A 57,671-nucleotide genomic window follows, 5' to 3' on the forward strand; every position below is an offset into this window, starting at 1 on the left:
GATATCGCTGGCGCGAACCACCACGAAAGCGCAAGTTTCAGTCCATGCCAAAGCTATCTTAGCGCCTATGCCCTTGTGGGGAGGGTCGCTGCGCAGCAGCGGGGTGGGGGTCGGCGCCGCACCCCCTCACTGCGGCACGTGCCTCACCGCGCCCTTGTCTGCGCTGGTGGCGAAGGCTGCGTAAGCGCGCAGCGCGGTCGTCACCTTGCGCTTGCGCTTTTCCTCGGGCTTCCAGGCCATGGCGCCCTTTGCCTCCATGGCCGCGCGGCGCGCATCTAGCTCGGCGTCACTGACCGCCAGACGTATGGTGCGGTTGGGGATGTCGATCTCGATCGTGTCGCCCTCTTGCACCAGCCCGATCAATCCGCCTTCGGCCGCCTCCGGTGAGGCATGGCCGATCGACAGGCCTGATGTGCCGCCCGAGAAGCGGCCGTCGGTGACCAGCGCGCAGGCCTTGCCGAGGCCTTTCGACTTTAGATAGCTCGTGGGGTAGAGCATTTCCTGCATGCCGGGACCGCCGCGCGGTCCTTCATAGCGGATGACGACGACATCGCCGGCCTTGATTTCGTTGGACAGGATCGCCTTCACGGAAGCGTCCTGGCTTTCGAACACGCGGGCCGGGCCGGTGAACTTCAGGATCGACTCGTCAACGCCGGCCGTCTTCACGATGCAGCCGTCGAGCGCCAGATTGCCTTTCAGCACGGCAAGGCCGCCGTCTTTCGAGAACGGCGTCTCGGCTGAGCGGATGACGCCCTTCTCGCGGTCGAGGTCGAGCTCGTCCCAGCGGCGGTCCTGGCTGAAGGCGACCTGTGTCGGCACGCCACCCGGAGCGGCGAGAAAGAAGTCGCGGACGCTCTGGCTCGAGGTGCGGGAGATGTCCCAATGGTCAAGCGCTTCGCCCAGGCTTGCCGTATGCACCGTGGGCAGGTTGCGGTTGAGCAGCCCGGCATTGTCGAGCTGGCCGAGGATCGCCATGATGCCGCCGGCGCGGTGGACGTCTTCCATATGCACGTCGGACTTGGCCGGTGCGACCTTGCACAGCACCGGAACGCGGCGTGACAGCCGGTCGATGTCTTCCATGGTGAAATCGACCTCGCCCTCATGGGCGGCGGCCAGGATATGCAGCACGGTGTTGGTCGAGCCGCCCATGGCGATATCGAGCGTCATGGCGTTCTCGAAGGCGCCTTTGGAGGCGATGCTGCGCGGCAGTGCCGACTCATCATCCTGCTCGTAGTAGCGCTGGGCGAGATCGACGATGAGATGGCCGGCCTCGACGAACAGCCGCTTGCGGTCGGCGTGGGTTGCGAGGGTCGAGCCATTGCCGGGTAGCGACAGGCCGAGCGCCTCGGTCAGGCAATTCATCGAATTGGCGGTGAACATGCCGGAGCACGAGCCGCAGGTCGGGCAGGCCGAGCGTTCGATGACCTTGACGTCCTCGTCGGAGATCTTGTCGTCGGCGGCGGCAACCATGGCGTCGACCAGGTCGAGCGCTTGTGTCTTGCCGGCGAGCACCACCTTGCCGGCTTCCATCGGCCCCCCGGAGACGAAGACGCTTGGGATATTGAGGCGCAAGGAGGCCATCAGCATGCCGGGCGTGATCTTGTCGCAATTGGAGATGCAGACCATGGCATCGGCGCAATGCGCGTTGACCATATATTCGACCGAGTCCGCGATCAGCTCGCGCGACGGCAGCGAATAGAGCATGCCGTCATGGCCCATGGCGATGCCGTCATCGACGGCGATGGTGTTGAATTCCTTGGCGACACCGCCGGCCTTCTCGATCTCGCGCGCCACCAGCTGGCCAAGGTCCTTGAGATGGACATGACCCGGCACGAACTGGGTGAAGGAATTGACCACCGCGATGATCGGCTTGCCGAAATCCGAGTCCTTCATGCCGGTGGCGCGCCACAGGCCGCGGGCGCCGGCCATGTTGCGGCCGTGGGTGGTAGTGCGGGAGCGATAGGCAGGCATGAATGTTCCTTGGCTGGTTGGCTGCGCTCAACGCGGAGCGTGGCGGCGCTTAATTTGGACCGCGGGGTTTATAGACCGGCAAGTATGGTCTGGCCACATTTTTGCAATGCGCCAGAGTCTCGCTGAAATCAGGGTTTCGAAAAAGATTGCCGGCCAGTGTCGGATCGCTAGCCCGGCATCCGTCCTTGGGACGACGGCAAGGGAATGGCACCATTTCTATAAGTCAGCCGCTTCACCTGTAACCGCAACCAAACACCCGAGGAGCATGACATGCAAAAGATCACCACCTGCCTGTGGTTCGATGGCCAGGCCGAAGAGGCGATGAATTTCTACGTTTCCATCTTCAAGAACTCGAAGGTACTGAGCGTGCTGCGTTGGCCCGAAGGCCATACCGATGCCGGCAAGGCGCTGGTAACCACGTTCGAACTCGACGGCGTGCAGTTCCAGGCGCTGAACGGCGGACCGCAATTCAAGTTCAACGAGGCGATGTCACAGTCGATCGACTGCAAGACGCAGGAAGAGGTCGACTATTTCTGGGACAAGCTCATCGAAGGCGGCGGCGAACCGTCGCAATGCAGCTGGCTGAAGGACAAGTTCGGCGTCTCCTGGCAAGTCGTGCCGGAGCAACTGCCGCGCCTGCTTCTGGATCCGGACCGGGCCAAGGCCGGGCGGGTGATGTCGGCGATGATGCAGATGAGCAAGATCGATATTGCCAAGATCGAGGAAGCTGCGAAGGGGTGAGAAGCGGCCGCGTAGCGGACGAAAAGCCAATTGCTTTGCTTTTCGAGCTTCGAACGCCCTGAGCCACGCGAACGGCCGGCGCGCGTTGGAGCCAATTGACCCTTCAAGGTCGGCGCTGCCCCTCATCCGCCCTCGGGCACCTTCTCCGCGTAAGCGGGCAGAAGGAAAAGGGGCGCCTTACGCCGCCTTGTCGCGGACCTGGTAGTCCTTGATGGTGGCGAAGCGGATCGCCCTCCAGCGTTCGGCTTCGTAGTTCAGCGAGAAGGCGTTCTGGGCCAGAAACACCGGGTCGTTGTCGAGATCGCGGGCGATGTCGCCGCGATGCGCCTCAATGAAGCGAAGCGTTTCGGCCTTGTCGTCGGCAGAGATCCAGCGGCAGACCGAGAAGCGCGACATTTCGAATTCGACCGGCAGCGTGTATTCGAAATTCAGCCTTTCCTTCAAGACGTCGAGCTGCAGCGCGCCGACAACGCCGACGATGGCCGGCGAGCCGTCTTCCGGCGAAAACAGCTGCACGACGCCTTCCTCGGCCATCTGGTGCAGCGCTTCCTTGAGTTTTTTCGCCTTCATCGCGTCGCCGAGGCGCACACGGCGCAGGATTTCCGGCGCGAAGTTGGGTACGCCGCGGAACAGTATCTCCTCGCCTTCGGTCAGCGTATCGCCGATACGCAGCGTGCCGTGGTTGGGAATGCCGACGACATCGCCGGCAAACGCTTCGTCGGCGGTGACGCGGGTGCGGGCAAAGAAGAACTGCGGCGCCGACAGGCTCATCGGCTTGCCGGTGCGCACCAGCTTGGCCTTCATGCCGCGCTCGAGCTTGCCCGAACAGACGCGCACGAAGGCGATGCGGTCGCGATGGTTGGGGTCCATATTGGCCTGGATCTTGAACACGAAGGACGTCATCTTCTCCTCCGTCGCCTCGACCTTGCGGGTGTCTGCGTCCTGCGCACGCGGCGGCGGGCCGAAGGCGCCGAGCGCCTCGATCAGGTCGCGCACGCCGTAATTGCGCAGCGCCGAGCCGAAATAGACCGGTGTCAGATGGCCTTCGCGGAAGGCGTCGATGTCGAGCGGGCGGCAAGCTTCGCGCGCGAGCTCCAGCTCCTCGATGAAGGCCTCGCGCTCGTTTTCCGGCAGCAGGCCGGCGACGCGGTTGGAGTCGGGGCCGTTGACCGGCGTGCGGTCTTTCTCGGCATCGCCCCTGCGCACAGCGTTGAGCGCCAGGTGGTAGGTGCCGGCAAAAGTCTTGCCGCGGCCGATCGGCCAGGTGATGGGGGCAGTGTCCAGCGCCAACTTCTGCTCGATCTCGTCGAGAATTTCGAACGGGTCGCGGCTTTCGCGGTCCATCTTGTTGATGAAGGTGATGATCGGGATGTCGCGCAGCCGGCAGACTTCGAACAGTTTCAGCGTGCGCGGCTCGATACCCTTGGCGGCGTCGATGACCATGACGGCGCTATCGACCGCCGACAGGGTGCGGTAGGTGTCGTCGGCAAAATCCTCGTGGCCGGGCGTATCGAGCAGGTTGAAGACATTGTCCTCATATTCGAAGGTCATCACCGAGGTGACGACCGAAATGCCGCGCTCGCGCTCGATCTTCATCCAGTCGGACCGGGTCTGGATGCGATCCTTCTTGGCCTTGACCTCGCCGGCAAGCTGGATGGCGCCGCCGAACAGCAGCAGCTTTTCGGTGAGCGTCGTCTTTCCGGCGTCGGGGTGGGCGATGATCGCGAAAGTGCGGCGGCGCGATACCGCCTGTTCGATGTCTTCAGCCAATTTCTGGAATCCTGTCTGTGGCGCGGGCTTCTAGCAGCGCATTGCTGGCCTGTCGACAGTTTCGGGCCGGCAGGCCGACCACACTTGAGCTTGAATCGTTACGGTGGCATCAGAGGAGCCCATTCTGAGAGGTCCGGTATGAGCAGCGCTAAAGAAGTCATCGTCATTGGCGCCGGCATTATCGGGGCGTCCATCGCCTGGCACCTGACCAAGGCCGGGGCGCGGGTGACTGTGATTTCCGATAGTGGTGCCGGCGGCGTCGCCACGCCAAACTCCTTTGCCTGGATCAACGCCAGCTGGGGCAATCCCGAAATCTATTTCCGGCTGCGCATCCGTGCGATGGCCGAATGGAAGCGGCTGGCAAACGAGCTGCCCGGCCTGCCGCTCGCCTGGTGCGGCGGGCTGTGCTGGGATCTGCCGGCCGACAGGCTCGAAGCCTACGCGGCTGAGCACGCTTGCTGGGGTTACGGCATCGAACGCGTCGACGCCGGGCGGGCAGCGCAAATCGAGCCCAATCTCGTCGAGCCGCCGGAATTCGCTGTCTATGTCGCGGAGGAAGGCGTGGCCGAACCGGTCGCAGCGGCCAAGGCGCTGCTGGCCCACGCAGAACGGCAAGGTGCGCGCGTTCTCTCCAGTTCTGTAACCGCACTTGTCCAGACCGATGGCAGGATTGCCGGTGTCGATACATCGCATGGGCTGATGCCAGCCGAAGAGGTGGTGATCGCAGCCGGTGTCGGGGCCCCCGATATTGCCGCTACCGCCGGCATCAAGCTGCCAATCGAGACGCCGCCCGGTCTGATCGTCCACTCGCAGCCCTACAAGAAGCTCCTCAACGGGCTGGTGCATGCCGAAAAGCTGCATATGCGCTAGACGGCGGAGGGCCGCATCATCGCCGGCTCGGATTTCGCGGGGAGCGATCCCGGTGAGAATCCCGACGCCACGGCGCGCGAGCTGTTTGCAGCAATGAAGGCGGCTTTGCGCGGCGCCGACGAACTGGAATTCGATTTCCACACGGTTGGCTACCGGCCGACGCCGATCGACGGCTTTCCGATCATCGGCCGCGCCGAGGGCACGGAAGGTCTCTATGTCGCCGTCATGCATTCCGGCATAACGCTGGCGCCCGCGGTCGGGCTGTTCGCCACGCGCGAAATTCTCGACGGCGAGCGTGATCCGCTGCTGACGCCTTATGGGTTGGGTCGGTTTGCTCAGTAGCCCGGCGGACGCTTGAAGCCGCCGGTCAGCGCTTCGATCGCCTTGGCGATGCCGAGCAGCCGCGATTCCGACCAGCGCTTGCCGACCAGTTGCAGGCCGATAGGCAGGCCGTCGCGGTCTTGCCCGCAGGGCAGCGAGAGTGCCGGATGGCCGGAATAATTGAAGACCGCGCCATAGGCCGGTAGCATCCAATAGCTTTGCTCCTTGCCGTCGACTTCGATCGGCGTGCCGGGCTCACAATGCGCGAAGGCCGTGGTCATGGCGACCGGGCACAGCAAGGCATCGCAGGTTTCGAAGAACCTGTCCCAGGCCAGGATCGAGCGGTCGCGGCGAGCGAGCGCCTCGAACCAATTGGTGATCGGCGTTGGCTGCTCCGGCGGTTCGGGCTGCGCTGCCTCCAGCATCATGCCGATCAGATCGCCGCCCTGCTCCAGATCGTCATGCAGATCGATCTCAGGCAAGTTCGCTTCTTCCACAATCACCCCTGCTGATTGCAACCGCTTGGCCAGGCTTTCGACCGCGGCAGCGATTTTACCAGCCACCGGAAAGCCGGGGAAGGACGGCGCGACGGCGATGCGCAATGTCTTGAGGTCGAGCCTGGGCATGGCCTCTACGGGCACCGGCGCGAGGTCGGTGTCTGCTCCGTCCGGGCCGGCGATGATTTTGTAGATCAGCGCAAGATCCTCCACGCTGCGCGCCAGCGGGCCGAGGCAGGACATCAGCCGCACGCTACGCGCCGCGCCGTTCGGATCGGGGAAGGCGCCGGCCAGGGACACGCGGTGCTCGGTCGGTTTCAACCCGTAGACGCCGCAAAAAGCCGACGGCAGGCGGATCGAATCCTGCATGTCGGTGCCGACATCGAACGGCGTCACGCCGGTCGCCACCGCTGCCGCTGCGCCACCGCTGGACCCGCCTGACGTGCGCGATCGGTTCCACGGATTGCTGGTGCGACCGAACAGCGGATTGTCCGATTGCCAGTCGCCCAGCATCGTCGCGACATTGGTCTTTCCAATCAGGATGCCGCCTGCGGCTTTCAATCGGGCGACGACCGGGCTGTCTGCCTTTGCCACATAGTCGGCGAATGGTGCGAAACCAACCGTGGTCTTCATATCAGCGGTTTGGTGCATGTCCTTCAACGTGAAAGGCACGCCATGCAGCGGTCCGAGCGCATCGCCGCGCGCCTGCACCGCGTCGGCTTGTTTCGCGCGCTCGCGGGCGCCTTCCCGATCGAGATTGACGACCGCGTTGACCGCTTCGCTGTGTCGGTCGATTTGGGTCAGATGGGCGTCCAGAGCTTCGACGGCGGAGATCTTTCGCGCCGCGATTGCGGCGGCGAGATCAATGGTCGAGGAAAAGGCGAGGTCCATGATTGCTCCGGCTGCTGCCAAACGTATCGCGGTTTAAAACCAAGTTCAGCATTCGGAGATCATCGGCGCTTGATCAAAATTGCGCTTGCCGGTCGGTTGAGGTTGGCGCTCTACGGCGCCCCCCTCTGTCCTGCCGGACATCTCCCCCACTTTGGGGGAAGATTGGCAGCTTTGGCTTCGGCGCCCCTTTTCCTGCGTTGAAAATTGGCGAAGGCCGCCGTGACCTCCAATCTCCCCCCTCGTGGGGGAGATGTCCGGCAGGACAGAGGGGGGCGCGAAGGAATGCGGCTTAGACTAGGGCCTAGACGACCAGTGCCAGCCTTGCCACAGCCGGCACGAACGGCCGAATGCTCATCCCATCGCCAGTGATCGTGACAAAACTCGCCGGCGGGATCGCCTGCCAGTCGCCGCCTTCGCGGTCGAAGGGTTCGGACACGATGCAACGACCGCCGTTGCGGAGCGACGTGTACAGGGTCGGTGCGTGGGCATCGCTTGCGTAGCGCACGGCATAGAGCGCGCGCCCATCCGAAAGGGCCGCAGTGAGTTTCAAGGCCGGTTCGAGACCGGCGTGGCGTGACGCCTCCAGAACCCGAGCGGTGGCGCGCGATACTGCCCCTTGCGGGTCGCCAGCAAGACCCTCGTCGATCATCAGCAGGAAAAACAATTCGGAATCGGTGGTGCCCTCGCGCTGGTCGAAGACGGCGTCAGAGAGCGAGTTCTCCAGCGCGCGGCGGATCTTTTCGAAGCCGCCGATCTGGCCGTTGTGCATGAACGACCAGTTGCCGGAGATGAAGGGATGGCAGTTCATGCGGCTGGTGGCGCCGCCGGTCGACGCCCTGACATGGGCGAGGAACAGGCCGGATTTGATCTGCCGGCATAGGCTTTTCAGATTGGGATCCGACCAGGCCGGCAGGATGTCGCGGTAGAGGCCGGGCTCGGGCCGGTCGCCATACCAGGCAAGGCCGAAACCGTCGCCATTGGTCGGCGACTTGGCTTCCTGGGCGCAATGGCTCTGGGCGATCAGCGAGTGGCAAGGTGCGGTGACGACGTCTTCGAGGAAGACCGCTTCACCCAGATAGGCCGCCCATCGGCACATGGCTTCTAACCAATCCTAGGCGCGATCCAAGAGAGCCTGGGGCTCCTTGACCGCGTGCGAGCCTCTGTTGTGCGTCCGCTCGTAGAGTTCGCGAACGATTCGGCTTGCCGTAGTTTCGAAGAGAAACGGCAAGAAAGCGTGAACGAGTGCCGCACCAGCGGCCATCAGGAGGCGCGAGCAGAACCAGGCGGCAAAGGCCATATGGCTGAAATAGGTCTCGCCCACCTTGGCCGGGTGAGAGGTGAACAGCTTCGAAAACAGCGTCGTCATGGTGATCCCTCCTGCCGGGATAAGCCCCGATGTGGGTATCCTGCCACGGGGTAAAGGTTCATCGGTCTCAATTTGTCCTTGTCTAACGCCGTGGTTCGGGACATTCATCCCACATGGCGCTTGAATTTGATGAAATCGACCGAAGATTGCTGGCCGAGCTGCAACGCGACGGCACACTATCGGTCGATCAGCTCTCCGAAAAAGTGTCGCTGTCGCGCAACGCCTGCTGGCGCCGGGTCAAGCGGCTGGAAGAGGACGGCGTCATCACCGGACGGGTGGCGCTGGTCGATGCCGACAAGCTCGGGCTCGGACTTTCGGTGTTCATCCTGATCCGCACCTCCAATCATGACCCGGACTGGCTGCAGAAGTTCCGTGCGGCGGTGACCGGTTTTCCCGAGATCACCGGGGTCTATCGCATGTCCGGCGATCTCGACTACGTGCTGCGCGCCCGCGTCGCTGACATGAAGGCCTATGACCGGCTCTATCAGCGGCTGATCGCCAAGGTGGCGCTGTCGGACGTTTCGGCCTCCTTCGTCATGGAGGAGATCAAGGAGACGACCGTCGTTCCGATGGAATTGCGCTAGGTCACACTGACGCCTGAAAGAAAGCCGTTGATAGGCCTGCGGACGAGTTGACCGAATCGCCGTTCGCGCCGATAGGATCGATTTTATGCGCGCAGCCTTCCAAAATTCCTCCGTCATTGGTCCCACTGTCGGCTTCGTCAGGTTGCCGCATGGAGATGGACTTCCCCTTCCCGCCTATGAAAGCACCGGCGCCGCCGGCATGGATCTGCGCGCCGCGGTGCCGGAAGACCGGCCGCTGCTGATCCTGCCTGGCAAGCGCGCCTTGGTGCCGACCGGTCTGATCCTGGAAATTCCCGAAGGAATGGAAGGCCAGGTGCGGCCGCGCTCCGGCCTTGCCTTCAAGCATGGGCTGACCGTCCTCAATTCACCGGGCACGGTCGACAGCGACTATCGCGGCGAGGTCAAGGTGCTGCTGATCAACCTTGGCGACGAGGATTTCGCGGTGACGCGCGGCATGCGCATTGCCCAGATCGTCTTTGCCGCGGTGACGCAGGTGACGGTTGAGGAGCGCTCGCTGGCCGGCGCCACGACGCGCGGCGCGGGCGGGTTCGGATCGACCGGCACCGCCTGAAATGAGCATACCGAAACTGGTCATCTTCGACTGCGACGGCATCCTGGTCGACACCGAGAACCTTGCCAACCGGCGGCTTGCCGAGTGGTTTGTTGCCGCCGGTTATCCCACCACATTCGAATATTGCCGCAAATATTTTTCCGGCCGCAGCATGGCTTCGGTGCAGAAGGAAATCGAAGAGACGACCACGGTGCGGCTCGGCGCCGATTTCGTCGATCGCTGGAATGCCGGCCTGCCCGAACTGTTTGCGCATGGCGTCGAGGCGATCCCCTATGTGCGCGACTTCATCGAGGCGGTTCGCGCGGCCGGCATTCCCTATTGCGTCGCCACTTCCGCGCGTATCTCGAAGATGCACATCACGCTCGGCCAGACCGGGCTGCTGCCGCTGTTCGAGCATGGCATGTTCTCTTCGACCATGGTCAGCCGCGGCAAGCCGTTCCCGGACCTGTTCCTGCATGCGGCAAAGACCATGGGCTTTGTGCCCGCCGACTGCATCGTCATCGAGGACAGCGTTGCCGGCACGCAGGCCGGCATTGCCGCCGGCATGCGTGTCTATTCCTATCATGGCGATCCCTATTCCGACCGCGATGGCCTGGCCAGCGCCGGCGGCGTCCTGTTCGACGACATGCGCGAACTTGCCGGGCTGGTGCCGATCCACTGAAGCTGTGTTAGGTTCCGCGCGGCCAGCCTGAGGCGCCCATGCCAACGAACCTGCTTCGCTCCATCCTAAAGCGTTTCACCGTTTCATGGAAACGGCGAACCGCTCTATCTTTTTGTTTTGTCGCAATTTCCGGCCGGAAAACCGCACACACTTTTCCTGAAATTGCTCTAGCGCTTGTGCTGCTGCCGTGGCTTTGGACCGCAGCCGGCGCGCAAGCCGTCAGCTTCCCGGAATTCGGCAGCGCCATCCCCGGCCACATGGATGTGACCTATCTGGACCTCGCAAGGATGGTCATTCCCGGCCTCGCAGGTAACAGCAACGGTTTCTACCGGGGTGGATTGCCGATCGGGATGCGCCACATCGAGGGACCGGATGGCGGCGGTTCGCCGCCTGAGACATCGGGCCTCTCCAACGCCGGCGTGCTCGCCATCAAGGCCGGGGGCAAGGACCGGCTGGCGATGCTCTACGACCTCGGCGACTCTCCCGACAGCGCCGAAGGCTATGCCGTGCTGGCGCTCTACGACATCACAGACAAGCCGAAGCTGCTCGACGCCGTCAATGTCGCGCTCGACCGCGGCACCTATTTCCGTGAACCGGGCAAGCTTTCCGTTGGGCCGAACGACGACATCGTGATCACCATGAGCGCGCATTTCAATTCAAGCCAAAACTACGCAATCACGCCGCTGATCATGGTGCGCGACGACAAATTCCAACTGATCGACATGATCTTCACCTTCGATGAGAACCTGTGCGCCTACAGCCGGAAGCAGGACGTTGCTTTCCAGACGATCGCTGACGGACAGCCTTATGCCGCGGTCAAAGTGACGGTGACCGACGCCACGGTGCTCAACGGCGAGAGCTGCGACGACCAGCCGCCCAAGCCTGAAGCCCACGCAATTTCCGTCACCTATCATTGGGACAAAAAAACGTTGCACTATGTCAAGGATTCCGATGCGCTGGACAGATTGGCAGGAGAGAACGCCAAACGCTTCTGAGCCAACCGCAGTCGTTTGCTCGGTGCATTGCTGCACGATAGAATCTGCCGGCATTTCGCATCTGAAGGGAGCACTCATGGACAAGGGCAAGATCTTTCGCGACCTGCACGCCTCGACCTTCGTCATGCCCAACCCCTGGGATGTTGGCACGACCAAGCTCCTGGCGTCCTTCGGTTTCAAGGCGCTGGCGACCACCAGCGCCGGTTTTGCCTTCTCGCGCGGCCTGCCCGATGGCGCAGTGACCTTCGAGGCGATGATCCACCATTGCCGCGAGCTGACGGCGGCAACCAGCCTGCCGGTGTCGGCCGATCTCGAGAAAGGCAAGGGCGACAGCGCGACGAGTGCCGCCGAGACGGTTTTTGCGGCCGAAGCGGCAGGTCTCGCCGGCTGCTCGATCGAGGACCATACCGGCGATCCCGACAAGCCCATCTATGAGTTTTCACACGCCGTCGAGCGCGTTGCAGCTGCTGCTGAAGCCGCACGGGCGCTCAAGCATGATTTCGTCTTCACCGCGCGGGCCGAGAATTTCCTTTGGGGCAAACCGGATCTCGACGACACGATCAAGCGGCTGCAGGCCTTCGAAAAGGCCGGCGCCGACGTGCTCTATGCGCCGGGCCTCAAAGATGTCGAGACCATCCGGAACGTCTGCTCGGCAGTGAGCAGGCCGGTCAATGTCATGGCACTCCCGGCCTTCACCATCGCCGACCTCGCCATGGCCGGGGTCAAGCGCATCTCGCTTGGGCCGTGGCTGACCAATTTCGCCTTCGGCATGCTGGAAACCGCGGCGCGAGAGATCCAGCAGGACGGCACGTTCGGCTTCACCCGCGCCGCCATGCCGTTCGGCAAATTGCAGGCGCTGTTTTCCAAATCCTCAGGCTAGGGGTCCCGGCGCATGACGCTCACCGTCGTCGACATGCACACCGGCGGCGAGCCGCTCAGGATCGTCACCGGCGGCTATCCAGACATTCCCAAAGGCACGATCCTGGAAAAGCGCGCCTATGTGCGCGACCACCTCGACCATTTGCGCAAGCTGCTGATCTTCGAGCCGCGCGGCCACTACGACATGTATGGCGCGCTGCTGGTGGAGCCCGACCTGCCCGGCGCCGACCTGGCCGTGCTGTTCATGCACAATGAGGGTTATTCCACCATGTGCGGCCACGCCATCATCGCGCTTGGCCGCTACGCCGTCGACGAAGGACTGGTGGCGAAACAGGAGCCAATCACCATGGTCAACATCGAGGCGCCGTGCGGCTTGGTCGTCGCTTCGGTGGAGGTCAAGGACGGCAAAGCGGGATCCGTGTCGTTCGAAAGCGTGCCGGCCTTTCTGTTTGCCCATGACCAACAAATCGAATTGGCGGGATACGGCAAGATTGCGTTCGACATCGCCTATGGCGGCGCCTTCTACGCGCTGGCCGACTGCCATCAATTCGGCCTGGAGTTCGGCCGCAGCCGGGTGCGCGATTTCGTCGACGCGGCAACCGCGCTGACCGAGCGGCTGAAGGCGGAGTTCCCTCTATCGCATCCCGACCATGCCGATCTCGCTTTCCTCTACGGCACCATCCTCACCGATGGACGAGATGCGTTCTCCAGCGAGGCAACGAAAAACATCTGCGTCTTTGCCGATGCCGAGGTCGACCGCTCGCCGACCGGCTCCGGCGTCACCGCGCGGCTGGCGGCAATGCATGCCAAGGGTGAAATCAACCCTGGTCAGGAGCGGTCCTTCGAAAGCATCGCCGGCTCGCGCTTTTCCGGAGCGGTGGCGCGCACGACCATGGCCGGCCCGCATGATGCGATCATCGCCCGCGTCGGCGGCCGCGCCTACTATTCGGGCCGGGCGGAATTCACCGTCGAGCCGGATGACGAATTGGGACGCGGTTTTCTTCTGCGTTGATAGGCCTATCGCCCGGCGCTCTCCCGCGCGCCGACCGCCTTGTGCAGATGCACCATCATGGCGGCGGCAAAGAGCGGCGTCAGCAGGTTGAGCAGGGGCACGGCGAGGAAGGCAGCGATGAGCAGCCCGGCCAGAAAGACGGTGCCGGCATATTTCCGGCGCAACGCCCTCGCCTCATCTTCCGGGCGGAAGCGCATGGCGGCGAATTCGAAGAATTCACGTCCGAGCAGATAGCCGTTGACGATGAAGAAGGCGGCGATGTTGACGCCTGGAACCAACAGAAGGAGCAAGGCGACGATGTTGCCCAGGATGACGACGCCGAAGAATTTCACCGACAACACGAGCGAGCGCAGCGCCGGCATGGCGCGTCCGACGGGATCGGCCGGATAGTCGGTGCGCTCGACCACTTCGGCGATGTCGTCGAGAAACAGGCCGGCCACGATTGCCGTCACCGGCGCGATCAGCAGCGCCATCCCGAAGGCAAGCGCGATGGCAGCGATGATGCCGCTCAGCCATCCGGCCCAGGACGGCAGGCCGGGCAGCAAGGAGTGAACCCATGGCAGGGCCAGCCAATCGACAAGCCCGGTCAAGACGAACCACAAGGCGACCAGCGCCAGGACGGTCAAGCCCAGCGTCTTCAGGAAAACCGCGCGGAATTCGGGAGAAAACAGCCGGCTGAAGGCGGCGCGGGCAGCGTTGGAGATCACGGCGTTTCACCCCCAGGAACAAACGGATATCTCCGACATAGGCGGAGACCCTGTCAGCCGCAAGCCTGCCGGAGCGGGCGCAATTCCGGACGGGAACTAGAGGATGATCCCAAAAAGTGGGTACCGGTTTTTGGACAAGATCATGCTCCAACAAAGGGTTAGATCATGATGAGATTTCAACCAAATCTCATCATGATCTAGCGCGCCAGCGCCCGGGAGCGGGCGGGGATGGTCATCGCCGCAACGCCGGCGACGACGCAGCCCATGCCCCAGAAAGCTGTCGGCCCAAGGCTCTCGCCGAGGAACACGACGCCGATTCCGACGCCGATCGGCACGCGCAGATAGGCCTGCGACGTCGTGCCGACCGAACCAAGCGTGTGGATGAGGCGGAAAAAGATGCAGAAGGCCAGCGCCGTGGAGAACACCGACAATGCCAACAAGGCCAGTATCGACGCCATTGAAGGCGACAGGGTCCACGGGCGGTCGAAGGCCAGGCTCAAGGGGACGAGGATGACTGCGCCGCACAGCATCGAGCCGGCGGCCGGCAGCATCGGGTCGAGTCCCCTAAAGCCGCGGCCAAAGATGGCGGCGCCGGCATAGCAGACCGTGGCGGCAATGACGGCAAGTAGCGCCCACAATTGATGGCCGAGCCCGCCAAGCGCCTGGGTGCCGACGATCAGGCAAATGCCGGCAATGCCGGCACCGACACCGAACAGCTTGCGTGCGGTCACGGATTCGTGGCGGGTGATAAGCGCGGTCAGCAGGAAGGTGAAGATCGGCGAGGTCGCGTTCAGAATGGTGGCCAGACCGGCGTCGATGGAGCGCTCGGCGGCGGCGATCAGCGTGAACGGCACGACGCTGTTGAGGCAGGCCTGGACCATGAACCGCCACAAGGTCGCGCCGTCCTTGGGCATGGAAAGGCCGCGCCAGCGGATCAGCGCGAGCAGGATGGCGCCGGCGATCAGGGTGCGAGCAGCGATGAAGGTTATCGGCGGGATCGTCTCGACACCGATCTTGATGAAGGTATAGGACGCGCCCCACAGGGCGGCCAGCACGCCAAGCAGCGCCAGTTCGGTGGCCATGTCGGTCTTTGCTTGCATGCAGGGTGCTTCCAGCGCTTGATCTGAGGCCAAGCTTGTAGGCGACCCGGCGGTCAGATGCTTCGGCCACGGTCGAACTGTGATGGAGCCTCGTCCCAGGCGCGCGCGCCGGCCTGGGCCGGCAAAGGGTGGAAATCGGTTGCCATTTTTCGGGGTGATGCTGTAGACCCGCCCGGGCGCGGCAGAAAGCCGGCAGGTTCCAAGGCGGAGACATTGATGCCGGATTTTGACGTGCTTTGCATCGGCAATGCCATTGTCGACATCATCGCCCAGTGCGACGACGCTTTTCTTGAGACCAACGGCATCATCAAGGGTGCGATGAACCTCATCGACACCAAGCGCGCCGAGCTGCTCTACAGCCGCATGGGGCCGGCGATCGAGGCCTCCGGCGGCAGCGCCGGCAATACCGCCGCCGGCATCGCCAGCTTCGGCGGCCGCGCCGCGTTCTTCGGCAAGGTGTCGAACGATCCGCTCGGCGAAATCTACGCGCATGACATCCATGCCCAGGGCGTTGCCTTCGACACCAGGCCGCTTGAGGGCCAGCCGCCGACAGCGAGATCGATGATCTTCGTCACCCCCGATGGCGAGCGTTCGATGAACACCTATCTCGGCGCCTGCATCGAACTCGGGCCGGAAGACGTCGAGGCCGACAAGGCGTCAGGCGCCAAGGTGACCTATTTCGAGGGCTATCTGTGGGATCCGCCGCGCGCCAAGGAGGCGATCCGGCAGACGGCGAAGCTCGCACACNTGTCGACATCGTCTTTGCCAACAGCCACGAGATCAAGTCGCTCTACCAGACAAAATCCTTCGACGAGGCGCTGGCGGCTATCCGCAAGGACTGCAAGATTGCCGCTGTCACCCGCTCCGAAAAAGGCTCGGTGATCGTGCGTGGCGAGGAGACCGTCACCATCCAGGCGACGACGATCCGCGAACTGGTCGACACCACCGGCGCCGGCGACCTCTACGCCGCCGGCTTCCTCTACGGCTACACCTCGGGGCGCAGCCTGAAGGATTGCGGCGATCTCGGCTCGCTGGCCGCCGGGCTGGTGATCCAGCAGCTCGGGCCACGGCCGCGGCAAAACCTGCGCAGCGCGGCCCAATTGGCAGGGTTGCTGTAGGGCCGTCTTTCGGCGCGCAGCGCCGAGCCAGATGAGGGGTTCCCGCCGGATCAGGCTGTCCGGCGCTCCGCTCAGGCGGTGCGGCGAAGGTCGTCGGACGTAGGCCCGGGTTCCAAAGCCCCGGCGGTGACCAGCCGGTTGCGGCCGCTCTTTTTGCCGATGTACATCAGTCGGTCGGCGAGCGTTATCAGCGCCTCCGAATCGGACGCTTCCGCCGGGTAGATGGCGACGCCAACGGTGCAACCAACATGGATGGCTCCATTCGGCGTCGGCACCTTGATCCGCAGCTTTTCCAGGATACGTTCGGCGACGCCCACGGCCTTCTGTCGGGCCCGGCTAGCCTCTCCTGAAAACAGGAATGCGAACTCGTCTCCACCGAGCCGCGCCACGAAATCAGCGCTGCGCAGGATGGTGCGAAGCTGACCCGCCACCTCCTGCAGCAGCGCGTCGCCGGCCTCGTGGCCGAGCGTGTCGTTGACCTTCTTGAACCTATCGAGGTCGATGAACAGCAGGCCGGCCGCCTGGCCGGTGCTGTCGCAGCGGTCGATCACCGACCTCAGCTCGTTGTGAAAGGCGCGCCGGTTGGGCAGGCCGGTCAATGCATCGTGGTTGGCCGAATGATCGCTCTGCTGCTTGGCCAGCTCGATCTCGCGCTTTTGTACGGAGAGTTCCTCATTGGCGGCCTTGAGTTCGAGCAGCAGCTCGGCGTTGAGATCCTCGACGACCTTGCGGTCGCTGATGTCGACGACGAAACCTTCGAGGAATTCGAGTTCGCCGGCCTCGTCCCAGACGCCGCCGCCGATCTCGCGCACCCAGAGCGGCTCGCCGACCTGTGGCACGATGCGGTAGTCGACGTTCCAGTTGCAGCGCGCCTCGAGCGCGGTATCGACGGCGGCATAGACCGCAGCGAGATCATCCGGGTGGATCGCCGAGACATAGTCGCGCACGGCATTTTGAATGAAGTCGCTCGGCCGATAACCGCTGACGGTTAAAATGCCGTCGCTGATGTAGAGCATGGTGTAGGACGCATCGTTGCGGCAACGGTAGAGATAACCGTCCATGCGGCCGGTGATGCTCAGCAGCGCATCCAGGCGCTCGTCGTGATAGACCCCCTGGCCGACCACAGATGCCGTGTCATGCTTCATGGCCGCACCCCCGTTTTGGCGGTCTGAGCGCGCCGCCAATGCCATAAGGCCATAGGGGGCGAGAACGTTCCCTATAGCAGCCGAATATTATCAATCTCTTATGCGTTGGCGATTTTGCCGCCAATCAGGCTCCCGCGCTATAGGCCGCGATCGCAGCCATGTTGACGATGTCCGAATCCTTGGCGTTGAGCGAGACGATCTGGACCGGTTTGTTCAAGCCGACCAGCAGCGGGCCGATGACGGTGGAGCCGCCGAGTTCCTGCAGCATCTTGGTCGAGATCGAGGCCGAGTGGAACGCCGGCATGATCAGCACGTTGGCCGGGCCGGTCAGCCGGATGAACGGATACTGCGCCATGGCACGGGCGTTCAACGCAACGTCGGCGGCCATCTCGCCGTCATATTCGAAATCGACGCGGCGCTTGTCGAGGATACGCACCGCTTCCTGCACCCGCTCGGAGCGTTCGCCCTGCGGGTGGCCGAAGGTCGAATAGGCAAGCATGGCGAGCCTCGGCTCGTAGCCCATGCGGCGGGCAAATCCCGCCGCCTCTTCGGCGATGTCGGCGATCTGCTCGGCATTGGGCATATCGTGCACGGCGGTGTCGGCGACGAGGACCGTTTTGCCCCGCGCGAGCACGATCGAGACACCGATGACGCGGTGGCCGGGCTTGGCGTCGATGACGCGGCGGATATCGTCAAGCGCCGTGGAATAGTTGCGAGTGACGCCGGTGACGATGCCGTCGGCATCGCCCAGCGCCACCATGCAGGCAGCGAAATGGTTGCGGTCATTGTTGATCAGCCGCTGGCAGTCGCGGAACAGAAAGCCTTTGCGCTGCATGCGCTCGTAGAGATAGTCGGTATAGATGCCGTTGCGGCGCGACAGCCTGGCATTGATGATCTCGATGCCTTGCTTGTTGAGGTCGATGCCGGCGTGCCTGGCGTTTTCCTTGATGACATCGTCGCGGCCGAGCAGGATCGCGGTGCCGAGCTTCTGGTTCACATAGGAGACGGCGGCGCGCATCACCTGTTCTTCCTCGCCCTCGGCAAAGACGATGCGCTTGGGCTGGCGGCGGACGCGATCGTAGATGCGCTGCAAGGTCGAGGCGATCGGGTCGCGGCGGGCCGACAGCTCCTGCGCGTAGCGGTCGAGGTCGAGGATAGGCTTGCGGGCGACGCCCGACTCCATCGCCGCCTTGGCCACCGCGAGCGGGATGGCCGAGATCAGGCGCGGATCGAACGGCACCGGGATGATGTAGTTCGGGCCGAATTTCGGCCGGTTGCCCTGATAGGCGGCGGCGACATCGTCGGGCACGTCCTTGCGCGCCAGGTCGGCCAGCGCTCTCGCTGCGGCGATCTTCATGTCGTCATTGATGGTGGTGGCCCTGACATCCAGCGCACCGCGGAAGATGTAGGGAAAGCCCAGCACATTGTTGACCTGGTTGGGGTAGTCGGAACGCCCGGTGGCCATGATGGCGTCGGTGCGGATTTCGGCCACTTCCTCCGGCGTGATCTCCGGGTCGGGATTGGCCATGGCGAAGATGATCGGGTTCTTGGCCATCGATTGCACCATCTTGGTGGTCAATGCGCCCTTGGCCGACAGGCCGAGGAAGACGTCGGCGCCATCCAGCGCCTCGGCCAGGCTGCGCGTGGCGGTCTTGACCGCATGCGCCGACTTCCACTGGTTCATGCCTTCGGTGCGGCCCTGGTAGACGACACCCTTGGTGTCGCACAAGATGATGTTTTCCGGGGCGAAACCCATCGCCTTCATCAGTTCGATGCAGGCAATGCCGGCGGCGCCGGCGCCGTTGCAGACCATTTTCGTGGTCTTCATGTCGCGGCCGGTGATCTCCAGCGCGTTGATCAGCCCGGCGGCCGAGATGATGGCGGTGCCGTGCTGGTCGTCATGGAAGACCGGGATGTCCATCAGTTCGCGCAGCCGCTGCTCGATGATGAAGCATTCCGGCGCCTTGATGTCTTCCAGGTTGATGCCGCCGAAGGACGGCCCGAGAAAGCGCACGCAGTTGATGAATTCGTCGGCATCCTCGGTGTCGACCTCGAGGTCGATGGAATCGACATCGGCGAAGCGCTTGAACAGCACCGCCTTGCCTTCCATCACCGGCTTGGAGGCCAACGCGCCGAGATTGCCGAGGCCGAGAATGGCGGTGCCGTTGGAGATGACGGCGACCATGTTGCCGCGCGTCGTGTAGTCGAAAGCGCGGCTGGGGTCTTCGGCAATGGCCAGCACAGGAACCGCGACACCCGGCGAATAGGCGAGGCTCAGATCGCGCTGCGTCGCCATCGGCTTGGTGGCGACGATCTCCAGCTTGCCGGGGCGGCCCATGGCGTGGAATTCCAGCGCCTCCTCGGCGCTGACGGAGGGGCCGCTATTTTCGGTTTTCTTGGCCATGATGCTTTTGATTTCCTCGCCGGTGTCGCCCCCTTGAGACGGGTGCGTGCTTTTGGAACTTCTGGATCAAGGCTACACGCCACCGCTGTAAATCGCCAAGCGATCTTCACGCCCGCAGCGAATCTCCCGAAGTCGAACGGCGTCACGTCGGCTCTGGCTCGCTGACGAAGGCAGCGATTTCGCGCACCGTTCCCCGCCGCATCATGCCGTCTGTGCCGGGGAAAGGCCACGTCTCGATGGGTGGCGCACGGCTTACCTTGCGCCGCAGCAATGCAGTCAGGAACGCCATGAGTTCGATGCGCTGGGCCTGAACCTTCTCCAGCGTGCGGCGGCGGATCTGCTGACGCGGTATGGCACGATCTCGCAGCGTCTCGACGGCGCGGCGAATGGCAGCCGGTTCCGGATCGGCGACGATGCAATAATCCGGATCGAAATAGACGTCGCGACCGCCAAGGCTCGGCGTACTGACGATCGGCAGGCCGGCCATCAGATATTCCATCGAGGAGTACATCGCTCCTTCCACGGCCGACAGGCACAGCCCGACGGCGGCCTGGTTGTAGACGCGGTTGACCTGTTGCGCCGTCAGCTTGCCCGGCCAGCCGTCGACGAGCGGATTGGCGATCTGGTGGAGCGGCGAACGCGCCTGCAGTCGCCGAACAAAGGCGCGGGCGGCAACCGGCGGCAATTCGCCGATCGAATAGGTGATGTGGGCCAGCCGCTCTATGTCGAAGGCCAGGTGATGGCGTTTGATCGGCGAGATGCGGCCATTGTAGACCGCGTCGAATTCGACCGGCACGTCCGGCAGCGGCCGGAACATATCCTCCGACACCATCAGATTGTGGTTGGAGAAGATGGCATTGCNTGCCGCCCGCAGCCGCGACGAGACGGCGCTCTTCCTCGGTGTTGCACAGGAAGATGATTTCGTGCAGCGGAAACCGGCCGGCATACCAGGCGAGATCGCGGCCCATCCGGGCGATGACAGCCGGCCGCTCCATGGTCCAGGTCTGCATCGTCAGGAAGGTGACGCGCCGTCCCGCCAGGCGCCGGCCAAGGGCCGCCAGCGGATAGAGCGGACGGGCTCCGCCAATCGGGACATAGAGCACCAGCGGGTCGCGGCTGAGCACATGCAGCGACATCTCGATGCCGCTATCGAGATCGGACAGCGGTCCCCGTGTCGGCAGGAGGAAGGGGACGCGCTTGCGCACTGTCCCCCTAAGCTTGCTTTTGGTGCGGTGGACGCGCCGCGCCGCCAACAGCAGCAGGCGCTCAAGCGCCGATCCAGCCGGACCGACCAGCTCTTCGAACGCCTCCTGTTTGTCCTGATCCATGCCGCTTATCCCCGCCATGGCGATCATAGGGTCTGGTTGGCGCCCGAAGCAACCAACGGCTTCACCCGGCGTAGAGGGAGCACAAGCCGCCGTCGAGGCCGGTCGTCCCCTGCTTTTCGGGCCGCCGGCATTAAACCCCGCACCCACATCTGCTAGCGTGCGGGCATGAACATGCACACTTCAGCAGAAACCGACGCCCCCGAGGTGACACCGCCTGCGCCCGTCGGCAGCGTCACGCCGATGATGGAGCAATATATCGAGATCAAGGCGGCGAACCCGGACTCGCTGCTGTTCTACCGCATGGGCGATTTTTACGAGCTGTTCTTCGACGATGCCGAGAAGGCGAGCCGCGCGCTGGGCATCGTCCTGACCAAGCGCGGCAAGCACCAGGGCCATGACATTCCGATGTGCGGCGTGCCGGTGCATGCGGCCGACGACTATCTGCAGAAGCTGATCGGCCAGGGTTTCCGCGTCGCCGTCTGCGAGCAGATCGAGGACCCGGCGGAAGCCAGGAAGCGCGGCGGCAAATCGGTCGTACGCCGTGACGTGGTGCGGCTGGTGACGCCCGGCACCATCACCGAGGACAAATTGCTGGCGCCGTCGGAATCGAGCTTCCTGATGGCGCTAGGGCGGGTGAAGGGCGGCAACAGCGGTGACGCCTTCGCCCTGGCCTGGATCGAGATCTCGACCGGCGTCTTCCGCGTCGCCGAAACCACGGCCGACCGCCTGCTGGCCGATGTCTTCCGCGTCGACCCGCGCGAGCTGATCGTCGCCGAGCCGGTGTTTTACGATCCCGAGCTGAAGCCGGTGTTCGACGTCATCGGCCGCGTCGCCAGCCCGCAGCCGCCGTCGCTTTTCGATTCGGCTTCGGCAGCGGGGCGGATCGCGCGCTTCTTCGAAGTGGCGACGCCTGACAGTTTCGGTGCCTTCTCGCGCGCCGAATTGTCGGCGGTCTCGGGCGCCATCGCCTACGTCGAAAAGACGCAGAAGGCCGAGCGGCCGCCTTTGTCGCGTCCCGAACGCGAGGAGCAGGGCTCGACGCTGTTCATCGATCCTGCGACACGCGGCAATCTGGAACTGTTGCGCACGCTGTCGGGCAGCCGCGACGGCTCGCTGTTCAAGGCTATAGACCGCACGGTCACCGGCGGCGGCGCCAGGCTGCTCGCCGACCGGCTGATGGCGCCGCTGACCGATCCGGCGGCGATTGCTGCCCGGCTTGATTCGGTATCGTTCTTCCGCGCCGAGACGCGGCTCTGCCAGGCGGTGCGGTCAAGCCTGAAGAGCGTCGCCGACATGCCGCGAGCGCTGTCGCGGTTGGCGCTCAACCGCGGCGGCCCGCGCGACCTCGGCGCGCTGCGTGCCGGCTTTGAAGCGGCGGGCGCCATTGCCGAAATCCTCGCCGCAACAGCGCTGCCCCATGAATTGACGGAAGCACTTGCCGCGATAAAGGCGCTGCCGCGTGCGCTGGCCAAGCATCTGGCCCAGGCTCTTGGCGAGGAACTGCCGCTGCTCAGGCGCGACGGCGGCTTCGTGCGCGGCGGCTACCATGCCGAGCTCGACGAAATGCGGGCGCTGCGCGACGAATCGCGCAAGGTGATCGCCGGACTGGAGCGCTCGCTGATCGAGGAGACCGGCATCCGCTCGCTGAAAATCCGCCACAACAATGTGCTGGGCTATTACATCGAGGTGACGGCCAACCACCATTCAATCATGACCGGAAGCGACGGCGCCAAGGCGCGCTTCATCCACCGCCAGACCATGGCCAATGCCATGCGTTTCACCACGACCGAACTTGCCGAACTCGAGACCAAAATCGCCAATGCCGCCGACCGGGCGCTGAGCATCGAGCTTGCCGCTTTCGACACGCTGACGGCTGAGGCGGTCGCCGAGGCGCAAAAAATTCGCGCCGGCGCCGATGCGCTTGCCGTACTTGACGTGTCGGCGGCGCTCGCGCTGTTGTCGGAGAGTGAAGCCTGGTGCCGGCCGCTGGTCGATTCCAGCCTCGCCTTCGATATCTCGGGCGGACGCCATCCGGTGGTGGAACAGGCGCTGCGGCGCTCGGGCGAAGGGCCGTTCGTCGCCAATGATTGCGATCTGTCGCCGCAAGACGGGGCCAAGGCCGGCGCGATCTGGCTGCTCACCGGTCCGAATATGGGCGGTAAGTCGACCTTCCTGCGGCAAAACGCACTGATCGCCATCCTCGCCCAAACCGGTTCCTTCGTGCCGGCGACATCGGCCCATATCGGCGTCGTCGACCGGTTGTTCTCGCGCGTCGGCGCCTCGGACGATCTGGCGCGTGGCCGTTCGACCTTCATGGTCGAGATGGTCGAGACGGCGGCGATCCTCAACCAGGCCGGCGAACGGGCGCTGGTGATCCTGGACGAGATCGGTCGCGGCACCGCCACGTTCGATGGCCTGTCGATCGCCTGGGCGGCAGTCGAGTACCTGCACGAGAAGAACCGCTGCCGGGCGATCTTCGCCACTCATTTTCACGAAATGACGGCACTCTCCGGCAAGCTGCCGCGACTGCACAATGTCACGATGCGGGTCAAGGAGTGGGAAGGCGACGTGGTCTTCCTTCACGAGGTCGGCAAGGGTGCCGCCGATCGCTCCTATGGCGTTCAGGTCGCTCGCCTTGCCGGTCTGCCGGAAGCGGTGGTCGGCCGGGCCAAAGAGGTGCTGCATCAGCTCGAGGAAGGCGATGTCTCCGGCAAGGCCAACCGGCTGGTCGACGATCTGCCGCTGTTTTCGGTGGCAATGAAGCGGGAAGCGGCAAAGCCTGTGAAGAGCGACGCACTGGGCGCAGCGCTGGGCGAGATCAATCCAGACGAGATGACGCCGCGCGAGGCGCTGGAAGCACTCTACCGGCTGAAGGGGCTCGCGGGGAAAACCTAGTCCGATTTCAGCCTTGATCAATTGTACCGATTGGTACAATGCTCGCCATCGCCTTTCCCGATGGGAGAATGACATGAGCCGTCCGCCGCTGCCGCCCTTCACCGCCGAGACCGCCGCGCAGAAGGCTCGGCTTGCCGAAGACGCCTGGAACAGCCGCGATCCCGAACGGGTTTCGCTCGCCTATACGCAGGACAGCACCTGGCGCAACCGCGCCGAGTTCGTCTCGGGCAGAAATGAGATCGTCTCCTTCCTCACGCGCAAATGGGCTCGCGAGCTCGACTACCGCCTGATCAAGGAGGTCTGGACCTGGAACGACAACCGCATCGCGGTGCGCTTTGCCTATGAATGGCGCGACGACAGTGGCCACTGGTTCCGCTCCTACGGCAATGAGAATTGGGAATTCGACGCGGCCGGGCTGATGCGTAGGCGCGTCGCCAGCATCAACGACCTGCCGATCGCCGAGGGTGAGCGCAAATATCACTGGCCGCTCGGCCGCCGGCCGGACGACCATCCCGGCCTGTCCGAACTCGGACTTTAGAATATGATCCCTAGAGCTGTGTCGCGGTTTTCGGCAATGATCATGCTCAAGCGGAAAAACTAGCGCATGCGCAGGATCGCGCCCGATCGCGCCGATTTGCTCTCCATCATCGGCGAGGTTTTCCGCGAACACGGCTATGAAGGGGCGAGCCTGGCACGGATCGGTGCGGCGACCGGCCTAGGCAAAGGCAGCCTTTACCACTTCTTCCCCGGCGGCAAGGAAGAGATGGCGGCGGCTGTCATTGCCCATATAGATGGCTGGTTCGAGGAGAATGTCTTCGTGCCGCTGCAGGACCATGCTGACCCACACGCCGGCATCGAGCGCATGCTGAAGGCGACCGACAGCTATTTCCGCTCAGGCCGTCGGGTCTGCCTGATCGGCGCCTTCGCGCTGGACGAATCCCGCGACCTCTTCGCCAAGGCCATCAAAAGCTATTTCGGCCGCTGGGTGGCGCATCTTGCCGAAGCGCTGACCCGAAGCGGGCACAGCGCTGCCAGGGCGTACGAACTCGCCGAAGAAACAGTCGGCGCCATCCAGGGCGCGCTCACGCTGGCGCGCGCCTTCGACGACACCGCAGTGTTTTCGCGCGCGTTGCGACGGGCGCGGGCGGCGCTCGGCTAGAGTGCTACAAGGGCTCGAAGCGGAAAGCCGTCTCGGTTCGAAAAACCCGGCCGACGCCGGGCGAATCAAGATGCGCGCCGGCGACGTAGCAGTCGTTGTTGGCCGCAAGCGCCAGCATTTGCAACCGGCTTGCCCTCGCCTGCTGCTGGTCTGCGTCGAATTCCCACGTGATCTCGGGTCGATCGAATTGAAGCGACGGCACATGTACGATGTCGCCCCAGATCAACAGTGTTTCGCCTGCGCTCACAACGCGTAAGCAAGTGTGGCCGGCTTCATGGCCAGCGGAGCCGATCGTATCGATGTCAGCGCTGACGCGCTGTCCAGCATCGAGAGGCTGGGCGCGATCGTGGAAGCGTTCCAGCCTCGCCACGTCGCGAAACATGCCGAGCTCAGCGCGCGGGACAAGCAGCCGAGAGAGCTGCGGGAAGCCGTCGCCACCATCGGCAAGGATGAGCCCGTGTATATGGTCGAGATGGGTGTGGGTGAAAGCAACAGTCCGAATCCGGTCGGTGGCGATCTTCGCCTCGCGCAGCGCCTCGGGCAGGTGCCCCATTGTCGGGTGCCAGGCGTTCGAAGCCCCTGTGTCGATCAGCGTGATGTCGTCGCCGTCATCGATGGCGAAGGCGTTGACCGACAGCCTGAGCGCACCGTCGACGAGCGGTACATGCGAGGGCAGGTTGTCACCGAATGTCCGGTCTCCGGGCTGGCGCAGCCGCCTGATTGGCATGTCGACGTAACCGTCGCGCAGCGACGTGACCGTCATGGCTCCGACTCTATACGCCGTATGATGATACCCGGTCGAAACCCGTTCCAATCTAGATCATCTCCAGCCCGCGCTTGCGCGTCGGCGGTGGAAAGGCGCGGTCGAGTTCGGCGAGGTCTTCGGCCGTCAGCTCGATGTCGAGCGCGGCAACATTCTGGCGGACATGCTCCTGGCTGCTCGCCTTCGGGATGGCGATGACACCGGGCTGCGCCATCACCCAGGCAAGCGCGATCTGTGCTGCCGTGGCGTTGTGGCGGGCGGCGATGGTTTCCAGCCTGGAATTGCGCGCCAGCGCGCCCTGCTCGACCGGCGAATAGGCCATCAGCGGGATGCCGCGCTGCCGGCTCCATGGCGCGAGATCGAATTCGGGGCCGCGCCGCGACAGATTGTAGAGCACCTGGTTGGTCTGGACATGATCGCCAGACGACAGGCCGGTCAGCTCCTCCATTTCGTCGGTGTCGAAATTGCTGACGCCCCAGTGACGGATCTTGCCGGCCTTCATCAACGCCTCGAAAGCCTCGACCGTTTCGCCTAGAGGCACACTGCCCGGCCAATGCAGGAGATAGAGATCGATGCGGTCGGTGCGCAGGCGCTTCAAGCTGTTTTCGCAGGCCCGCGCCACGCCGGTGCGCGAGGCATTGGACGGCAGCACCTTGGAGACAAGAAAGAGTTCGTCGCGGCGCCCGGCAATGGCTTCCGCCACCACCTCCTCGGCGCCGCCGCTGGCATACATTTCAGCGGTGTCGATCAACGTCATGCCGAGGTCCAGCCCGAGCTTCAGGGCGTTGACCTCCCCGGCGCGGCGGCGGGAATCCTCGCCCATCTTCCATGTGCCCTGTCCCAGCACCTGGACGGTCTCGCCCGAAGGCAGCGTGGTGGCTCTTATCGTCGATGGCATGTGGGCTCCTGGCGCCGTGTAATCGATTTGAATGGCATCACAAGCACGGATAGAAATCCAGAATGGATCTCTCCGGCATGGCCGTTGCTGCCTTACTTCGCCGGATGGGCGGCGAGCCAAGCGTGCATCTTGGTGATCTCGGCTTCCTGCGCGGCGATGACATCTTCGGCCAGCTTGCGGATTTCGGGATCCTTGCCATTGGCGAGTTCCACCTTGGCCATGTCGATCGCGCCCCGATGATGCGGGATCATGCCGCGCACGAAATCGACATCGGCATTGCCGGAATATTCGATCATCATGTCGGAGTGCATCTTGTCCATCGCCGCCTTGTAGCCGTCGGTCGAAGGACCTTGCGCGCCCATCGCGCCCATGTCGTGTTTCATCTCTTCGGATTGCGCCGGGACGCTTTCGAGGAAAACGGCAAGCAGCATTCCCGCCGCCATCATCAAAAGCACGATTTTCTTAGCCAAGGTCATCCATGATCTCCTGTTGATTGAATTCGTATCTGGGGGCTTTGCTCAGAGTTTCAACGTCCGCAACCGCAATGCGTTGGCGATGACCGAAACCGAAGACAGGCTCATGGCCGCCGCCGCCAGCATCGGCGACAAAAGCGTGCCGGTGAGCGGATATAGCACGCCGGCAGCAACCGGCACGCCAAGCACATTGTAGAGGAAGGCGAAAAACAGATTCCGGCGGATGTTGCGGATCGTCCCCTGCGCGAGCGTTCGCGCCCTGACAATGCCGTTGAGATCGCCCTTGACCAGCGTAATGCCGGCGCTCTCGACAGCGACATCGGCGCCGGTGCCCATGGCGATGCCGACATCGGCGCTGGCCAGGGCCGGCGCATCGTTGACGCCGTCGCCGGCCATGGCGATGCCGGCACCTTTCGCACGCAAATCCTCGACAAGGGCTGCCTTTTGTTCCGGCAGCAGGCCGGCGCGCACCTCGTCAATGCCAAGGCTTTTGGCGATGGCGCGCGCCGTGCGCTCGTTGTCGCCGGTCGCCATGATGATCCGCAAGCCTCTGTCGTGCAGCGCCCTGATCGCCTCGGCTGTCGTTGCCTTGACCGGATCGGCGACCGCGACAATGCCGGCCAGTTTTTTGTCCACCGCAACGAACATCGCCGTCTTGCCTTCTGCCTGCAGCGCCTCGGCCCTGGCCGACAGGGAAGCGGTGTCGATGCCGACATCGGCCATCATAGCGGCGTTGCCGAGCGAAACCTTCCTGCCAGACACCGTGCCGGATACGCCCTTGCCGGTGACGGCGTCGAAGCCGCTGGCCTCAACGAGCGTCAGGCCGCGTACGTCGGCGCCGCCGACAATGGCCTCGGCCAGCGGATGCTCCGAGCCTTTTTCCAGGCCGGCGGCGAGCGCCAGCAATTCATTCTCAGACAGGCCTTCGGCAGCGACGACATCGGTCAAGCGAGGCTTGCCTTCGGTCAAGGTGCCGGTCTTGTCGACGATCAACGTGTCGACCGAAGCGAAGCGCTCGAGCGCGGCCGCGTCCTTGATCAGCACGCCCGCGTGCGCCCCGCGCCCGGTGGCGGTCATGATCGACATCGGCGTCGCCAGGCCGAGCGCGCAGGGGCAGGCGATGATCAGCACCGAGACCGCCGAGACGATGGCAAAGATCAAGCTGGGTTCGGGACCGAAGATCGCCCAGGCGGCAAAGGCCGCGAGCGCGACCAGCACGACGGCCGGCACGAAGTAGAAGGAGACGCGATCGGCTAAACCTTGAATCGGCGCGCGCGAACGCTGCGCCTTTGCGACCAGCTCGACGATGCGCGAAAGCGTCGTTTCGGAGCCGACCTTTTCGGCGCGCATGATCAGCGAACCGTTCTTGTTGAGCGTGCCGCCGGTCAAGGCATCGCCTTTCGTTTTTTCGACCGGCAGCGGCTCGCCCGAGATCATCGATTCGTCGATGGAGGAACGGCCTTCCGTTACGATGCCGTCGACCGGCACGGCGTCGCCTGGACGGAGGCGCAGGTGGTCGCCGGTCCTGACCGCATCGAGCGGCACGTCGGTGTCGGAGCCGTCCTCCCCGATCAGCCGTGCCGTCTTCGGCGCCAGGTCGAGCAGCGCACGGATGGCCGAGCCGGTCTTTTCGCGCGCCCGCAATTCGAGCACCTGACCGAGGAATACCAGCGCGACGATGACGGAAGCTGCCTCGAAATAGACCGGGACGGTGCCGCCATGGCCACGGAACTGATGCGGAAAGATGTCCGGAAACAGTGCGGCGACGACGCTGTAGAGGTAGGCCGCACCCACACCCAGCGAAATCAGCGTCCACATGTTGGGGCTGCGGTTGACCAGCGACTCCCAGCCGCGGTGGAAGAAGGGGAAGGCCGCCCACAGCACCACTGGGCTGGCCAGCGCCAATTCCAGCCAGACCATCGTTCGCCCGTCGACAAACGCCTGGAACGTCAGGCCGAGCATCGGCGCCATGGCAACGATCAGCAGCGGCAGGGACAGCACCGCGCTGACCCAGAACCGTCTGGTGAAGTCTACCAGTTCGGGGTTCGGGCCCTCATCGCCAGTGGGAACGCCCATCGGCTCAAGCGCCATGCCGCAGATCGGGCAGGAGCCGGGCTTGTCTCTTATCACTTCGGGGTGCATCGGGCAGGTGTATTGAGTGCCTTTCGGCACTGGCGACGCCGCCGGCCTATCGCCGAGATAGTTTTGCGGCTCGGCCTCGAACTTCGCCCGGCAGCCGGCCGAGCAGAAATAGAAACCTTGGCCTTCGTGGCGGAAAAAATGCCTGGCGGTAGCGCGGTCGACACTCATGCCACAGACGGGGTCGGTGGCGGTCAGGTATTTTTCAGGCCCGGCGACGAATTTCGTACGGCAACCCTCGCTGCAGAAGTGAAAAAGACGGCCGCCATGCTCGGCCGTCGGCTTGCCGGCTGCCGGATCGACGCTCATGCCGCACACCGGATCGCGCACCACGGCTTCGGCGGCCGGCTCAGCAGCCTTTGCCGTACAGCAGTTGCCATCGGCCGCGTGCGCGTGGTGGTGATGCTCGGAATGCGCCATCGAAAAGTGCCTTATATCTGTCTGGGTGAGGAGGTAGTGCTTCCAGTAACTGGAAGGTCAAGGGGCGATTTCCACTTTTCGATCGTGGCCGTCATCGCGCACATCAAGGGAAAATCGCTTACGCAACTTTGTTCCCATGCTATGGACGCGCGTCCCACTGCATCGATCCCACCCAAATGAAATGCCTGATTATCAATCTCGATCGGTCCCGCGATCGCCTCGCCCATGTAACGGCGGAGTTCGCCCGCATCGGCATCGCGTTTGAGCGGGTCGCCGCCATCGATGCGCGAGATCGGCCGGATCTGGCCGAAATGCCGCAGGGCAAGAAGCATTTGCGTCTGGCCGACGCCGAGATTGCATGCCTGCTCAGCCACCAACAGTGTTGGTCGATGATCGCTGCAGGTGAGGATGCTTACGCGGCGATTTTCGAGGACGATGTCGTTTTCCCGGACAAAGCCGGCGCTTTGCTTGCCGATGCGAGCTGGATTCCCGCCGATGCGGACATCGTCAAGTTGGAAACGTTCTTCAACCGAACCGTAATTTCACGCAAGCAAGTCGCCTGCGGCCACGGATTTTCCGCGAGCAGACTGCACGGGCTCCATATCGGTACGGCGGGATACATCCTGTCCAGACAGGCCGCGCAGGACCTTCTTGCGGCAACGAATGAGATCAGCATTCCCGTCGATCACCTCATCTTCAATCCGCGTTTTGCGACCTCATCCGACAAGGTCATTTACCAACTCGCCCCGGCATTGTGCCTGCAGGCACAATTCCTCGGCGACAGTCCGGTGAGATTGCCAAGCCTGCTCAAGCAGGACCGAACAGAGGAATGGGTGGCAAGCGGGATAGGTAAACGGCGCCCCAGGCCAATCACCGCCAAGGTAAGGATCGAGGCCAGGCGGTTGACGCGGCAGATCGCCGATCTCTTCCGGCTTCGGCGCGAGATGATCATCCCTTTCTGGTATCGCGGCCGACGCGTCCGTCCGCCCCATACACAGCGCCGTGAAAACGCGCTATAGACGCCGCGCAAAGGCGAGGCCCACCGGCAATCCATGGCAAAAATCTCCCTCAAGCTCGACGCGCTGATCGACAGCGAGGCTTTGCGCCGCGACATGACGGCGCTGATCTCGGCGGCCAGCGGCATCGAGCCCGGCGCGCGCGTCGGTGCGCTCCGGCTGCTGAAGGATCGGCTGACCGAGGGCCGCAAGGTTGCCGAGCGCATGCTGATGGACGATGGCAGCGGCACGGCCTGCGCCGCCCGGCTGTCGCATCTGATGGACGAGATCATCCGCGCCCTCTACGAGTTCGCCGCGACCCACGTCTACCGGGTGAAAAGCCCCTCGACCGCAGAGCGCATGGCGGTCGTTGCCGTCGGCGGCTATGGCCGCGGCACGCTGGCGCCGGGCTCCGACATCGACCTGTTGTTCCTGCTGCCCTACAAGCAGACGCCGTGGGGCGAACAGATCGTCGAATATATGCTCTATATGCTGTGGGACCTCGGGTTGAAGGTTGGCCACGCCACCCGCAACATCGACGAGTGTCTCAGGCTGTCGCGCAGCGATATCACCATCCGCACCACGATCCTGGAAGCGCGGTTCCTGTGGGGCGAACAGAAGCTCTTCGACGAATTGCTCACCCGCTTCGACCATGAAGTGGTGCGCACCACCGGACCGGAATATGTGCAGGCCAAGCTCGCCGAACGCGACGATCGCCATGCCAAGGCCGGCGAAAGCCGCTATCTGGTCGAGCCCAACGTCAAGGACGGCAAGGGCGGCCTGCGCGATTTGCAGACGCTGTTCTGGATCGCCAAGTATTTTTATCGCGTGCGCACCGGCGAGGAATTGGTCGACAAGGCTGTGTTCACCGAGGCCGAATACCGGGAATTCCTCAAGGCCGAGGATTTCCTCTGGGCGGTGCGCTGCCACATGCATTTCCTCACCGGCAAGGCCGAGGAACGGCTGCATTTCGACATCCAGCGCGAGATTGCCGAACGTCTCGGCTACACCACCCATCCCGGTCTGTCGGCGGTCGAGCGCTTCATGAAGCATTACTTCCTCGTCGCCAAGGATGTCGGCGACCTCACCCGCATCTTCTGCGCCGCGCTCGAGGAAGAGCAGGCCAAGCATGTGCCCGGCTTCAACCGCATCTTCCTCACCTTCCAGCGCCGCAAGCGCAAGCTGGCAGGCACGTCGGACTTCATTGTCGACAATCACCGCATCAACGTCGCCGACGACAGCGTGTTCGAGCGCGACCCGGTCAATCTGCTCAGGCTGTTCTGGTTCGCCGACAAGCACGGGCTGGAGTTCCATCCCGATGCGCTGAAGCTGCTCACCCGCTCGCTCGGTCTGGTCAACAAGTCGCTGCGGCGCGACGAGGAGGCCAACCGGCTGTTCCTCGACATCCTGACCTCGGACCGCAATGCCGAGCTTAATTTGCGGCGCATGAACGAGGCCGGCCTGCTCGGCAGGCTGATCCCCGATTTCGGCAGAATAGTCGCCATGATGCAGTTCTCGATGTACCACCACTATACGGTGGACGAGCACCTGATCCGCTGCATCGGCGTCTTGGCCGAGATCGAGCGCGGCGACGGCGAAAAGGTGCATCCGCTCTCGCACACGCTGATGCCGGGGCTAGAGAAGAGCCGCGAGGCGCTCTATGTCGCGGTGCTGCTGCACGACATCGCCAAGGGCCGGCCGGAGGATCACTCAGAGGCCGGCGCCCGGATCGCGCGCCGCATCTGCCCGCATATGGGGCTGTCGGCGGCCGACACCGAGACAGTCGCCTGGCTGGTCGAGAACCATCTCGTGATGTCGATGACGGCGCAGACGCGCGACCTCAACGACCGCAAGACGATCGAGGATTTCGCCTCGATCGTGCAATCGGTCGAGCGGCTGAAAATGCTGTTGATCCTGACCGTCTGCGACATCAGGGGTGTCGGGCCGGGCGTGTGGAACGGCTGGAAGGGCCAGCTCCTGCGCACGCTCTACTACGAGACCGAACTGCTTTTGACCGGCGGCTTCTCGGAAGTGTCGCGCGCCAAGCGGACGGCGGCGGCGCGCGAGCGGCTAGCCGAGGCGCTAGCCGATTGGCCGGACAAGGCCCGCAAGCGCTATGTCGGCCTGCATTACGAGAACTATCTGCTGACGGTCGACCTCCCCGATCAGCTGCGTCATGCCGAATTCATCCGCGAAGCCGACGCGGCAGGCAAGAAGCTCGCCACCGTGGTCAGGACGCACCAATTCGAGGCGGTGACCGAGATCACCGTGCTGGCGCAGGATCATCCGCGCCTGCTTTCGGTTATTGCCGGCGCCTGTGCCGGCGCCGGCGGCAACATCGTCGACGCGCAGATCTTCACCACGTCCGACGGCCGCGCGCTGGACATCATCCTGATCTCACGGGAATTCGACCGCGATGAGGATGAGCGCCGTCGCGCCCAGCGCGTCGGCCGGCTGATCGAGGACGTGCTGTCGGGCAAGAGCTGGCTGCCGGAGATGATCGAGAAGCGCACCCGGCCGCGGCGCGGCGCCAAGGTGTTCAAGATTCCGCCGCGCGCCGAAATCCGCAACACGCTGTCGAACCGGTTTTCGGTGATCGAGGTCGAGGGCCTGGACCGGCCTGGGCTGTTGTCGGAAATCACCAGTGCGTTGTCCGATCTCTCGCTCGACATCGCCTCGGCTCACATCACCACCTTCGGCGAGAAGGTGATCGACACTTTCTATGTCACCGACCTTACGGGGCAGAAGATCGACAACCCGGCACGCACCGCCACCATCCACGCCAGGCTGATCGCGGCGCTTGAAGGCGTTGTCCCAGAGCGCGGCGGCAAGGCCAAGGCGGCGGCCGAGTGACCATCACTTTGTCCCAATCACCCCCTTTGTCCCAATCATCCCCTTTGTCCCAATCATCCAGGCAATCTCCCCGCGCATGAGCCTCGTCAAGAAATTCGCCACGGTTGCGTCCGGCACGCTGATGAGCCGCGCCCTTGGCTTTGGCCGCGAGATGCTGATGGCTGCCGCACTCGGCACCGGGCCGGTGGCGGACGCCTTCAACGCCGCCTTCCAGTTTCCAAACACGTTTCGCCGGCTGTTTGCCGAAGGCGCCTTCAACGCCGCCTTCGTGCCGCTGTTTGCCAAGGAGATCGAGACCCACGGCACCGACGGCGCCAAGCGCTTTTCGGAGGAAGTGTTCGGCGTCCTGTTCACCGCACTTCTGGCGCTGACCATCGTCATGGAATTGGCGATGCCGCTGATCGTGCGCTATCTCGTGGCGCCGGGTTTTGCCGACACGCCGGGCAAATTCGAGACGACCGTCCTGCTGGCGACGATCATGTTCCCGTATCTCATCTGCATGTCGCTCGCAGCGATGATGGCCGGCATGCTGAATTCGCTGCGCCGCTATTTCGCGGCTGCCGTGGCGCCGGCTTTCCTCAACATCATCCTGATCAGCGTGCTCGGCTACGCCTGGTACCACGGCATGGATGCCCGTGAGGTCGGTTTCAGCCTGTCCTGGGGCGTGCTGGCGGCGGGGCTGGTGCAGCTTGCCATCGTCTGGGTGGCGGTGCGCAATGCCGGCATCGCCATCGGCTTTCGCCGGCCGAAGATGACGCCCAACGTCAAGCGCCTGCTGATCCTGGCGCTGCCGGCGGCGATCACCGGCGGCATCACCCAGATCAACCAGCTGATCGGCACGGCGATCGCGTCGGCGCAGGACAGCGCCGTGTCCTCGCTTGCTTACGCCGACCGCATCTACCAGCTGCCGCTCGGCGTCGTCGGCGTCGCGGTGGCCATCGTGCTGTTGCCGGAGCTGTCGCGGGCGCTGAAATCGGGCAATCTGGTCGAGGCGGCCAATCTGCAGAACCGCTCGGTCGAGTTCACCCTGTTCATGACCTTGCCGGCGGCGGCGGCACTGTGGGTGATGGCGGAGCCGATCGTGCGGCTGGTCTATGAGCGCGGCGCCTTCGCCGCCAACGGCTCGACGCCGACAGTGGCCGCAATCCTGGCGATCTTTGGCCTCGGCCTGCCGGCCTTCGTGCTGATCAAGGCTTTCACTCCCGGCTATTTCGCCCGCGAGGACACGCGCACGCCGATGATGTTCGCCGCCATCTCGGTCGGCGTGAACGTGATCACCGCGCTGACGCTGTTCCCGAAAATGGGCGCGCCCGGCATTGCGGTAGCCTCGGCCGTCGCCGGCTGGGTCAACGCGGTGATGCTGCTCGCCGTCCTGATCCGGCGCGGCCATTGGGGCCGCGACGCGCCGCTGCTGAAGCGCATTCCGCGTCTTGTGCTGTCGGCTGCGGTGATGGCGACAGCACTCTATTTCGCCGAGCACTGGCTGGCCATCAGGCTCGGCCCCGGCTCGCCACTGGTGATCAAGGCCGTGACGCTTCTCTCATTGGTAGCCGGCGGGGCGCTGCTCTACTTCGTCACGGCTTTCGCCACCGGCGGCGCCGATTTCGGAATGATCCGGCGCAATGTGAAACGCGGCTCGGGCAAGGCAGCGGCGCCAGCGCCAAAGGCCGATCTGGACGAATAGTCCGGACGAGCTAACAGCAACACCGGTCTTGATCCTCTCCGCCCCTTCGTCCATAAGCGCGCCGTCGCAAGACTTTCGCCGCGCGTGGTTTCCAGCCGCGTGATTGGCTCCGAAAAGTCTGCAACTTTTCGGAATCACGCTTATACGGCCCTCCACAAGCCATGAGGACATCATGACCGCCTTCAAACAGCTCGTTTTTTCCGGGGTACAGCCGACCGGCAATCTGCATCTCGGCAACTATCTCGGCGCCATCAAGAAATTCGTCGCCCTGCAGGACACGTCAGACTGCATCTATTGCGTCGTCGACCTGCATTCGCTGACGGCACAGCTCGTCCATGACGACCTCGCCGACCAGACCCGCTCGATCACCGCCGCCTTCCTTGCCTCCGGCATCGACCCGAAGAAGCACATCGTCTTCAACCAGTCGCGGGTGATGCAGCATGCCGAGCTTGCCTGGATCTTCAATTGCGTGGCGCGCATCGGCTGGATGAACAAGATGACGCAGTTCAAGGACAAGGCCGGCAAGGACCGCGAAAATGCCTCGCTGGGCCTGCTAGCCTATCCCTCGCTGATGGCCGCCGACATCCTGCTCTACCGCGCGACCCATGTGCCGGTGGGCGAGGACCAAAAGCAGCATCTGGAGCTGACCCGCGACATCGCGCAAAAGTTCAATAATGATTTTTCGAGCCGCATCGCCAGTCTTGGCGTCGGCGTCGAGATGCAGGTTGGCGAAGAGACGGTAAACGGGTTCTTCCCGATAACCGAACCGGTGATCGGCGGGCCGGCGGCGCGCATCATGAGCCTGCGCGACGGCTCCAAGAAGATGTCGAAGTCGGACCCGTCGGATCTGTCCCGCATCAATTTGACCGACGATGCCGACACCATCTCGAAGAAGATCCGCAAGGCCAAGACCGACCCGGAAGCATTGCCAAGCGAAGTCGACGGCCTGGAAAGCCGCCCGGAAGCGGAAAACCTGGTCGGCATCTATGCAGGGCTGGCCGAGATGTCGAAGGCGGACGTGCTGAAGGAATTCGGCGGCCAGCAGTTTTCCGTGTTCAAGCCGGCGCTCGCCGACCTTGCCGTGGAAAAACTGGCGCCGATCGCCGGCGAGATGCGCCGTATCGAGGGCGACCGCGCCTATGTCGACGCGGTGCTGAGAGACGGCGGCGAACGCGCCGGCGCGCTGGCTGAGACCACCATGAAGACGGTACGCGACATTATCGGCCTGTTGCAGGGCTGATCCTACCGTCAGTGCACCGCACCATTCTGGCCCAAGGCCGGCGGCTTGCCGCCGGTCTGTCGCGGTGGCAGATTGCGGTCGAAACATCGAGCAGATAGACATGGTCTCCAAACGCCTCAGTCGCGAAGCCGGCCATCGCAGGAAATTCCTGACGATCATCGACGACACGCCGGAGTGCGAGCGCGCCGTCGCCTACGCCTCCAAGCGGGCGCAGAGCACCAGCGGCACGCTGGTGCTGCTCTACATCATCACACCGGACGACTTTCAGCACTGGCTGGGCGTCGAGAAGATCATGCGCGAGGAAGCCAATGCCACGGCACGCGCGGCACTCGACGGCTACGCCAACAAGGTGCGCCAGAAGCTCGGCATCGAGCCCGAGATGGTGGTGCGCGAAGGCAAGCCGACCGAGGAGATCCACAAGCTGATCGAGGAAGACCAGGACATCGCCATCCTGGTGCTGGCGGCAGGTGCCGGCAAGGAAGGACCCGGGCCGCTGGTCGGGGCTGTTGCCGGCAAGGGCGCCGCCTTCCCTATTCCGGTCACAGTGGTGCCGCAGAACCTGTCTGACGAGGAGATCGACAGCCTCGCATAGAGAGTGATGCCGGAAGTGTGAAGCGGTTTCGGATAACATCACGATCCTGGATTTATAGCCCGCGCGGGATTCATTCCCAGCCAGCAAAAACATTCCGCCAGCCAGCCGTTTTGAGCGACGCGTTTCGCTTGAATGTCCAGCCGATTGAGCCTATTTAGAACTATTCCAAACTAGCTGCCCGACTGGGCACGGAGACGGCCATGTTCATCCAGACCGAATCGACGCCGAACCCGGCAACGCTGAAGTTCCTGCCCGGCAAGGAAGTCCTTGTTGAAGGCACCGCCGATTTCCGCGACGCCGACAGTGCAGCCAGCGCCTCGCCGCTGGCCGGCCGGCTGTTCGAGATCCCCGGCGTGACCGGCGTCTTCTTCGGCTATGACTTCATCACCGTGACCAAGGACGGCCCGGACTGGCAGCACCTGAAGCCGGCGATCCTGGGCGCCATCATGGAGCATTTCATGTCGGGCGCGCCCGTCATGGTCAATGCCGGCCCCGCCGCCGAGACCAGCCAGACCGGCGAATTCTACGACAAGGCCGATGAGCAACTGGTCATCACCATCAAGGAACTGCTCGACACCAGGGTGCGCCCGGCGGTTGCCCAGGATGGCGGCGACATCACCTTCCGCGGCTTCGAGAACGGCACCGTGTTCCTGCACATGAAGGGCGCCTGCGCCGGCTGCCCGTCCTCGACGGCGACGCTGAAGCACGGCATCCAGAACCTGCTCCGCCACTTCGTGCCGGAAGTACAGCAGGTCGAGCAGGTCTCCTAAGACCCCTTCACGCATTCGAGCGAGCAACAAAAAACCGGGCCAGATTGCCCGGTTTTCTGTTTTGGACGTCCGTTGTTGCCTAGACGGTCCGCGTACGAAGGGTAACGCCTATTTTGACCATGGTCTTCCCGAAAACCGGTTCCACTTTTCGCTTTCGTGGACCTCGGTTCCGGATCATGGTCCTACATCACGATGACCTTGGCGCCGACCGACGTGCGGTCGTAGAGGTCGATGATGTCCTGGTTCATCAGCCGGATGCAGCCTGACGACATCGCCTTGCCGATCGAATTCCATTCCGGACTGCCGTGCAGGCGGTAGCCCATATCACCGCCCTTGTTGAACAGATACATGGCGCGCGCGCCGAGCGGGTTCTTCAGGCCCGGCTCCATGCCGCTCGCGAACTTCGCTAGCTCCGGCTGGCGCTGGATCATCTGCCGCGGCGGCGTCCAGGTAGGCCATTCGCGCTTCAGCGCGATATGGGCGGTCCCGTGCCATTCAAAGCCTTCGCGGCCGACGCCGATCCCGTAGCGGATCGCCCGGCCGTCGCCTTCGACGAAGTAGAGAAACTTGTTCTGGGTATCGACGACAATGGTGCCCGGCTTTTCCGAGGTGTCGTAGTTCACCTCTTGCCGGTGGTACTTCAGCGGCACCCTCTCGATCGGGATGCGCGGCAGTTGGTAGCCTGCATCGTTCACCGAACCGTAGTTGTTGGAGAACAGCTGCGAGCCGATCGTGCTGCAACCCGAGATCGCGGCCGACAACGCAAGTGCGGCGACGATTGCAAATGACTTCATGCGCATGAAATGGTCCGATGCCCCGCCAAGATGTCGCGACACGTTACGGCCGCTTTTCCTGAAATCATTCATGCTGGCATTTGCTTTGCTTGCCAAGCGCGCGATGCCTATATGCAGGAGCTTACGTGCCGGTAAGCCGTCAACTATGGCATTTCGGCAACAGGACTCACGGGATTGTGAAGGAAAAACAATGGTCGGTCCTGTCGGATAGCATAGAATCAGGGAACCACATCGAGGAATCACAATGAATGTAGGCGATGCCGCGGCGCGGTCCGGCCTGCCGGCCAAGACCATCCGCTACTATGAAGAGATCGGCCTGATCGCCCCGGCGCGCGCCGGCAATGGCTATCGCGATTATTCCAGCGACGACATCCATCGGCTAGCCTTCCTGCGCCGTGCTCGCAACCTCGGCTTTTCAATCGACGATTGCCGCCAGTTGATGGCGCTCTACCGCGATCGCAGCCGCGCCAGCCACGATGTGCGCGAGATTGCCGCCGCCCATGTGAGCGCCATCGAGGAAAAGGTGCGCGAGCTGCAGTCGATGCGCACGACCTTGCAGACGCTGATCCAGGCCTGCCATGGCGACGACCGGCCGGACTGCCCGATTTTGGATGATATTGCGGGGGCTGCGCTGCTCGAGAACAGGCCGGCTTCGGCCATATAGGTAGTATCTCGACTGACTAAAATACGGGAACGTCCAAGGCACAAGAACGGAACCAAAGCGGTTACATCAGACCTTTGCGTTCACGGCGCAAGACTTTAGTCCTGCCGTCTTATAGCTAAGAACGGAAGTTGATTGGACACGCAAGGGCGTTCCGGAGCAATACCAGACCGCGCCAATACAGATATGGTGCGATCGCGGGAGGCCCTCGGATTAAGTCGCAGCCCAGTTCTGTCAACCGTATAATCGCCCATTCCCCTACGGCTGGGTTGCGCTCGCGAGCAGTGTGTAATCTAGCTCTGCCTTTATCTTCAGGACGGCATCAACGAGGGAACCGAACTCCTCGACGCTGAATGTGCAACTATCCTGGACCGCTCCCATATGGCTGAGGCGGAAGCGTACGAATTTCTGGTTTTCGGCTGGGATGCGCTTCACCAGAAACATGAATGAATAGGGACCTGCGGTCACTGAGTACCGGCGCAATTCTTCGGTCGCGGGAAAAAGCCGGTTGATGAATCCCAAAATCCCATGATGTCTCCCCTCGTGCCAAGGACCGTGCTTCTTATCATTGCGAGAGAAAATTCGCCTATGGTTTGTCAATCATACATCGCCATGGCACAGGCGATTATCCGATTGACAAACCCAAAGTGATTACGTAGGGTAAGGACATAGGAGATTTCCATGTCCGTTCTGTCCCGCCCCGAGTTCCACGACGAAGCCAAGGCGTTCGAGCATGTGGAAGGCATCCTGTGGCCGAATGGTCCTGTTTGCCCCAAGTGCGGCTCTGTTGATCGCCACTACTCGTTGAAGGGTGTTCGCACCAAGCCTTCCAAGAAGAATCCAAACGGTGTCGAGCGTCATGGCCTGTACAAGTGCAGCGCTTGCCGTTCGCAGTTCACCGTCCGCATGGGTTCGATCTTTGAGGAAAGCCATATGCCGCTCACCAAGTGGCTTCAGGCTATCCACCTTATGTGCGCCTCTAAGAAGGGCATTAGCGCCCACCAGATGCACCGCATACTCGAATGCACCTATGAGGCGGCTTGGTTCCTGTGCCACCGCATTCGCCTTGCAATGGCGTCTGGCGACTTCTCCCCGCTTGGCGGCAACGGCAAGACCGTCGAGGTTGACGAGACGTATATCGGTCGCCTGAAGGGCACCCCGGTCAAGTCGGGCGGCGGCGCTCACAAGAACACTGTCGTTACGCTGGTAGAGCGTGGTGGCCGCGCCCGTTCCTTCCACGTCGATACCGCCCGCATGGGCAACGTGATGCCAATCGTTCGCGCCAACATCGCACGCGAAACAGCGCTCATGACAGACGAGAGCGGCATCTATCGCCGCGCGGGCCAGGAATTTGCTTCCCACGATGTCGTCACGCATTCCAAGGACGAATACGTGCGCTACGAAGGCGAGAAGACCATCCACACCAACACCGTGGAAGGCTTCTATTCGATCTTCAAGCGCGGCATGAAAGGCGTCTATCAGCATTGCGGCGAACACCATCTGCACCGCTACCTCGCTGAATTCGACTTCCGCTACAGCAACCGCATTGCCATGGGCGTTGATGACGGCACCCGCGCTTTCATCGCGTTGAAGGGTGCCGCTGGTAAGCGCCTCACCTATCATAGACCTGCTTGACGAGAAGCGGACGCACTTTCGAAAGCCGGTGCAACTCGAATTTCCATACTGGCGATACGTACCGCGCAAGAAAAAGTGAATCATTTTCAATGGGTTACATGTGTAACCAGTTGATTCGACAGCTTTTTTCTGTACAACGTATTGAACGCCGATAGGAAAAATGTCATATTCGGGATGGCAGGCAAGCGCCGGAGCTACCCCGAGTTGCCTTAGGGCAGCAGCATCCTAGCGATGTGCATCAGGGGTCCGGGGGCCTGTCACCTTGATTAATTCGGCGATAAATGCTCCCTGCTCTTTGCTGAGCGGGGAGCGCCCTATCGGCGGGATCAATGTGAGGCCGCAGTTCAATATGCGCTTCCGTTCCTTAAGGTAGCGGGCCTTCAGCGATAGCGCATAGCGCGGTTCTACATTCCCATATTCGTTTGCCTCCAAGCCAGCGCATGTTGCGCTCGTCACTACATCGGCAATCTGCAATCCGGCTCGTACAGCGTGATTTTCCACCCTTATGTTGGCAGGATCGAAAACGCTCCAATCTATCGAGCGAACCGGTTTCAATAGCTCTCGTCCATCCCTCATGAATTCGAAGTAGTCCCGCATCACTTGGTAGTCGGTGCCAGATCGTCGGGAGAAGGTGACAAAGAGGCTTGCCGGGCCATTGCCATCGACGCGAGCCTTTTCCCGGCAAGCCGCTGTGAGGCGCTCAAGAAGCCAGCGGACAAGATAGTTGTAGAGATGCTGCTTTCGCTTGAATACCTCCAGTTCCTGGCTGTCGAGAATCGTTTCCTTGTTTGAGGCGATGACGCAAATGCCTAGGGGCTTCTCACGTAGAATGTTGCAAGCAGCTACACGTTGGCTGTGATTGAGGTGTCGGAAATGTAGATCCCGTTGATTCTTTTTCTTCGGGAAAAGTGATACGATCTCGTCTCGCCAAGATGGCATGAAGCGGTCATTGCTTTCGGAAACGAGAACAGCGCCAACGCCAAGCCAATGGGATTGGCCGGTAGTTCCGGGGAGCCGAAGTTTTCCAAACCCTTCGTCTCCCGCTTCGTCAACATAGGCTGAGAAAGAACAAGGCATCCATGATGGGAATCAAGGAAAAGTCCAAGAGTCAACTCGATAAGTTCAAAGAAGCCGCCAAAGACTTGAAACAGTCAGACGCCGCCTTCGAAGCCGTGGTGAACAAGATCGCCCACGCGCCAAAGCTGACCCAGGAACAGATAAAGGAATTGGTGCGGCGCAAGCGCAAGGCTGAAGGCAGATGACACCGTTCCGAAAGTTCGGTATGGAGAGGTCCCCACAATCGGTTCACCATGGCCCAAAATCCGCCCGAAAAGCTCAGATTCCACTATATCAAATCCAACCAGTATCGGGAGATTGCGTGCGATGGCGCAATCGGTGGCCCGACACCCCAAGGTAGGATTTGGGTGGCATTCTATACGGAACGCTTCCCTTTGCCGCAGATTGTGGAGCATGACCTTATACCGGTCGATGGTGAGAACGGTTCATTCACGATAGACCAGGTAGAAAAAGGCAATGTTGTCGAGGCTAAGGACGGCGTCATTAGAAATGTCGAGATAGGTACCTATCTATCTATCGAAGCGGCCCAATCGTTGCGCGATTGGCTTGACCGTAACATTAAACTTGCGACTGGAGGCTGACATGAGCTTAGCTTATGAGGGTAACTACCAGCCAACTGACCTGCCAAAACGCTTCCGTTATGGCGCTTCATACGGCGAAAAGGATGCAATCGCGGTGATGACCATCAGAAGTGGGTTCATCAACTCTGATACCCTGGCTGCTGCTCCCAAAGCCGAATCGGCGGGCATCGGTCTGAACGGGTTGGCTTGGGCATGCTTGGCGATCATTGTGGCTGGGCTGGTTGCGGTGTTTTTCACTTCAAATGTGGTAGCGGCGGCTGTCCTTCCGTTGGGTCTTGTGGCCCTGACGGTAGTGGGGTTCTTTGCCAAAAGGCGCGATTTGAAGAGGTAGTCTCTTGGGGGATGGCACCGGGGCTGAAATCGCAAAGGCAGCAGCGTCGACACCGGGCGGCCTGCTGCTTGTAGGAGGTGCTTATTCCGGCCAACTGGCCAAGCAATTCCCCGAGCTATATGTGAATTCAGCCGGTATGATTGCCACAATGGCTATGTTCGTCGGGTTCACCGTCCTTGTTGTGATGGCGATCGGTTCAACTATCAATTACCTACGCAAGGGGTAGAGTCGTCGCGACCGTGCGCGATTACCTTCAAAGGTATCGCCCCGCAGCGCTACAAGTCCTGTAGCCATTCCCCTACGGCTGGGTAGGGTGTTCGTGCTCGGCAATCTTTTTTAAGAGATTCCGTGAAGCCTCTAGGACGCGGCGTGTCTCATGGATGGTCGATTGTAGGGAGTCCAGTTCGCTCTCCACCCAGCGCTGGCTACGGCGGGCGCTTTCAATGAACTGGTGGTCAGGTTCCCACCACCGGTCTTTCCTTCTCTTAGCGCCCGCTTAACTAGGAATGTGTGGCTGTCGCCACGGTTCCATATAATTCCAGAAAGCATCCCCTACGGCAGAGCGCATGCCCCGCATGTGATCGCGGATTGCAGCGGCGTCTCGGACTTCCATGCGGACGCGGGACAGTCCATCAAGCAAGGCGCGCATTAGCGCTCGCTCAAGCGCAAGGCTAAGACGTAGAGCGCGCGCCAACTCGATGTCATTCGACGGTTGCACGTTCCAAGCTTACCACACAATCTGGTGATACATTAGATGGAACTAAAGTTCAGGTTGCGAAATGTCGAGGAATAAGAGTTGCCGGCCTGTCGAGGATCATATTCCTATTTCACTTTGGGTTTGTCAACCGGATAATCGCCATGGCACACAGGGTTCAAACCGTGAACAAAATCTGGCATGGTGGCTGCCATGCCGATCATTTCGCCGATTCCCCTCAATCCCCTCATCGACGGCCGCCAGTCCGAACGCGCCATGCTGGTGCGGCGCGGCGTGCAGAGGCTGTTGATGCAAATGGGCATGCATGTGCTGCCCGAACTGTCGCTGGCCACCGGGCGGCGCGCCGACCTTGTGGCGCTGACCAGGCAGGGCGACATCTGGATCATCGAGATCAAATCCTCGATCGAGGATTTTCGCGTCGACCGCAAATGGCCTGATTACCGGCTGCACTCCGACCGCTTCTTCTTCGCCACGCATCCCGGCGTGCCCTCGGATATTTTTCCGGAGGAATGCGGCTTCATCCTGTCCGACGGCTACGGCGCCGAGATTTTGCGCGAGGCGCCCGAGCACCGCATGGCCGCAGCAACGCGCAAGGCGCTGATGCTGCGCATTGCACGGGCGGGTGCGGCGCGGCTGCTGGCGGCGGAGCTGGCGGGTGTGGCGGTGCCGGCGCTGGCGGGGGAGAGCGAGTAGACGAAGCTCAAGTTCCTCGCCCCACAAAGTGGGGCGAGGAACCCAAGAACGCCTACTCCACCTCTTCCTCCGCCCCCGCAGCTGGCGCCACCAACAGCACGGTTGCCCCCAGCAGCGCTGCAACGAACGAGCCCGCCAGGATGCCGACCTTGACGGCGTCCTGCAGCGCCATGTCGTTGGCAAAGGCAAGCAGGCCGATGAACAGGCTCATGGTGAAGCCGATGCCGCAGAGCAGCGAAATGCCGATCATGTGCAGCCAGCCGGCATTGACCGGCAGGTCGGCGAAGCCGAGCCGGATGGCAAGCGCGGACGAGCCGAAGACGCCGGCCAGCTTCCCCAGCACCAGGCCGGCGGCAACGCCGAGCGTCAGCGGCTCGACCAGGACTGCGGCGCTGAGGCCGGCCAGCGACACGCCGGCATTGGCAAAGCCGAAGATCGGGATGACGACGAAGGGCACGATCTTGTGCAGGCCGTGTTCGAGCCGGTGCAACGGCGAATGGTTGAGATCGTGGCCGCTATCGGCAGAGATTTTCAGCGGAATGGTGAGAGCCAGCGCGATGCCGGCCAGCGTGGCATGCACGCCCGATTTCAGAACCAGCACCCACAGCACGGCGCCGAGCACGAGGTAGGGCGTCAGCCTCGTCACCCGCATGCGGTTGAGCACGATGAGCACCACGATGACGGCGAAGGCCGCACCGAGATAGGCCAGCGATAGGCCGCTTGTGTAGAAGATGGCGATGATGATGACGGCGCCGAGATCGTCGATGATGGCGAGCGCGGTGAGAAAGATCTTGAGCGACGCCGGCACGCGGTTGCCGAGCAGCGACAGCACGCCGAGCGCAAAGGCGATGTCGGTGGCGGTCGGGATCGCCCAGCCGGAGAGCGCGGCGGCGTTGTTGCGGTTGATGGCGACATAGACGAGTGCGGGAACCAGCATGCCGCCGGCGGCGGCGACGCCCGGCAGCACGCGGCGCGGCCAGGTCGAGAGCTGACCGTCGAGCATCTCGCGCTTGATCTCGAGGCCGACCAGCAGGAAGAACACCGCCATCAGCCCATCATTGATCCAGTGCGACACGCTGAGCGGGCCGAGATAGGCGTGGAGAGCGGCGAAATAGGTTTCGGCCAATGGTGAATTGGCGACGATCAGCGCAAGGGCTGCCGCAACCATCAGGATGATGCCGCCCGCCGCCTCGCCGTCGAGGAATTCGCGAAGGATGGATTTCGGCTGCTTGTCGCGCATCTGTGCTCCGTTGCCGGGTTTTCCGGCGGCGTTATTGCCGATGATGGGCAAAGGTCGATGGCACGGCAAGCGCAACTGTTTCCAGCGTTGGCGCCGCCCCTCATTGTCCTGCCGGACGTTCGTTATTCGAAAAGCCAAGCAGTTGGCTTTTCGTCCGCTTCGCACACCATTCCTCAACTCCCCGCATAGCGACGGGGAGAAAGAGGCAGCTTCAGCCTCGCCGTCGTCTCCTGCAACGCCGGCGATTGGCGAAACCGGCGATGAGAGCGCCCCTCTCCCCCGTCTCTATACGGGGAGAGGATGCCGGCAGGCAGGTGAGGGGCAGCGCTGAGGTTCGGCAATTGGCGGCCGGCGCCGCCGGCGCGTGAACCTCAGCGTGGTGCGCGCTTGGCGAGTATGCGCTGCAGCGTGCGGCGATGCATGTTGAGCCGGCGCGCGGTTTCCGACACGTTGCGGTCGCACATTTCGTAGACGCGCTGGATGTGTTCCCAGCGCACGCGGTCGGCCGACATCGGATTTTCCGGGGGGGCGGCGCGCTCGCCGGCGGTGCGGGTGAGCGCTGCAAACACGTCGTCGGCGTCAGCCGGCTTCGACAGATAGTCGATGGCGCCGAGCTTCACCGCGGTCACCGCGGTGGCGATGTTGCCGTAGCCGGTGAGGATGACGGTGCGGGCATCGTCGCGCTTCTCGCGGATGGCGGCGACGACGTCGAGGCCGTTGCCGTCGCCAAGCCGCATGTCGACCACCGCATAGGCTGGCGGGTGGGCGCGCGCCTTGGCCACTGCCTCCTCGACGCTCTCGGCCGTCTCGACCACGAAACCCCTGGTTTCCATGGCGCGGGCCAGCCGCGTCAGGAACGGCTTGTCGTCGTCGACGATGAGCAGCGAGGTGTCCTCGCCTTCGACCATTGCGCCAATTGCTTCTTCGCCAGTCATTATCTTAAAAAATCCTGCTGCCTTAATTTTACGCAGATATAGTTCCTGAACGCCATTGTCCAATTTTGCCGCCTCCGCCAAGGCTGTTACGCGGTGTCGAACATCGAGATCCCCACCGATTCCGGGTTGAGGAAGACCGTGCGCGGCCACGATATCTGCACGATCGCGCCTTCGCCCAGTCCGCTCGAATTGCGGAAATCGAGCGTGGCGCCGGAGCGTTCGAGCAAGGTCTTGGCGATGAACAGCCCGAGACCCAGGCCACCGCCGGCCTCGTTGCCCTGGCGCGTCGACATATAGGGCTCGCCGATGCGGTCGATGATTTCGGGCGGAAAGCCCGGCCCGTCGTCGATGATCGAGAAGGTGACGTCGAGCTCGTCCCAGCTCCAGCGCACCGTCACACTGTTGCGGGCGAAGTCGACCGCGTTCTCGACGAGATTGCCGAGGCCGTAGATGACGCCGGGGTTGCGCCGTCCCACCGGTTCGGGGCCGACGCGCTCGCCCGGCCGAAGCTTGATCGAGATGCCGAAATCGCGGTGCGGCGCCGTCACCTCCTCGACCAGCGAGGTCAGCGGCAGACGCGACAGATGCGCCTCGCCCTCGGAGGACAGGCTGGTCAGCCGCTTCAGGATCTCGCGGCAGCGCTCGCTCTGCGAGCGCAACAGCTTCACATCCTCACCATATTTCGGATCGTTACCCAGCGCCTTCTCCATTTCCTTGGAGACAAGCGCGATGGTGGCGAGCGGCGTGCCGAGTTCGTGCGCGGCGGCGGCGGCGAGGCCATCGAGCGCCGACAGATGCTGCTCGCGCTGCAACACCAGTTCGGTGGCGGCAAGCGCATTGGCGAGCAGGCGGGCTTCCTCGGCAACGCGGAAGGCATAGATGGCAGTGAAGGCGATCGAGGAAAACACCGCCATCCATATGCCGGCGACATAGATGAATGGCATGGGCAGCGGCGCGCCCTCGTACCATGGCAGCGGCTGGTGGAAGAAGACCAGCAACGTGGCCGCCGCCATGACCAGCGCGCCGAGCACCGCAGTCAGCCGCAGCGGCAGCGACGCCGCCGAGATGACGACGGGCACGGTCATCAGCACCGAGAACGGGTTGGTGAGGCCGCCAGTCAAAAAGAGCAGGCCGGCAAGCTGCAGGCTGTCGAAGGTCAGGATGAAAAAGGCTGAGAACGGGGTCAGCCGGTGCGCTGCCGGATAGCGGAAGGTCAGCACCAGGTTAAGCCAGGCCGAGCAGGCGACCAGCGCGAAGCAGAGGCTGACCGGCAGCGGGAATTTGAGCCCATAGGCGACGACCAGCACCGCCAGGCTCTGGCCCACGATGGCCAGCCAGCGCAGCCGGATCAGCGTGTTGAGGCGCAGCCGCTGGCTTTGCTGGAAGTCTGGCGCGTGCACGATGTTGATCATGGCCAAGGATTATAGCCGGGAAAGGACGAGCGCTAGGTCCCTCGCGGTTTGGCGCGGGCGGTGGCCGCAGCGAGCAGCGGATTTTCCGGCCAGACATGGCGGGGATAGCGGCCGCGCATGTCGGTGCGCACATCGGCCCAGGAGCCGCGCCAGAAGCCGGGCAGGTCGCGCGTCGTCTGGATTGGCCGGTGCGCCGGCGACAACAGCTCGAGCGTCAGCGGCACGGTGCCGTTGGCGATTGCCGGATGGCGGTCAAGGCCGAATAGTTCCTGCACGCGGATCGCCAGCACCGGCCATTCGCCGTCATAGCGGATCGGCACATGGCTGCCGGACGGCGCGTCGAAATGGGTCGGCGCCAGTGTGCCGATCTTGCGCTGCAAATCATGCGGCACCAGCGCCATCAGGCCCGATGACAGCGTGCCGGGGTCGATGGCGGCGAAGGACGCCTTGCCCGACAGGAACGGCAGCAGCCAGTCGTCGAGGCGTTCGAGCAGGGCGGCTTCCGAAACATCGGGCCAAGGCGCGCCTAGGCCGCGATGCAGCCAGCCAAGCCGTTGGCGCAGCGTCTCGCCGTCCTTGCTCCATTCCAGCAGCGACAGGCCGTGCTCGCGCAAGGCATCCAGGATGGCGCGGTCGGCGTCTGTTCCAGTTGGTGCGGGCAGCATGCGCTCCGACAAAGTGATGGCGCCGAGCCTGGCGGTCTCGCGCACGCGCACCGCGCGCCGCTCGCGGTCGAAGCTTGTCTCGCGGCGCGTCTCGATCCTGTCGGCGAGAGCGGCACGGATGTCGGTCTCGTGGACCGCGGCCGCGGCGGTTATACGGGCGTTTTGCGCCTTGCCTTGCAGATCGGCGACGACCAGCCAGGTCTCACCGGCCAGCGGATCGGCGGCTTCGAGCATGGCGCCGGAGCCGTTGGCGAGCACGAAACGCCCGCGCTCGCCGCGCGCTCTGGCGACACGGTCCGGCCAGGCGTGGATGAGGAGAAGACCGGCAGAAGCGGTTTCGCTGCTCTTGGGGCCGCCCGCCTCCTTCGCCAATCGCCCGGCAAGCTGCCTTGCCGCAACGGCGCGCGGTGACTTTTCGGTGCGGAAGCGCATCAAGCGCCGTTCGAGGTCGGCGCCGTCGCCGCCGAGACCACGCTCGGTGAGCAGGACGGCTAGCATCGCAGCCTCGAGCGCGTGGCCGCCGCCAGCGGCTTCAGCGACCATGTGTGCGAGCCGCACGGGCAGGGCCAGCTTGCGCATCGCGCCGCCCGCCTCCGTCAGCCGGCCGGCCGCATCGATGGCGTGCAGCGCCAGGAGCAGCGCCCGCGCCTCGTTGAGCGCGGGAATGGGCGGCGGATCGAGGAAGGACAGGCTTGCGGGATCGGCGACGCCGAAGGCGGCGCAATCGAGCAGTAGGCCGGACAGGTCGGCTTCGAGAATCTCGGGTGGGGTGAAGGCGGGAAGGGCCGCCGTCTGCTCGGCCCGCCACAGGCGGATGGCGACGCCTGGCTGTGTACGCCCGGCGCGGCCGGCACGCTGATCGGCCGACGCCCTGGAGACACGCACCGTCTCCAGCCGCGTCAGGCCGCTCGCCGGTTCGTATCGTGGCAGCCGCGACAGGCCGGAATCGATGACGACGCGCACGCCGTCGATGGTGATCGAGGTCTCGGCGATCGACGTCGCCAGCACCACCTTGCGGCGGCCGGGCGGCGCCGGTTTGATGGCGGCATCCTGCGCCCTGTTGTCGAGCTGGCCGTAGAGCGGCACGATGTCGGTGTCGGCGCCGAGGCGGCCCTGCAGCCGCTCGGCGGTGCGCTCGATCTCGCGCTGGCCGGGCAGGAAGGCGAGCACGCTGCCGCTCTCCTCGGCAAGGGTGGAGCGGATAGCCTTGGCCATGGTGTCTTCGACGGGAACGCCGGCCGGCCGTTCGTCGTAACGGATGTCGACGGGAAAGGCGCGGCCTTGGCTTTCGATCACCGGGGCGCCGGACAGGAGTTTCGCGACGCGCGCGCCATCGAGCGTTGCCGACATCACCAGCAAGCGCAAATCGGGCCGCAGCGCGCCCTGCACATCGAGCGCCAGCGCCAGGCCGAAATCGCCGTCGAGCGAGCGCTCGTGGAATTCGTCGAAAATCACCGCCGAGACGCCGGGCAGCTCGGGATCGTCTAGGATCATGCGCGCCAGGACGCCTTCGGTGACGACCAGGATTTTTGTCCGGGCCGATGTGCGGTTTTCCATGCGCATGGCATAGCCGACGGTGGCGCCTGGCTCTTCATCAAGCAATTCCGCCATGCGGCGGGCGGTGGCGCGGGTGGCGAGGCGGCGCGGTTCGAGCAGGACGATCTTGCCGGCGACCAGCCAGGGCGCATCGAGCAGCGCCAGCGGCACCAGCGTCGTCTTGCCGGCGCCGGGCGGCGCCACCAGGACGGCGTTGTTCTGCCTAGTCAGCGCTTCGCCAAGCGCCGGCAGCACGGCGGTAACAGGAAGCTCCGGCAGGGTTCTTTTGCTCATCGTCTCAACGGTATGCAGCCAGGTGACCGCATATCAGCCGCGGATGCCGCCGCGCAACCTCGCGCGGTGCGGCCAGTTCAAAGCCTCGTGCGCGCAAACGGGTTCCAGCGCACCGTGCCCAGCCGCACCTCCTCGCGCACCATGGTGAGCAGGCCAGACGCCCCAACGACGGCCAAGCCGACCAGCGATATCCAGTCCGGATACTCCTGGAAGAACAGCGCGCCGAGGATGACCGCCCAGACGATCTGCGAATAATGCGTCGGCGCCATGCGGTTGGCCGGCGCGTATTTGGCGGCCAGCAGCTGCAGCAATTGGCCGCCGGCGGTAAAGGCGCCGCCCAGCACCAGCCACAGCAGTTGCATGGCGTTGGGGAGGGTGAACGATGTAGCGATGGTGCCGGCCCCGTTGAACAGCAGCCCGTAACCGATGAGCACGCCGAGCATGGTGGTGCGCTTTTCCTGCTGGGCGAGCGACCGCATCAGGATGACGCTGGCCGCGGCGAGGAAGGCCACCGTGAAGGCGGCAAGGTGTCCGAGATGCAACTCGCGAAAACCTGGCCGCACCACCAGCATGACACCTGCAAAGCCGGCAACCACCGCCAGCCAGCGCCATGGACCGACCTTTTCTTTCAGGATGACGGTCGAGAGAATGGTAACGCAAAGCGGCGCCAGGAAGATCAGTGCATAGGTCTCGGCCAGCGGAATGGTGGTGAAGGCGTAGACGCTGAGCACGCCCGAGGCGATGCCGGCCCAGGCGCGGGCCTGCACCGCCCATGGCCGCCCGGTGCGCCAGAAGTCGCGCCAGCGCTCATCGACTGGGCGGCTGAAAAACAGGAAGCAGCCGGCAAACAGCGTGATGAAGAAGCCGATCTCGAAGACGGTGAACTGTCCGCCAAGGCTCTTGATAACGGCATCGCTGCACGAATAGCTTGCATAGGCGATGAGGGCGAGCAGGATTCCGTTCGTCACGTTTTTCCATTTCAGGGGAGAGTGCAGTGAAGGTATTGGCGCTCGGCGCGCATCCCGACGACATCGAGATATTCATGTTCGGTACGCTGGCTGCCTATGCCACGCAAGGCGCAGAACTGACTTTTGCCGTGGCCACGGATGGCGCCAGGGGCGGCATGGGCGACCCGAGCGTTTTGGCTCGTGTCCGCCGCGACGAGGCGGCGGCCGCTGCGGCGTTGCTCGGCGCAACCCTTCGCTTTCTCGACTTTCCCGACGGCGAACTGGTGGCCGATGCGGCACTGATCGCTTCGCTGAAAGCGCTGATACGCGAGACCGCGGCGGATCTGGTGATCACGCATGCCCCCAACGACTATCACGCCGACCATCGTGCTTTGTCGGACGGCGTGCGCATCGCGGCCTCGTTCGGCGTCCCCGTGCTGCATGCCGACACGATGGGCGGCACCGGTTTTGTGCCGACGCATTACGTCGACATTTCCGCCTACGGCGATATCAAGACGCAGGCGATCCGCGCGCACCAGTCGCAGTGGCCGGAGCAATATGTCGACAGAGCGCGCTTCCAGAATGAGTTTCGCGCCGGGCAATGCAACAGCGTTCCCGGCTCCCTGGCCGAGGCCTTCCGATTCGAGCCGACATTTCCCTTCGCCGACATCCGCGCGCTACTGCCGCCCGCGCCCCCTGTCCGGCCGGTGACGCCGCAGACGAAAATCGTAGGCGACCCCGGCTAAGCAACTTCCGGGCGAGCCGTCCGGCAATCATTTCCCAAACGATTTCAATCGCCGTTTCGCCATGTTGCGGCGCAGCGACGAATTCGCTTGCCTTGTTTAGTAAAAATTGCATCACTAAACAAATTACTAAACATCTGCGGTGCACCGCGCCGCCCTGGCGACGCATAGCGCGCCGTGTTTAGGCCCTCGGAGGAGCGAGGGTTGAGGGGTTCTTGAAACGGCCATCCGGGCGCGTTTCGCAAATGGGAGGAAGGCATGAAATCGAGCTTGAAACTGGCGTTGGGGCTGGCGTCGGCGATTACTGCGTCGACAGCCGTCTCGAACGTTGCGCACGCTGAAGACCTGACGCTTTGCTGGGCCGCCTGGGATCCGGCAAACGCGCTGGTCGAACTGTCCAAGGATTTTACCAAGGAAACCGGCATCGGCATGAAATTCGAATTCGTGCCGTGGACCAACTATGCCGACCGCTTCCTCAACGAGCTCAACTCGCACGGCAAATTGTGCGACCTGATCATCGGCGACAGCCAGTGGATCGGCGGCTCGGCCGAGAACGGCCACTACGTCAAGCTGAACGACTTCTTCGACAAGGAGAAGATCAGTATGGACGACTTTGTGCCGGCAACAGTCGTCGGCTATTCCGAATGGCCGAAGAACACGCCGAACTACTGGGCGCTGCCGGCCATGGGCGACGTCGTCGGCTGGACCTACCGCAAGGATTGGTTCTCCAAGCCGGAGCTGCAAAAGGAATTCAAGGAAAAATATGGCTGGGATCTCGGCCCGCCGACCACCTTCGACCAACTGAAGCAGGTCGCCGAGTTCTTCCAGAAGCGCGAGATCGACGGCAAGACCGTCTATGGCGCTTCGATCTACACCGAGCGTGGCTCGGAAGGCATCACCATGGGCGCCATGGACGTGCTCTACAGCTACGGCTTTCAGTATGAAAACCCCAAGAAGCCCTACGAGATGGAAGGCTTCGTCAATTCGCCAGACGCGGTCAAAGGCCTGGAGTTCTACAAGTCGCTCTACGATTGCTGCACGCCTCCGGGTGCCTCGAACAGCTATATGGGCGAAGGCGTCGACGCCTTCAAATCCGGTCAGGTGGCCATGCACATGAACTTCGCATTCACCTGGCCCGGCCTGCAGAAGGACGAGAATGTCGGCGGCGACAAGATCGGCTACTTCGTCAATCCGAAGGGTCCCGGTGGCGCCCAGTTTGCGCAGCTTGGCGGCCAGGGCATTTCGGTGGTGTCCTATTCAGACAAGCAGGAATCGGCGCTGAAATACATCAAGTGGTTCGCCAACAAGGATGTGCAGGCCAAATGGTGGTCGCTCGGCGGCTATTCCTGCCTGAACGCGGTGGTCAAGGACCCGGCCTTCCCGTCCAGCCAGCCCTATGCACAGACCTTCCTCGACTCGATGGCGATCGTGAAGGACTTCTGGGCCGAGCCGAGCTACGCACCGCTGCTGCAGGCGTCGCAGAAGCGCTTCCACGACTATGTCGTTGCCGGCCAGGGTTCGGCCAAGGACGCGCTTGACGGCCTGGTCAAGGACTGGACGCAAGTGTTCCAGGACGACGGCAAGATGTAACCGGACCAACGGCTCCTCCCGAGCCTGACCCCAGAGGCGGATGATTTTCAGGCCGAATCGATCAGAAATCATCCGCCTCAGGGCTAAAAAGAGAGAGAGCATGATGTCGTCCGAAAACCGCTTCACACTTTTCGGCATCATGCTCTTGGTCCCGTGCTGCCCTTGGCACGGAACGCAGTTCAGATAAATTCCAGTGTCGAGACTTGACGTGACCGAAGCAGGACTCACCATGCTCAATCGGACTGCGGAGAACGTTGCCCGGGCGACCCCGGAGCCGTTGGCCCGCAAGGTCCGGGGCATCAGCGACAAGGGCCTCGCCTGGCTGTTCATCTCGCCGACGATCCTGTTGCTCTTGGCCATCAACATCTTCCCGCTGTTCTGGGCGATCTACCTGTCCTTCACCAACTTCCGGGCGAACCGCCCGAACGAGGTGGTGAAGAACCTCGGCTTCGCCAATTACCAGCGCATCCTCGGCGACCAGGACATCTGGATCGCCATGCAGACGACGGCGCATTTCGTGTTCTGGACGATCCTGCTGCAGACGCTGATCGGCTTCACGCTGGCCTGGCTGATCGACCGCAAATTCCGCGGCCACGCCTTCTGGACGACAATCATCCTGGTGCCGATGATGCTGTCGCCGGCGGTGGTCGGCAATTTCTGGCGCTTCCTCTACGAGCCGCAGATCGGCCTGTTCGCCTACGCCATCTCGTTCGTCACCCGGATACCACCGACCGACATCCAGATGCTGTCCAACGTGTCGCTGGCGCCGTGGTCGATCATCATCGTCGACACCTGGATGTGGACGCCCTATGTCATGCTGATCTGTCTCGCCGGCCTGCGCTCCATCCCCGAATACATCTATGAAGCCGCCGAGGTCGACCGCGCGTCCAACTGGCGGCAGTTCTGGTCGATCACGCTGCCGATGGCGCTGCCCTTCATCATGCTGGCGGTGCTGTTTCGCGGCATCGAGAACTTCAAGATGTTCGACATGGTCAACCTGCTGACCGGTGGCGGGCCGGGCTCGACCACCGAGGTCGCCTCGATCACGCTGAAGCGGCAGGCGTTCGAGAGCTGGCGCACCGGATATTCCTCGGCCTTCGCCATCATCCTGTTCGTCGCGGTGTTTGGGCTGGCCAACATCTACGTCAAGGCGCTGAACAAGGTGAAGCAGAGATGAGCCTGACCACCGCCCACTCCGTCGTCGCCCCCTCGGCCAATTCTAAGCGGATCGCCGGCACGATCATCGTGCTCTACGTGCTGATCTCGATCGTGCCGTTGCTGTGGATCTTCGCCACCAGCTTCAAGACGCCGCCGGATTCGATCGCCTATCCGCCCAAGATTCTGTTCCAGCCGAGCATCGAGGGCTATTGCAACCTGTTCACGACGCGCACCAGGCAAACGCCCGACTACATCAACTCGCTCGGACCCGCGACCGGTTTCTGCGACGAGACCTCGCGCAAGCGCAACATGGTGATTGCCGGCCCGTCCAACTTCCTGCCGCGCTTCGTCAACTCACTGATCATCGCCTTCGGTTCCACCTTCTGCGCCGTATTCCTCGGCACGCTCTCGGCCTACGGTTTCTCGCGCTTCAAGGTGCCGCTGGCCGATGACCTCTTGTTCTTCATCCTGTCGACGCGCTTCATGCCACCGATCGCGGTCGCCATTCCCATCTACCTGATGTACCGCGAGCTCGGCCTGTCCGACACCGCGCTCGGCATGATCCTGCTCTACACCGCGGTCAACGTGTCGCTCGCGGTGTGGCTGCTGAAAGGCTTCATCGACGAGATCCCGCGCGAGTATGAAGAAGCGGCGATGATCGACGGCTATACCAGGCTGCAGGCCTTCTGGCGCACCGTGCTGCCGCAAGCGACCACCGGCATCGCCGCGACCGCCATCTTCTGCCTGATCTTTGCCTGGAACGAATATGCATTCGCGGCCCTGCTGACCTCCGGCACGGCGCAGACCGCACCGCCCTTCATCCCGACCATTATCGGTGAAGGCGGCCAGGACTGGCCGGCGGTGGCGGCGGGCACGACGATCTTCCTGGTGCCGATCCTGGTCTTCACCATCCTGCTACGCAAGCAGTTGCTGCGCGGCATCACTTTCGGCGCGGTTCGCAAATGAGTGGTGTGCCAGGTCGACCCCCACTCCGTCGAGCTTCGCTCGACACCTCCCCCCCGATCGACGGGGGAGAGGAAGGGCGCGAACTTCATTCAACCAGACTCCCTTCCTCTCCCTCCGGAGGGGGGAGAGGTGGCGCTGCGAAGCAGCGACGGAGTGGGGGAACCACCTGGCAACCGTCTCGCCCCGTTACCGGGCAGAAGGAAGGAAGCTGCGCATGACGCGCCCAGCCATCTCCAAAAAGTCATCCTGGCCGCGCTGGGCTCGACGCGGCCTCATGGAAAACATTGCGACGGCGCTCATCGCCGTCGGCTTCCTGATGCTGTTCCAGCCTTTCGCGCTGGCGCTCTACACCTATTCCTTCATCACCATGCTCGCCGGCACGGTGATGTTCATCATCGTCTCGAAGTTCCCGGAATAATCATGGCCGAAATCCGCGTCCAACATTTGAGAAAGGCCTTCGGCGATTTCGTCGCGGTGCAGGATTCCAGCTTCGTCGTCGAGGATGGTGAGTTCTTCGTCATGCTTGGTCCCTCGGGCTGCGGCAAGACGACGACGCTGCGCATGGTCGCCGGCCTCGAATTGCCGACCGGCGGCCAGATCCTGCTCGGCGGCGAGGACGTCACCATGCGCCGGGCGCGCGAACGCGACATCGCCTTCGTCTTCCAGCTGTTCGCGCTCTATCCGCATATGAATGTGCGCAAGAACATCGGCTTCCCGCTTCTCGCGCAAGGCATGCCGTCGGCCGAGATTCGAGGCCGTGTCGAGGAAACGGCGAAGCTGCTGCGCATCGACCATCTGCTCAACAAATCAGTCTCGGGCCTTGCCGGCGGTGACCGCCAGCGCGTGGCGCTCGGTCGTGCCATCGTGCGACGGCCAAAATGCTTCCTGATGGACGAGCCGCTCGGCACGCTCGACACCGAATTCCGCGATCTGATGGTGCATGAGCTGCGCGAGCTGCACAACCGCATCCACGCCACCACGGTCTATGTCACCCACGACCAGATGGAAGCAATGTCGATGGCCGACAAGATCGCGGTGATGAACCATGGCGTCATCGAACAGTTCGGCACTCCGCGCGAGATCTACGACCGCCCGGCAACCATGTTCGTCGCCGATTTCATTGGCTCGCCGCCAATGAACTTTCTCGGCTTTGGCGGCGGATTGGCGAAGGGGGCGAAGGAGATCGTAGTGCAAGGCGCCAAGGTGGCGGTGCCGGAAGTGCGCGAGGATATCGCGCCGGCCGACATGGCGCTCGGCATCCGCCCCGAGCACATTCGCTTCGACGACGCCTCAAAGCTGCGCGGCGCCATCTATGGCACCGAATATCTCGGCACGACGCAGATCGTGGCGGTGGAGACGGCGGACGGCATCATCAAGGCGCGGGTGCCGGCTGAAATCCGGCTGTCCACAGGCGATCATGTCGGCCTGATGTTGAACAGCGCGCGGCTGTCACTCTTCGACAAGGGATCGGGCCGCGCCGTGCGCACCGCTGTTCACGATACCGCCTCTCAAGGGAGAGCGCAGCATGGCTGACGTGCACATCAAGGGCGTGACCAAAAGCTTTGGCGATCATGTCGCCGTCAATGGCCTCGACCTTACCATCGCCGATGGCGAATTCGTCGTGCTGCTCGGCCCGACCGGCGCCGGCAAGACGACGACGCTGAGATTGATCGCCGGACTGGAGCGGCCGGATGGCGGCAGGATCGATATTGGCGGCCACGATGCGACGACGCTGTCGCCGGCCGAGCGCGACACCGCTTTCGTCTTCCAGCAATATTCGCTCTACCCGCATCTGTCAGTCTACGACAACCTCGCCTTCCCGCTGCGCTCGCCGGCGCGGAAAGTACCGGAGGACCAGATTCGCCGCCGCGTCGAAGAGGTGGCAA

51 protein-coding genes and 2 pseudogenes (1 of these 53 running past the window's edge) are annotated in these 57,671 nt (G+C 63.2%); 32 read left to right on the forward strand and 21 right to left on the reverse strand.

Annotated elements, in window-relative coordinates:
* Positions 1–126: 126 nt before the first annotated feature.
* Positions 127–1,971 (reverse strand): dihydroxy-acid dehydratase, encoded by a 1,845-nt coding sequence (gene ilvD / locus X756_RS153960; RefSeq protein ID WP_023729593.1) that lies wholly within the window; start codon positions 1,969–1,971, stop codon positions 127–129.
* Positions 1,972–2,241: 270 nt separating this feature from the next.
* Here ilvD and X756_RS153955 point away from each other — a divergent pair, with 270 nt between their 5' ends.
* Complete coding sequence (locus tag X756_RS153955; RefSeq protein WP_023685112.1) at positions 2,242–2,712, forward strand: VOC family protein; 471 nt, start codon at positions 2,242–2,244, stop codon at positions 2,710–2,712.
* 177 nt (positions 2,713–2,889) lie between these two features.
* Here X756_RS153955 and X756_RS153950 read toward each other — a convergent pair whose 3' ends face one another.
* Entirely contained in the window at positions 2,890–4,482 is a 1,593-nt protein-coding gene (locus tag X756_RS153950; protein WP_023685113.1) for a peptide chain release factor 3, read from the reverse strand.
* Positions 4,483–4,620: 138 nt separating this feature from the next.
* On the opposite strand from X756_RS153950, the pseudogene X756_RS01000000165405 reads away from it, so the two are divergent.
* Positions 4,621–5,694: pseudogene (locus X756_RS01000000165405) on the forward strand (FAD-binding oxidoreductase).
* Here the strand turns inward: X756_RS01000000165405 and X756_RS153945 are convergent.
* The 3 genes from X756_RS153945 to X756_RS153935 all read right to left on the reverse strand — a co-directional run bounded on the left by X756_RS153945 (position 5,688) and on the right by X756_RS153935 (position 8,427).
* Positions 5,688–7,061, reverse strand: coding sequence for an amidase (locus tag X756_RS153945; RefSeq protein WP_023729594.1), 1,374 nt, complete (start codon positions 7,059–7,061; stop codon positions 5,688–5,690). The pseudogene X756_RS01000000165405 and the gene X756_RS153945 sit on opposite strands and share 7 nt — an antisense overlap.
* 301 nt (positions 7,062–7,362) lie before the next feature.
* Entirely contained in the window at positions 7,363–8,157 is a 795-nt protein-coding gene (locus X756_RS153940; protein ID WP_023685116.1) for a class II glutamine amidotransferase, read from the reverse strand.
* A 15-nt stretch (positions 8,158–8,172) separates the two neighbouring features.
* A complete protein-coding gene (locus X756_RS153935) occupies positions 8,173–8,427 on the reverse strand; it encodes a DUF6356 family protein (RefSeq protein ID WP_023685117.1) in 255 nt (84 codons plus the stop codon).
* Between the two features lie 113 nt (positions 8,428–8,540).
* Between X756_RS153935 and X756_RS153930 the strand changes: the two genes are divergently transcribed.
* The 6 genes from X756_RS153930 to X756_RS153905 all read left to right on the forward strand — a co-directional run bounded on the left by X756_RS153930 (position 8,541) and on the right by X756_RS153905 (position 13,129).
* Complete coding sequence (locus X756_RS153930; protein WP_023672880.1) at positions 8,541–9,011, forward strand: Lrp/AsnC family transcriptional regulator; 471 nt, start codon at positions 8,541–8,543, stop codon at positions 9,009–9,011.
* A gap of 85 nt (positions 9,012–9,096) precedes the next feature.
* The gene (gene dut, locus X756_RS153925) at positions 9,097–9,582 is read left to right on the forward strand and encodes a dUTP diphosphatase (protein ID WP_023672879.1); all 486 of its coding nucleotides are present in this window, start codon (positions 9,097–9,099) and stop codon (positions 9,580–9,582) included.
* A 1-nt stretch (position 9,583) separates the two neighbouring features.
* A complete protein-coding gene (locus X756_RS153920; RefSeq protein WP_023729595.1) occupies positions 9,584–10,243 on the forward strand; it encodes an HAD family phosphatase in 660 nt (219 codons plus the stop codon).
* A 176-nt stretch (positions 10,244–10,419) separates the two neighbouring features.
* Positions 10,420–11,238, forward strand: coding sequence for a hypothetical protein (locus X756_RS153915; protein ID WP_245264494.1), 819 nt, complete (start codon positions 10,420–10,422; stop codon positions 11,236–11,238).
* Between the two features lie 76 nt (positions 11,239–11,314).
* The gene (locus X756_RS153910; protein WP_023672876.1) at positions 11,315–12,118 is read left to right on the forward strand and encodes an oxaloacetate decarboxylase; all 804 of its coding nucleotides are present in this window, start codon (positions 11,315–11,317) and stop codon (positions 12,116–12,118) included.
* 12 nt (positions 12,119–12,130) lie between these two features.
* Entirely contained in the window at positions 12,131–13,129 is a 999-nt protein-coding gene (locus tag X756_RS153905; RefSeq protein ID WP_023703542.1) for a proline racemase family protein, read from the forward strand.
* 5 nt (positions 13,130–13,134) lie between these two features.
* Here the strand turns inward: X756_RS153905 and X756_RS153900 are convergent, their stop codons facing one another.
* Both X756_RS153900 and X756_RS153895 read right to left on the reverse strand, forming a co-directional pair.
* Positions 13,135–13,836 (reverse strand): sulfate transporter family protein, encoded by a 702-nt coding sequence (locus tag X756_RS153900; protein ID WP_023672874.1) that lies wholly within the window; start codon positions 13,834–13,836, stop codon positions 13,135–13,137.
* A gap of 197 nt (positions 13,837–14,033) precedes the next feature.
* Positions 14,034–14,936 (reverse strand): EamA family transporter, encoded by a 903-nt coding sequence (locus tag X756_RS153895; protein WP_023729597.1) that lies wholly within the window; start codon positions 14,934–14,936, stop codon positions 14,034–14,036.
* 216 nt (positions 14,937–15,152) lie between these two features.
* Here X756_RS153895 and X756_RS01000000165410 point away from each other — a divergent pair.
* A pseudogene (locus X756_RS01000000165410) lies at positions 15,153–16,054 on the forward strand (adenosine kinase).
* A 71-nt stretch (positions 16,055–16,125) separates the two neighbouring features.
* On the opposite strand, the gene X756_RS153890 reads toward X756_RS01000000165410, so the two are convergent.
* From X756_RS153890 to X756_RS1000000169830, 3 genes are all read right to left on the reverse strand, one after another.
* Positions 16,126–17,199 (reverse strand): sensor domain-containing diguanylate cyclase, encoded by a 1,074-nt coding sequence (locus X756_RS153890; protein ID WP_023729598.1) that lies wholly within the window; start codon positions 17,197–17,199, stop codon positions 16,126–16,128.
* Between the two features lie 124 nt (positions 17,200–17,323).
* Positions 17,324–19,603 carry an NADP-dependent malic enzyme gene (locus X756_RS153885; protein ID WP_023729599.1) on the reverse strand — a complete coding sequence of 760 codons (2,280 nt, stop codon included), beginning with the start codon at positions 19,601–19,603 and terminating at the stop codon, positions 17,324–17,326.
* A 142-nt stretch (positions 19,604–19,745) separates the two neighbouring features.
* Complete coding sequence (locus X756_RS1000000169830; protein ID WP_245264495.1) at positions 19,746–20,420, reverse strand: glycosyltransferase; 675 nt, start codon at positions 20,418–20,420, stop codon at positions 19,746–19,748.
* 676 nt (positions 20,421–21,096) lie between these two features.
* On the opposite strand from X756_RS1000000169830, the gene mutS reads away from it, so the two are divergent.
* From mutS to X756_RS153870, 3 genes are all read left to right on the forward strand, one after another.
* Positions 21,097–23,826 carry a DNA mismatch repair protein MutS gene (gene mutS, locus X756_RS153880; protein ID WP_023729602.1) on the forward strand — a complete coding sequence of 910 codons (2,730 nt, stop codon included), beginning with the start codon at positions 21,097–21,099 and terminating at the stop codon, positions 23,824–23,826.
* 73 nt (positions 23,827–23,899) lie between these two features.
* Positions 23,900–24,364: a nuclear transport factor 2 family protein gene (locus X756_RS153875; RefSeq protein WP_023729603.1), complete on the forward strand. Its 465-nt coding sequence runs from the start codon at positions 23,900–23,902 to the stop codon at positions 24,362–24,364.
* Positions 24,365–24,430: 66 nt separating this feature from the next.
* Positions 24,431–24,985, forward strand: coding sequence for a TetR/AcrR family transcriptional regulator (locus X756_RS153870; protein ID WP_023729604.1), 555 nt, complete (start codon positions 24,431–24,433; stop codon positions 24,983–24,985).
* Positions 24,986–24,989: 4 nt separating this feature from the next.
* Here the strand turns inward: X756_RS153870 and X756_RS153865 are convergent, their stop codons facing one another.
* The 4 genes from X756_RS153865 to X756_RS153850 all read right to left on the reverse strand — a co-directional run bounded on the left by X756_RS153865 (position 24,990) and on the right by X756_RS153850 (position 29,678).
* A complete protein-coding gene (locus X756_RS153865) occupies positions 24,990–25,748 on the reverse strand; it encodes an MBL fold metallo-hydrolase (RefSeq protein ID WP_245264496.1) in 759 nt (252 codons plus the stop codon).
* A 52-nt stretch (positions 25,749–25,800) separates the two neighbouring features.
* Complete coding sequence (locus tag X756_RS153860; RefSeq protein ID WP_023729605.1) at positions 25,801–26,646, reverse strand: aldo/keto reductase; 846 nt, start codon at positions 26,644–26,646, stop codon at positions 25,801–25,803.
* 92 nt (positions 26,647–26,738) lie between these two features.
* Entirely contained in the window at positions 26,739–27,122 is a 384-nt protein-coding gene (locus X756_RS153855; RefSeq protein ID WP_023729606.1) for a DUF305 domain-containing protein, read from the reverse strand.
* A gap of 42 nt (positions 27,123–27,164) precedes the next feature.
* Positions 27,165–29,678 carry a heavy metal translocating P-type ATPase gene (locus X756_RS153850; RefSeq protein WP_023729607.1) on the reverse strand — a complete coding sequence of 838 codons (2,514 nt, stop codon included), beginning with the start codon at positions 29,676–29,678 and terminating at the stop codon, positions 27,165–27,167.
* Positions 29,679–29,854: 176 nt separating this feature from the next.
* On the opposite strand from X756_RS153850, the gene X756_RS153845 reads away from it, so the two are divergent.
* The 6 genes from X756_RS153845 to X756_RS153820 all read left to right on the forward strand — a co-directional run bounded on the left by X756_RS153845 (position 29,855) and on the right by X756_RS153820 (position 37,812).
* The gene (locus X756_RS153845) at positions 29,855–30,697 is read left to right on the forward strand and encodes a glycosyltransferase family 25 protein (RefSeq protein WP_023729608.1); all 843 of its coding nucleotides are present in this window, start codon (positions 29,855–29,857) and stop codon (positions 30,695–30,697) included.
* 33 nt (positions 30,698–30,730) lie between these two features.
* Complete coding sequence (locus tag X756_RS153840) at positions 30,731–33,526, forward strand: [protein-PII] uridylyltransferase (RefSeq protein WP_023729609.1); 2,796 nt, start codon at positions 30,731–30,733, stop codon at positions 33,524–33,526.
* A 76-nt stretch (positions 33,527–33,602) separates the two neighbouring features.
* Entirely contained in the window at positions 33,603–35,210 is a 1,608-nt protein-coding gene (gene murJ / locus X756_RS153835; protein WP_023729610.1) for a murein biosynthesis integral membrane protein MurJ, read from the forward strand.
* Positions 35,211–35,382: 172 nt separating this feature from the next.
* Entirely contained in the window at positions 35,383–36,450 is a 1,068-nt protein-coding gene (gene trpS / locus X756_RS153830) for a tryptophan--tRNA ligase (RefSeq protein ID WP_023672858.1), read from the forward strand.
* A gap of 100 nt (positions 36,451–36,550) precedes the next feature.
* Complete coding sequence (locus X756_RS153825) at positions 36,551–37,042, forward strand: universal stress protein (protein WP_023672856.1); 492 nt, start codon at positions 36,551–36,553, stop codon at positions 37,040–37,042.
* 200 nt (positions 37,043–37,242) lie between these two features.
* Positions 37,243–37,812: a NifU family protein gene (locus X756_RS153820; RefSeq protein ID WP_023685140.1), complete on the forward strand. Its 570-nt coding sequence runs from the start codon at positions 37,243–37,245 to the stop codon at positions 37,810–37,812.
* A gap of 182 nt (positions 37,813–37,994) precedes the next feature.
* On the opposite strand, the gene X756_RS153815 is transcribed toward X756_RS153820, so the two are convergent.
* Positions 37,995–38,612, reverse strand: a complete 618-nt coding sequence (locus X756_RS153815) for a L,D-transpeptidase (RefSeq protein WP_023729611.1) — start codon at positions 38,610–38,612, stop codon at positions 37,995–37,997.
* A gap of 238 nt (positions 38,613–38,850) precedes the next feature.
* On the opposite strand from X756_RS153815, the gene cueR reads away from it, so the two are divergent.
* A complete protein-coding gene (cueR, locus tag X756_RS153810) occupies positions 38,851–39,270 on the forward strand; it encodes a Cu(I)-responsive transcriptional regulator (RefSeq protein WP_023703112.1) in 420 nt (139 codons plus the stop codon).
* Between the two features lie 678 nt (positions 39,271–39,948).
* Complete coding sequence (locus tag X756_RS153805) at positions 39,949–40,902, forward strand: IS1595 family transposase (protein ID WP_023729613.1); 954 nt, start codon at positions 39,949–39,951, stop codon at positions 40,900–40,902.
* Positions 40,903–41,127: 225 nt separating this feature from the next.
* Here the strand turns inward: X756_RS153805 and X756_RS153800 are convergent, their stop codons facing one another.
* Entirely contained in the window at positions 41,128–41,979 is an 852-nt protein-coding gene (locus X756_RS153800) for a DUF3800 domain-containing protein (RefSeq protein WP_084569898.1), read from the reverse strand.
* Positions 41,980–41,981: 2 nt separating this feature from the next.
* Here X756_RS153800 and X756_RS153795 point away from each other — a divergent pair, with 2 nt between their 5' ends.
* The 5 genes from X756_RS153795 to X756_RS153775 all read left to right on the forward strand — a co-directional run bounded on the left by X756_RS153795 (position 41,982) and on the right by X756_RS153775 (position 44,299).
* Positions 41,982–42,164 carry a hypothetical protein gene (locus X756_RS153795; RefSeq protein ID WP_023729615.1) on the forward strand — a complete coding sequence of 61 codons (183 nt, stop codon included), beginning with the start codon at positions 41,982–41,984 and terminating at the stop codon, positions 42,162–42,164.
* 162 nt (positions 42,165–42,326) lie between these two features.
* Positions 42,327–42,560, forward strand: coding sequence for a hypothetical protein (locus tag X756_RS153790; RefSeq protein ID WP_156941359.1), 234 nt, complete (start codon positions 42,327–42,329; stop codon positions 42,558–42,560).
* A gap of 1 nt (position 42,561) precedes the next feature.
* Positions 42,562–42,891 carry a hypothetical protein gene (locus X756_RS153785; protein ID WP_023729617.1) on the forward strand — a complete coding sequence of 110 codons (330 nt, stop codon included), beginning with the start codon at positions 42,562–42,564 and terminating at the stop codon, positions 42,889–42,891.
* Between the two features lie 4 nt (positions 42,892–42,895).
* Positions 42,896–43,117: a hypothetical protein gene (locus tag X756_RS153780; protein ID WP_023729618.1), complete on the forward strand. Its 222-nt coding sequence runs from the start codon at positions 42,896–42,898 to the stop codon at positions 43,115–43,117.
* Between the two features lie 681 nt (positions 43,118–43,798).
* Positions 43,799–44,299, forward strand: coding sequence for an MmcB family DNA repair protein (locus tag X756_RS153775; RefSeq protein ID WP_023713558.1), 501 nt, complete (start codon positions 43,799–43,801; stop codon positions 44,297–44,299).
* Between the two features lie 52 nt (positions 44,300–44,351).
* Here the strand turns inward: X756_RS153775 and nhaA are convergent, their stop codons facing one another.
* From nhaA to X756_RS153750, 5 genes are all read right to left on the reverse strand, one after another.
* Positions 44,352–45,539 (reverse strand): Na+/H+ antiporter NhaA, encoded by a 1,188-nt coding sequence (gene nhaA / locus X756_RS153770; protein ID WP_023729619.1) that lies wholly within the window; start codon positions 45,537–45,539, stop codon positions 44,352–44,354.
* A gap of 371 nt (positions 45,540–45,910) precedes the next feature.
* On the reverse strand, positions 45,911–46,474 hold the full coding sequence (locus X756_RS153765) for an ActR/PrrA/RegA family redox response regulator transcription factor (RefSeq protein ID WP_023672848.1): 564 nt from the start codon (positions 46,472–46,474) through the stop codon (positions 45,911–45,913).
* An 86-nt stretch (positions 46,475–46,560) separates the two neighbouring features.
* Positions 46,561–47,886 carry an ActS/PrrB/RegB family redox-sensitive histidine kinase gene (locus X756_RS153760; protein WP_023729620.1) on the reverse strand — a complete coding sequence of 442 codons (1,326 nt, stop codon included), beginning with the start codon at positions 47,884–47,886 and terminating at the stop codon, positions 46,561–46,563.
* A 32-nt stretch (positions 47,887–47,918) separates the two neighbouring features.
* Positions 47,919–50,381 carry an ATP-dependent helicase HrpB gene (hrpB, locus tag X756_RS153755; RefSeq protein WP_023729621.1) on the reverse strand — a complete coding sequence of 821 codons (2,463 nt, stop codon included), beginning with the start codon at positions 50,379–50,381 and terminating at the stop codon, positions 47,919–47,921.
* A 77-nt stretch (positions 50,382–50,458) separates the two neighbouring features.
* On the reverse strand, positions 50,459–51,349 hold the full coding sequence (locus X756_RS153750) for a DMT family transporter (protein ID WP_023711243.1): 891 nt from the start codon (positions 51,347–51,349) through the stop codon (positions 50,459–50,461).
* A 26-nt stretch (positions 51,350–51,375) separates the two neighbouring features.
* Between X756_RS153750 and X756_RS153745 the strand changes: the two genes are divergently transcribed.
* The 7 genes from X756_RS153745 to X756_RS153715 form a co-directional block, all read left to right on the forward strand.
* Complete coding sequence (locus X756_RS153745; protein WP_023729622.1) at positions 51,376–52,074, forward strand: PIG-L deacetylase family protein; 699 nt, start codon at positions 51,376–51,378, stop codon at positions 52,072–52,074.
* Between the two features lie 255 nt (positions 52,075–52,329).
* Positions 52,330–53,661 (forward strand): ABC transporter substrate-binding protein, encoded by a 1,332-nt coding sequence (locus X756_RS153740; RefSeq protein WP_023729623.1) that lies wholly within the window; start codon positions 52,330–52,332, stop codon positions 53,659–53,661.
* Positions 53,662–53,890: 229 nt separating this feature from the next.
* Positions 53,891–54,838: a sugar ABC transporter permease gene (locus X756_RS153735; protein ID WP_031198535.1), complete on the forward strand. Its 948-nt coding sequence runs from the start codon at positions 53,891–53,893 to the stop codon at positions 54,836–54,838.
* Positions 54,835–55,785, forward strand: a complete 951-nt coding sequence (locus X756_RS153730) for a carbohydrate ABC transporter permease (protein WP_023729624.1) — start codon at positions 54,835–54,837, stop codon at positions 55,783–55,785. The genes X756_RS153735 and X756_RS153730 overlap by 4 nt, the downstream gene beginning before the upstream one ends.
* A gap of 214 nt (positions 55,786–55,999) precedes the next feature.
* Positions 56,000–56,203 (forward strand): hypothetical protein, encoded by a 204-nt coding sequence (locus X756_RS153725; RefSeq protein WP_023694181.1) that lies wholly within the window; start codon positions 56,000–56,002, stop codon positions 56,201–56,203.
* Between the two features lie 2 nt (positions 56,204–56,205).
* The gene (locus X756_RS153720) at positions 56,206–57,318 is read left to right on the forward strand and encodes an ABC transporter ATP-binding protein (protein WP_023729625.1); all 1,113 of its coding nucleotides are present in this window, start codon (positions 56,206–56,208) and stop codon (positions 57,316–57,318) included.
* Positions 57,311–57,671 carry the 5' portion of an ABC transporter ATP-binding protein gene (locus X756_RS153715; RefSeq protein ID WP_023729626.1) on the forward strand. It continues 653 nt past the right edge of the window, so only the first 361 of its 1,014 coding nucleotides appear in the window; the start codon lies at positions 57,311–57,313; its stop codon lies off the right edge, out of view. Before X756_RS153720 ends, X756_RS153715 begins: the two co-directional genes overlap by 8 nt.

Source organism: Mesorhizobium sp. LNJC405B00 (assembly GCF_000502615.1).
Classification (GTDB): domain Bacteria; phylum Pseudomonadota; class Alphaproteobacteria; order Rhizobiales; family Rhizobiaceae; genus Mesorhizobium.

Coding starts and splice junctions, on each gene's coding strand:
- X756_RS153935 (WP_023685117.1), bottom strand. CDS start 8,427: ATGACGACGCTGTTTTCGAAGCTGTTCACCTCTCACCCGGCCAAGGTG.
- X756_RS153775 (WP_023713558.1), top strand. CDS start 43,799: ATGCCGATCATTTCGCCGATTCCCCTCAATCCCCTCATCGACGGCCGC.
- X756_RS153885 (WP_023729599.1), bottom strand. CDS start 19,603: ATGGCCAAGAAAACCGAAAATAGCGGCCCCTCCGTCAGCGCCGAGGAG.
- X756_RS153850 (WP_023729607.1), bottom strand. CDS start 29,678: ATGGCGCATTCCGAGCATCACCACCACGCGCACGCGGCCGATGGCAAC.
- X756_RS153895 (WP_023729597.1), bottom strand. CDS start 14,936: ATGCAAGCAAAGACCGACATGGCCACCGAACTGGCGCTGCTTGGCGTG.
- ilvD (WP_023729593.1), bottom strand. CDS start 1,971: ATGCCTGCCTATCGCTCCCGCACTACCACCCACGGCCGCAACATGGCC.
- X756_RS153940 (WP_023685116.1), bottom strand. CDS start 8,157: ATGTGCCGATGGGCGGCCTATCTGGGTGAAGCGGTCTTCCTCGAAGAC.
- X756_RS153875 (WP_023729603.1), top strand. CDS start 23,900: ATGAGCCGTCCGCCGCTGCCGCCCTTCACCGCCGAGACCGCCGCGCAG.
- murJ (WP_023729610.1), top strand. CDS start 33,603: ATGAGCCTCGTCAAGAAATTCGCCACGGTTGCGTCCGGCACGCTGATG.
- X756_RS153845 (WP_023729608.1), top strand. CDS start 29,855: ATGAAATGCCTGATTATCAATCTCGATCGGTCCCGCGATCGCCTCGCC.
- X756_RS1000000169830 (WP_245264495.1), bottom strand. CDS start 20,420: ATGTTCCGGCCGCTGCCGGACGTGCCGGTCGAATTCGACGCGGTCTAC.
- X756_RS153870 (WP_023729604.1), top strand. CDS start 24,431: ATGCGCAGGATCGCGCCCGATCGCGCCGATTTGCTCTCCATCATCGGC.
- X756_RS153955 (WP_023685112.1), top strand. CDS start 2,242: ATGCAAAAGATCACCACCTGCCTGTGGTTCGATGGCCAGGCCGAAGAG.
- X756_RS153725 (WP_023694181.1), top strand. CDS start 56,000: ATGACGCGCCCAGCCATCTCCAAAAAGTCATCCTGGCCGCGCTGGGCT.
- X756_RS153840 (WP_023729609.1), top strand. CDS start 30,731: ATGGCAAAAATCTCCCTCAAGCTCGACGCGCTGATCGACAGCGAGGCT.
- X756_RS153905 (WP_023703542.1), top strand. CDS start 12,131: ATGACGCTCACCGTCGTCGACATGCACACCGGCGGCGAGCCGCTCAGG.
- X756_RS153800 (WP_084569898.1), bottom strand. CDS start 41,979: ATGCCTTGTTCTTTCTCAGCCTATGTTGACGAAGCGGGAGACGAAGGG.
- X756_RS153805 (WP_023729613.1), top strand. CDS start 39,949: ATGTCCGTTCTGTCCCGCCCCGAGTTCCACGACGAAGCCAAGGCGTTC.
- hrpB (WP_023729621.1), bottom strand. CDS start 50,381: ATGAGCAAAAGAACCCTGCCGGAGCTTCCTGTTACCGCCGTGCTGCCG.
- X756_RS153720 (WP_023729625.1), top strand. CDS start 56,206: ATGGCCGAAATCCGCGTCCAACATTTGAGAAAGGCCTTCGGCGATTTC.
- X756_RS153945 (WP_023729594.1), bottom strand. CDS start 7,061: ATGGACCTCGCCTTTTCCTCGACCATTGATCTCGCCGCCGCAATCGCG.
- X756_RS153865 (WP_245264496.1), bottom strand. CDS start 25,748: ATGACGGTCACGTCGCTGCGCGACGGTTACGTCGACATGCCAATCAGG.
- X756_RS153735 (WP_031198535.1), top strand. CDS start 53,891: ATGCTCAATCGGACTGCGGAGAACGTTGCCCGGGCGACCCCGGAGCCG.
- X756_RS153765 (WP_023672848.1), bottom strand. CDS start 46,474: ATGACTGGCGAAGAAGCAATTGGCGCAATGGTCGAAGGCGAGGACACC.
- X756_RS153815 (WP_023729611.1), bottom strand. CDS start 38,612: ATGCGCATGAAGTCATTTGCAATCGTCGCCGCACTTGCGTTGTCGGCC.
- dut (WP_023672879.1), top strand. CDS start 9,097: ATGCGCGCAGCCTTCCAAAATTCCTCCGTCATTGGTCCCACTGTCGGC.
- X756_RS153910 (WP_023672876.1), top strand. CDS start 11,315: ATGGACAAGGGCAAGATCTTTCGCGACCTGCACGCCTCGACCTTCGTC.
- X756_RS153795 (WP_023729615.1), top strand. CDS start 41,982: ATGATGGGAATCAAGGAAAAGTCCAAGAGTCAACTCGATAAGTTCAAA.
- X756_RS153820 (WP_023685140.1), top strand. CDS start 37,243: ATGTTCATCCAGACCGAATCGACGCCGAACCCGGCAACGCTGAAGTTC.
- mutS (WP_023729602.1), top strand. CDS start 21,097: ATGAACATGCACACTTCAGCAGAAACCGACGCCCCCGAGGTGACACCG.
- X756_RS153855 (WP_023729606.1), bottom strand. CDS start 27,122: ATGACCTTGGCTAAGAAAATCGTGCTTTTGATGATGGCGGCGGGAATG.
- cueR (WP_023703112.1), top strand. CDS start 38,851: ATGAATGTAGGCGATGCCGCGGCGCGGTCCGGCCTGCCGGCCAAGACC.
- nhaA (WP_023729619.1), bottom strand. CDS start 45,539: ATGCGCGACAAGCAGCCGAAATCCATCCTTCGCGAATTCCTCGACGGC.
- X756_RS153930 (WP_023672880.1), top strand. CDS start 8,541: ATGGCGCTTGAATTTGATGAAATCGACCGAAGATTGCTGGCCGAGCTG.
- X756_RS153760 (WP_023729620.1), bottom strand. CDS start 47,886: ATGATCAACATCGTGCACGCGCCAGACTTCCAGCAAAGCCAGCGGCTG.
- X756_RS153785 (WP_023729617.1), top strand. CDS start 42,562: ATGAGCTTAGCTTATGAGGGTAACTACCAGCCAACTGACCTGCCAAAA.
- X756_RS153730 (WP_023729624.1), top strand. CDS start 54,835: ATGAGCCTGACCACCGCCCACTCCGTCGTCGCCCCCTCGGCCAATTCT.
- trpS (WP_023672858.1), top strand. CDS start 35,383: ATGACCGCCTTCAAACAGCTCGTTTTTTCCGGGGTACAGCCGACCGGC.
- X756_RS153740 (WP_023729623.1), top strand. CDS start 52,330: ATGAAATCGAGCTTGAAACTGGCGTTGGGGCTGGCGTCGGCGATTACT.
- X756_RS153860 (WP_023729605.1), bottom strand. CDS start 26,646: ATGCCATCGACGATAAGAGCCACCACGCTGCCTTCGGGCGAGACCGTC.
- X756_RS153890 (WP_023729598.1), bottom strand. CDS start 17,199: ATGAAGCATGACACGGCATCTGTGGTCGGCCAGGGGGTCTATCACGAC.
- X756_RS153825 (WP_023672856.1), top strand. CDS start 36,551: ATGGTCTCCAAACGCCTCAGTCGCGAAGCCGGCCATCGCAGGAAATTC.
- X756_RS153920 (WP_023729595.1), top strand. CDS start 9,584: ATGAGCATACCGAAACTGGTCATCTTCGACTGCGACGGCATCCTGGTC.